Source organism: Streptomyces sp. NPDC044063, assembly GCF_056434285.1.
Window position 1 is genome coordinate 82,957 of sequence record NZ_JBWKFM010000013.1, and the last position, 57,195, is coordinate 140,151.

54 protein-coding genes (1 of these 54 only partly in view) are annotated in these 57,195 nt (G+C 72.8%); 18 read left to right on the plus strand and 36 right to left on the minus strand.

Annotated features, from left to right (window positions below; all coding sequences use genetic code 11):
- Positions 1-111 precede the first annotated feature (111 nt).
- Positions 112-1,665 (minus strand): anthranilate synthase component I, encoded by a 1,554-nt coding sequence (locus AC07BS_RS18000; RefSeq protein ID WP_478648309.1) that lies wholly within the window; start codon positions 1,663-1,665, stop codon positions 112-114.
- 11 nt (positions 1,666-1,676) lie between these two features.
- Positions 1,677-2,042 carry a phosphoribosyl-AMP cyclohydrolase gene (hisI, locus tag AC07BS_RS18005; protein WP_478933133.1) on the minus strand — a complete coding sequence of 122 codons (366 nt, stop codon included), beginning with the start codon at positions 2,040-2,042 and terminating at the stop codon, positions 1,677-1,679.
- Positions 2,043-2,145: 103 nt separating this feature from the next.
- Here hisI and AC07BS_RS18010 point away from each other — a divergent pair, with 103 nt between their 5' ends.
- The gene (locus tag AC07BS_RS18010) at positions 2,146-2,778 is read left to right on the plus strand and encodes a TIGR03085 family metal-binding protein (protein ID WP_478648304.1); all 633 of its coding nucleotides are present in this window, start codon (positions 2,146-2,148) and stop codon (positions 2,776-2,778) included.
- Between the two features lie 54 nt (positions 2,779-2,832).
- Positions 2,833-3,381, plus strand: coding sequence for a DoxX family protein (locus tag AC07BS_RS18015; protein ID WP_478648301.1), 549 nt, complete (start codon positions 2,833-2,835; stop codon positions 3,379-3,381).
- A 71-nt stretch (positions 3,382-3,452) separates the two neighbouring features.
- On the opposite strand, the gene hisF is transcribed toward AC07BS_RS18015, so the two are convergent.
- The 8 genes from hisF to hisD form a co-directional block, all read right to left on the minus strand.
- Entirely contained in the window at positions 3,453-4,208 is a 756-nt protein-coding gene (gene hisF / locus AC07BS_RS18020; protein WP_478648298.1) for an imidazole glycerol phosphate synthase subunit HisF, read from the minus strand.
- Complete coding sequence (locus AC07BS_RS18025) at positions 4,205-4,609, minus strand: RidA family protein (protein ID WP_478648296.1); 405 nt, start codon at positions 4,607-4,609, stop codon at positions 4,205-4,207. Before AC07BS_RS18025 ends, hisF begins: the two co-directional genes overlap by 4 nt.
- On the minus strand, positions 4,606-5,331 hold the full coding sequence (gene priA / locus AC07BS_RS18030; protein WP_478648293.1) for a bifunctional 1-(5-phosphoribosyl)-5-((5-phosphoribosylamino)methylideneamino)imidazole-4-carboxamide isomerase/phosphoribosylanthranilate isomerase PriA: 726 nt from the start codon (positions 5,329-5,331) through the stop codon (positions 4,606-4,608). Before priA ends, AC07BS_RS18025 begins: the two co-directional genes overlap by 4 nt.
- Complete coding sequence (gene hisH, locus AC07BS_RS18035; RefSeq protein ID WP_478648290.1) at positions 5,331-5,972, minus strand: imidazole glycerol phosphate synthase subunit HisH; 642 nt, start codon at positions 5,970-5,972, stop codon at positions 5,331-5,333. Before hisH ends, priA begins: the two co-directional genes overlap by 1 nt.
- Positions 5,969-6,136 carry a hypothetical protein gene (locus AC07BS_RS18040; protein ID WP_478648287.1) on the minus strand — a complete coding sequence of 56 codons (168 nt, stop codon included), beginning with the start codon at positions 6,134-6,136 and terminating at the stop codon, positions 5,969-5,971. Before AC07BS_RS18040 ends, hisH begins: the two co-directional genes overlap by 4 nt.
- 94 nt (positions 6,137-6,230) lie before the next feature.
- On the minus strand, positions 6,231-6,824 hold the full coding sequence (gene hisB / locus AC07BS_RS18045) for an imidazoleglycerol-phosphate dehydratase HisB (protein ID WP_478648284.1): 594 nt from the start codon (positions 6,822-6,824) through the stop codon (positions 6,231-6,233).
- Positions 6,824-7,927 (minus strand): histidinol-phosphate transaminase, encoded by a 1,104-nt coding sequence (locus AC07BS_RS18050; protein WP_478648281.1) that lies wholly within the window; start codon positions 7,925-7,927, stop codon positions 6,824-6,826. Before AC07BS_RS18050 ends, hisB begins: the two co-directional genes overlap by 1 nt.
- Complete coding sequence (gene hisD / locus AC07BS_RS18055) at positions 7,924-9,249, minus strand: histidinol dehydrogenase (protein ID WP_478933137.1); 1,326 nt, start codon at positions 9,247-9,249, stop codon at positions 7,924-7,926. The genes AC07BS_RS18050 and hisD overlap by 4 nt, the downstream gene beginning before the upstream one ends.
- A gap of 185 nt (positions 9,250-9,434) precedes the next feature.
- Here hisD and AC07BS_RS18060 point away from each other — a divergent pair, with 185 nt between their 5' ends.
- From AC07BS_RS18060 to AC07BS_RS18075, 4 genes are all read left to right on the plus strand, one after another.
- Positions 9,435-11,042: an oxidoreductase gene (locus AC07BS_RS18060; protein WP_478648275.1), complete on the plus strand. Its 1,608-nt coding sequence runs from the start codon at positions 9,435-9,437 to the stop codon at positions 11,040-11,042.
- Between the two features lie 44 nt (positions 11,043-11,086).
- On the plus strand, positions 11,087-11,824 hold the full coding sequence (locus AC07BS_RS18065) for an LON peptidase substrate-binding domain-containing protein (protein WP_478933139.1): 738 nt from the start codon (positions 11,087-11,089) through the stop codon (positions 11,822-11,824).
- Positions 11,825-11,843: 19 nt separating this feature from the next.
- On the plus strand, positions 11,844-12,356 hold the full coding sequence (gene ybaK / locus AC07BS_RS18070) for a Cys-tRNA(Pro) deacylase (protein ID WP_478648269.1): 513 nt from the start codon (positions 11,844-11,846) through the stop codon (positions 12,354-12,356).
- 96 nt (positions 12,357-12,452) lie between these two features.
- Positions 12,453-12,527 carry a 50S ribosomal protein bL37 gene (locus AC07BS_RS18075; protein WP_466319588.1) on the plus strand — a complete coding sequence of 25 codons (75 nt, stop codon included), beginning with the start codon at positions 12,453-12,455 and terminating at the stop codon, positions 12,525-12,527.
- A 4-nt stretch (positions 12,528-12,531) separates the two neighbouring features.
- On the opposite strand, the gene AC07BS_RS18080 is transcribed toward AC07BS_RS18075, so the two are convergent.
- From AC07BS_RS18080 to AC07BS_RS18095, 4 genes are all read right to left on the minus strand, one after another.
- Positions 12,532-13,209 carry a hypothetical protein gene (locus tag AC07BS_RS18080; protein WP_478648266.1) on the minus strand — a complete coding sequence of 226 codons (678 nt, stop codon included), beginning with the start codon at positions 13,207-13,209 and terminating at the stop codon, positions 12,532-12,534.
- Positions 13,210-13,268: 59 nt separating this feature from the next.
- Positions 13,269-14,105, minus strand: a complete 837-nt coding sequence (locus AC07BS_RS18085) for an ABC transporter permease (protein ID WP_478648263.1) — start codon at positions 14,103-14,105, stop codon at positions 13,269-13,271.
- Between the two features lie 37 nt (positions 14,106-14,142).
- The gene (locus tag AC07BS_RS18090) at positions 14,143-15,114 is read right to left on the minus strand and encodes an ABC transporter ATP-binding protein (RefSeq protein WP_478648737.1); all 972 of its coding nucleotides are present in this window, start codon (positions 15,112-15,114) and stop codon (positions 14,143-14,145) included.
- Positions 15,115-15,219: 105 nt separating this feature from the next.
- Positions 15,220-16,542 (minus strand): NYN domain-containing protein, encoded by a 1,323-nt coding sequence (locus tag AC07BS_RS18095; RefSeq protein ID WP_478933142.1) that lies wholly within the window; start codon positions 16,540-16,542, stop codon positions 15,220-15,222.
- A gap of 251 nt (positions 16,543-16,793) precedes the next feature.
- On the opposite strand from AC07BS_RS18095, the gene AC07BS_RS18100 reads away from it, so the two are divergent.
- The gene (locus tag AC07BS_RS18100) at positions 16,794-16,985 is read left to right on the plus strand and encodes a hypothetical protein (RefSeq protein WP_478648767.1); all 192 of its coding nucleotides are present in this window, start codon (positions 16,794-16,796) and stop codon (positions 16,983-16,985) included.
- Positions 16,986-17,080: 95 nt separating this feature from the next.
- Here AC07BS_RS18100 and dnaE read toward each other — a convergent pair whose 3' ends face one another.
- Positions 17,081-20,626: a DNA polymerase III subunit alpha gene (gene dnaE, locus AC07BS_RS18105; RefSeq protein ID WP_478648257.1), complete on the minus strand. Its 3,546-nt coding sequence runs from the start codon at positions 20,624-20,626 to the stop codon at positions 17,081-17,083.
- A gap of 157 nt (positions 20,627-20,783) precedes the next feature.
- Here dnaE and AC07BS_RS18110 point away from each other — a divergent pair, with 157 nt between their 5' ends.
- From AC07BS_RS18110 to AC07BS_RS18135, 6 genes are all read left to right on the plus strand, one after another.
- Positions 20,784-22,118 (plus strand): DUF2252 domain-containing protein, encoded by a 1,335-nt coding sequence (locus tag AC07BS_RS18110; RefSeq protein WP_478648254.1) that lies wholly within the window; start codon positions 20,784-20,786, stop codon positions 22,116-22,118.
- 56 nt (positions 22,119-22,174) lie between these two features.
- A complete protein-coding gene (locus AC07BS_RS18115; protein WP_478933144.1) occupies positions 22,175-22,825 on the plus strand; it encodes a hypothetical protein in 651 nt (216 codons plus the stop codon).
- A gap of 56 nt (positions 22,826-22,881) precedes the next feature.
- Positions 22,882-23,724, plus strand: a complete 843-nt coding sequence (locus tag AC07BS_RS18120; protein WP_478648249.1) for a thioredoxin domain-containing protein — start codon at positions 22,882-22,884, stop codon at positions 23,722-23,724.
- 84 nt (positions 23,725-23,808) lie between these two features.
- Entirely contained in the window at positions 23,809-24,462 is a 654-nt protein-coding gene (locus tag AC07BS_RS18125; protein WP_478933146.1) for a hypothetical protein, read from the plus strand.
- Positions 24,463-24,512: 50 nt separating this feature from the next.
- Complete coding sequence (locus AC07BS_RS18130) at positions 24,513-25,370, plus strand: thioredoxin domain-containing protein (protein ID WP_478648243.1); 858 nt, start codon at positions 24,513-24,515, stop codon at positions 25,368-25,370.
- Positions 25,371-25,457: 87 nt separating this feature from the next.
- Entirely contained in the window at positions 25,458-27,134 is a 1,677-nt protein-coding gene (locus tag AC07BS_RS18135) for an alkaline phosphatase D family protein (protein WP_478648240.1), read from the plus strand.
- A gap of 16 nt (positions 27,135-27,150) precedes the next feature.
- Here AC07BS_RS18135 and AC07BS_RS18140 read toward each other — a convergent pair whose 3' ends face one another.
- Entirely contained in the window at positions 27,151-27,741 is a 591-nt protein-coding gene (locus AC07BS_RS18140; protein ID WP_478648237.1) for a dienelactone hydrolase family protein, read from the minus strand.
- Between the two features lie 98 nt (positions 27,742-27,839).
- On the opposite strand from AC07BS_RS18140, the gene AC07BS_RS18145 reads away from it, so the two are divergent.
- The gene (locus AC07BS_RS18145; RefSeq protein WP_478648234.1) at positions 27,840-28,907 is read left to right on the plus strand and encodes a mechanosensitive ion channel family protein; all 1,068 of its coding nucleotides are present in this window, start codon (positions 27,840-27,842) and stop codon (positions 28,905-28,907) included.
- A 24-nt stretch (positions 28,908-28,931) separates the two neighbouring features.
- Here AC07BS_RS18145 and AC07BS_RS18150 read toward each other — a convergent pair whose 3' ends face one another.
- The 4 genes from AC07BS_RS18150 to AC07BS_RS18165 all read right to left on the minus strand — a co-directional run bounded on the left by AC07BS_RS18150 (position 28,932) and on the right by AC07BS_RS18165 (position 33,107).
- Positions 28,932-30,524 carry a Na+/H+ antiporter gene (locus tag AC07BS_RS18150; RefSeq protein ID WP_478648231.1) on the minus strand — a complete coding sequence of 531 codons (1,593 nt, stop codon included), beginning with the start codon at positions 30,522-30,524 and terminating at the stop codon, positions 28,932-28,934.
- An 87-nt stretch (positions 30,525-30,611) separates the two neighbouring features.
- Positions 30,612-31,553 (minus strand): RluA family pseudouridine synthase, encoded by a 942-nt coding sequence (locus AC07BS_RS18155; RefSeq protein ID WP_478648228.1) that lies wholly within the window; start codon positions 31,551-31,553, stop codon positions 30,612-30,614.
- A 42-nt stretch (positions 31,554-31,595) separates the two neighbouring features.
- A complete protein-coding gene (gene lspA, locus AC07BS_RS18160) occupies positions 31,596-32,153 on the minus strand; it encodes a signal peptidase II (protein ID WP_478648225.1) in 558 nt (185 codons plus the stop codon).
- 63 nt (positions 32,154-32,216) lie between these two features.
- Positions 32,217-33,107 carry a TraR/DksA family transcriptional regulator gene (locus tag AC07BS_RS18165; protein WP_478933150.1) on the minus strand — a complete coding sequence of 297 codons (891 nt, stop codon included), beginning with the start codon at positions 33,105-33,107 and terminating at the stop codon, positions 32,217-32,219.
- A 443-nt stretch (positions 33,108-33,550) separates the two neighbouring features.
- Here AC07BS_RS18165 and ileS point away from each other — a divergent pair, with 443 nt between their 5' ends.
- Positions 33,551-36,685, plus strand: coding sequence for an isoleucine--tRNA ligase (gene ileS / locus AC07BS_RS18170; RefSeq protein ID WP_478648219.1), 3,135 nt, complete (start codon positions 33,551-33,553; stop codon positions 36,683-36,685).
- 175 nt (positions 36,686-36,860) lie between these two features.
- Here ileS and AC07BS_RS18175 read toward each other — a convergent pair whose 3' ends face one another.
- From AC07BS_RS18175 to rsmH, 16 genes are all read right to left on the minus strand, one after another.
- Positions 36,861-38,087 (minus strand): DivIVA domain-containing protein, encoded by a 1,227-nt coding sequence (locus tag AC07BS_RS18175; protein WP_478648217.1) that lies wholly within the window; start codon positions 38,085-38,087, stop codon positions 36,861-36,863.
- A gap of 61 nt (positions 38,088-38,148) precedes the next feature.
- Positions 38,149-38,433: a YggT family protein gene (locus AC07BS_RS18180; protein ID WP_086567466.1), complete on the minus strand. Its 285-nt coding sequence runs from the start codon at positions 38,431-38,433 to the stop codon at positions 38,149-38,151.
- Between the two features lie 71 nt (positions 38,434-38,504).
- The gene (locus tag AC07BS_RS18185; protein ID WP_478648214.1) at positions 38,505-39,113 is read right to left on the minus strand and encodes a cell division protein SepF; all 609 of its coding nucleotides are present in this window, start codon (positions 39,111-39,113) and stop codon (positions 38,505-38,507) included.
- A 121-nt stretch (positions 39,114-39,234) separates the two neighbouring features.
- Positions 39,235-39,975: a YggS family pyridoxal phosphate-dependent enzyme gene (locus AC07BS_RS18190; protein ID WP_478648211.1), complete on the minus strand. Its 741-nt coding sequence runs from the start codon at positions 39,973-39,975 to the stop codon at positions 39,235-39,237.
- A gap of 3 nt (positions 39,976-39,978) precedes the next feature.
- Positions 39,979-40,713 (minus strand): peptidoglycan editing factor PgeF, encoded by a 735-nt coding sequence (pgeF, locus tag AC07BS_RS18195; protein ID WP_478648208.1) that lies wholly within the window; start codon positions 40,711-40,713, stop codon positions 39,979-39,981.
- Positions 40,714-40,775: 62 nt separating this feature from the next.
- Positions 40,776-42,017: a cell division protein FtsZ gene (gene ftsZ / locus AC07BS_RS18200; protein WP_478648205.1), complete on the minus strand. Its 1,242-nt coding sequence runs from the start codon at positions 42,015-42,017 to the stop codon at positions 40,776-40,778.
- A 240-nt stretch (positions 42,018-42,257) separates the two neighbouring features.
- Entirely contained in the window at positions 42,258-43,157 is a 900-nt protein-coding gene (locus AC07BS_RS18205; protein WP_478648202.1) for a cell division protein FtsQ/DivIB, read from the minus strand.
- A gap of 24 nt (positions 43,158-43,181) precedes the next feature.
- Complete coding sequence (gene murG / locus AC07BS_RS18210) at positions 43,182-44,276, minus strand: undecaprenyldiphospho-muramoylpentapeptide beta-N-acetylglucosaminyltransferase (RefSeq protein ID WP_478648200.1); 1,095 nt, start codon at positions 44,274-44,276, stop codon at positions 43,182-43,184.
- Positions 44,277-44,282: 6 nt separating this feature from the next.
- The gene (gene ftsW, locus AC07BS_RS18215; protein ID WP_478648197.1) at positions 44,283-45,668 is read right to left on the minus strand and encodes a putative lipid II flippase FtsW; all 1,386 of its coding nucleotides are present in this window, start codon (positions 45,666-45,668) and stop codon (positions 44,283-44,285) included.
- Positions 45,669-45,750: 82 nt separating this feature from the next.
- Positions 45,751-47,169, minus strand: a complete 1,419-nt coding sequence (gene murD / locus AC07BS_RS18220; RefSeq protein WP_478648194.1) for a UDP-N-acetylmuramoyl-L-alanine--D-glutamate ligase — start codon at positions 47,167-47,169, stop codon at positions 45,751-45,753.
- A gap of 14 nt (positions 47,170-47,183) precedes the next feature.
- Positions 47,184-48,248, minus strand: coding sequence for a phospho-N-acetylmuramoyl-pentapeptide-transferase (gene mraY / locus AC07BS_RS18225; protein WP_478648191.1), 1,065 nt, complete (start codon positions 48,246-48,248; stop codon positions 47,184-47,186).
- Positions 48,248-49,669: a UDP-N-acetylmuramoyl-tripeptide--D-alanyl-D-alanine ligase gene (locus tag AC07BS_RS18230; RefSeq protein ID WP_478648188.1), complete on the minus strand. Its 1,422-nt coding sequence runs from the start codon at positions 49,667-49,669 to the stop codon at positions 48,248-48,250. Before AC07BS_RS18230 ends, mraY begins: the two co-directional genes overlap by 1 nt.
- A gap of 65 nt (positions 49,670-49,734) precedes the next feature.
- The gene (locus AC07BS_RS18235) at positions 49,735-51,435 is read right to left on the minus strand and encodes a UDP-N-acetylmuramoyl-L-alanyl-D-glutamate--2,6-diaminopimelate ligase (RefSeq protein ID WP_478648185.1); all 1,701 of its coding nucleotides are present in this window, start codon (positions 51,433-51,435) and stop codon (positions 49,735-49,737) included.
- Between the two features lie 12 nt (positions 51,436-51,447).
- Entirely contained in the window at positions 51,448-53,349 is a 1,902-nt protein-coding gene (locus AC07BS_RS18240) for a peptidoglycan D,D-transpeptidase FtsI family protein (RefSeq protein WP_478648182.1), read from the minus strand.
- Between the two features lie 8 nt (positions 53,350-53,357).
- Positions 53,358-53,996 (minus strand): cell division protein FtsL, encoded by a 639-nt coding sequence (gene ftsL, locus AC07BS_RS18245; RefSeq protein WP_478648179.1) that lies wholly within the window; start codon positions 53,994-53,996, stop codon positions 53,358-53,360.
- Complete coding sequence (rsmH, locus tag AC07BS_RS18250; RefSeq protein WP_478648176.1) at positions 53,993-54,952, minus strand: 16S rRNA (cytosine(1402)-N(4))-methyltransferase RsmH; 960 nt, start codon at positions 54,950-54,952, stop codon at positions 53,993-53,995. The genes ftsL and rsmH overlap by 4 nt, the downstream gene beginning before the upstream one ends.
- Positions 54,953-55,254: 302 nt before the next feature.
- Here rsmH and AC07BS_RS18255 point away from each other — a divergent pair, with 302 nt between their 5' ends.
- From AC07BS_RS18255 to AC07BS_RS18265, 3 genes are all read left to right on the plus strand, one after another.
- The gene (locus AC07BS_RS18255) at positions 55,255-55,809 is read left to right on the plus strand and encodes a beta-class carbonic anhydrase (RefSeq protein ID WP_478648173.1); all 555 of its coding nucleotides are present in this window, start codon (positions 55,255-55,257) and stop codon (positions 55,807-55,809) included.
- Positions 55,810-56,018: 209 nt separating this feature from the next.
- Entirely contained in the window at positions 56,019-57,011 is a 993-nt protein-coding gene (locus AC07BS_RS18260) for an AAA family ATPase (protein ID WP_478648170.1), read from the plus strand.
- On the plus strand, positions 57,011-57,195 hold the start of the coding sequence (locus tag AC07BS_RS18265) for a DUF58 domain-containing protein (RefSeq protein WP_478933159.1). It continues 1,159 nt past the right edge of the window; 185 of the gene's 1,344 nt are visible here — the first part of the coding sequence; its start codon is at positions 57,011-57,013; the stop codon falls past the right edge of the window. The genes AC07BS_RS18260 and AC07BS_RS18265 overlap by 1 nt, the downstream gene beginning before the upstream one ends.

The following is a 57,195-nucleotide window of genomic DNA, read 5'->3' on the forward strand; positions in this document are numbered from 1 at the left end:
AGGGGGGGGGGGGGGGGGGGGGGGGGGGGGGGGGGGGGGGGGGGGTGGTGGGGCGGGGGGGGGGGGGGGGGGGGGGGGGTGGCCCCGCCCCCCCCCCCCCCGCCGCGCGTCCTACAGGCGGTTCGCCGTGTGGACCGCTCTGAGGACCGCCGCCGCCTTGTTGCGGCATTCGGCGTCCTCGGAGGCGGGGTCGGAGTCGGCCACGACGCCGGCGCCGGCCTGGACGTAGGCGGTGCCGTCGCGGAGGACGGCGGTGCGGATGGCGATGGCGGTGTCGGAGTCGCCGGCGAAGTCGAGGTAGCCGACGGCGCCGCCGTACAGCCCGCGGGGCTGCGGCTCCAGCTCCTCGATGATCTGCATGGCGCGCGGCTTGGGAGCCCCGGACAGGGTGCCGGCGGGGAAGCAGGCGGTGAGCACGTCGAAGGCGGTGCGCCCGGCGGCGAGCCGGCCGGTGACCGTGGAGACGATGTGCATCACATGGCTGTAGCGCTCGACCGACATGAAGTCGACGACCTCGACGCTGCCGGGCTCGCAGACCCGGCCGAGGTCGTTGCGGCCGAGGTCGACGAGCATCAGGTGCTCGGCGCGCTCCTTGGGGTCGGCCAGCAGCTCCTCGGCGAGGGCGGCGTCGGCCTGCGGGGTGGCGCCGCGCGGGCGGGTGCCGGCGATGGGGTGCACCATCGCGTGCCCGTCCTCGACCTTGACCAGCGCCTCGGGGCTGGACCCGACGACGTCGAAGGCCCCGTCCGCCCCGTCGGGGAACCGGAAGAGGTACATGTACGGGCTGGGGTTGGTGGCCCGCAGCACCCGGTAGACGTCGAGGGCGGAGGCCGTGCAGGGGGTCTCGAAGCGCTGCGAGGGCACGACCTGGAAGGCCTCGCCCGCGCGGATGCGCTCCTTGATGTCCTCGACGGCCGCCATGTAGGTGGGGCCGCCCCAGCGGGCGGTGTACTCGGGCAGCTCGGAGGGCGGCAGCGCGGTGGGCGCCGAGGGCACCGGGCGGCGCAGGTCGGCGGCCATGGCGTCGAGGCGGGCGACGGCGTCGGCGTACGCCTCGTCGACGCCGGTCTCCAGGTCGTTGTGGTTGATCGCGTTGGCGATCAGCAGGACCGTGCCGTTCCAGTGGTCGAGGACGGCGAGGTCCGAGGTGAGCAGCATGGTCAGCTCGGGCAGGTCCAGGGCGTCGGGGCCGGGGCCGCCGGGGTGCTCGCCGATACGCTCCAGCCGGCGGACGACGTCGTAGCCCAGGTATCCCACCATGCCGCCGGTGAAGGGCGGCATCCCGGCACCCTCTATCAGGTCGCGCGGGGTGTGGAGGGCCTCGACGGTGGCCCGCAGGGCGGCCAGCGGGTCGCCGTCGGTGGGGACGCCCACGGGCGGGGTGCCGAGCCAGTGGGCCCGGCCGTCGCGCACGGTGAGGGCGGCCGCGCTGCGCACGCCGACGAAGGAGTAGCGCGACCAGGAGCGGCCGTTCTCCGCGGACTCCAGCAGGAAGGTGCCGGGGCGTTCGGCGGCCAGCTTGCGGTAGAGGCCCACGGGGGTGTCGCCGTCGGCGAGGAGGCGGCGGGTGACGGGGATGACCCGGCGGTCCTTCGCCAGCAGGCGGAAGGAGGCGGCGTCGGGGGTGACGTCCCCGTGCGAGACGGGTGCGGTGGTGGCGGCCATGACAGCGGAGCCTACTGGGCCGACGACAGCGGGTAGGCGTCGAAACAGGTGCGCGTACCCGTGTGGCACGCGGGACCGGTCTGGTCGACCTTGACGAGGAGGGTGTCCGCGTCGCAGTCCAGCGCCACCGACTTCACGATCTGCACGTGCCCGGAGGTGTCGCCCTTGACCCAGTACTCCTGGCGGCTGCGGCTCCAGTAGGTGCAGCGGCCGGTGGTGAGGGTGCGGTGGAGCGCCTCGTCGTCCATCCAGCCCAGCATGAGCACCTCGCCGGTGTCGTACTGCTGGGCGATGGCGGGGACCAGGCCGTCGGCGTCGCGCTTGAGGCGGGCGACGATGGCGGGGTCGAGGGAGGAGGGTCGGGCGTTGCCGGTCATGTGCCCCATTGTGCCTCCGCGGCCGGGCCCGGTGGTGCCGGACGGGGGCCGGGCGGGGCGCGGCGGCATGGCCGGGCGCGTTACCCGGTCGTAGGGTGACGGCATGTCAACTCATGCCCAGCGCGAACGCCTGCTCCTCGCCGACCTGTTGGAGACGGTGGGGCCCGACGCCCCCACGCTCTGCGAGGGGTGGCGCACCCGTGATCTCGCCGCGCACGTCGTGGTGCGCGAGCGGCGCACCGACGCGGCCGCCGGCATCATCCTCAAGCCCCTGGCCGCCCGGCTGGAACGGGTGCAGGCGGAGTTCGCCGCCAAGCCGTACGAGGAGCTGATCCAGCTGATCCGCACGGGCCCGCCGCGCCTGTCGCCGTACGCCCTGAAGCCGGTCGACGAGGCGGCGAACACCGTGGAGTTCTTCGTGCACACCGAGGACGTGCGCCGCGCCCAGGAGGACTGGACGCCCCGCGAGCCGGACCCGGTCTTCGGGGACGCGCTGTGGAGCCGGCTGGAGCGGACGGCCCGGGTGCTGGGCCGCCGGTCGCCGGTGGGCCTGGTGCTCAGACGCCCCGACGGCCGCACGGCGGTCGCCCACCGGGGAGTGCCGGTGATCACGGTCACCGGGGAGCCGGGCGAGCTGGTGCTCTTCGTCTTCGGCCGCCAGGACGTGGCCCGGGTGGAGACGGAGGGTGACAAGGACGCGCTCGTGCGGCTCGGGGAGGCGAAACTGGGTATCTGAGGCTCGGGGGCCGCATCGGACACGGACCGAAGCACCTGGAAGAAGGCGCCGGCGATGGCATTCCGCAGCAGACCGTATGTCAGTGACTCCCCTTACGGGCCCGTGCACGAGTCCTGGTCACGGACCGGTGTCTCCCTGGGGCTCCTGCTGCTGCGCCTCATGGTGGGGCTGACCATGATGGGGCACGGCACGCAGAAGCTCTTCGGCTGGTTCGACGGGCCGGGGCTCGACGCCACGGGGAAAGGATTCACCCATTGGGGCTACCCGGCGGGTAAAGCCATGGCCGTGGTGGCGGGGCTGAGCGAGACGCTGGGCGGCGCCGGTCTCTTCCTGGGGCTGCTCACACCGCTCGCGGCCGCCGCCGTGCTGGGCACGATGGTCAACGCGCTGGGCGTGACCTGGGGCGATTTCTTCCTGCCGAAGGGCGTGGAATTCACCCTTCTGATTGCGATCATCGCCGCCGCGCTGGCGCTGACCGGGCCCGGCGACTACGCGGTGGACCACTACCTGCCAGGACTGCGCACCTACCGGCTGACGTACGGGGTGGGCGCCATCGCGCTCGCGGTGGTGGCGGGGGCGATCTTCCTGCTGATCAGGGACTGACCCGTGCGGCCGGGCCCGAAGGCCTCGGCCGCACGGTCACGGCCGCACGGTCACGGCCGCACGGCCCGGGCTCAGCGGACCGGGTGGCCCGCCTCCCGCAGCGCGCCCTTGACGTCGGAGATCCGCAGCTCGCCGAAGTGGAAGACCGAGGCGGCCAGCACCGCGTCCGCGCCGGCCGCGACGGCCGGGGCGAAGTGGTCGAGCCGGCCGGCGCCACCGCTGGCGATCACGGGCACGGTGACGTGCTTCCGCACGGCCCCGATCATCTCCGTGTCGTAGCCGTCCTTGGTGCCGTCCGCGTCCATCGAGTTCAGCAGGATCTCGCCGGCGCCCAGCTCGGCGGCCCGGTGCGCCCACTCGACGGCGTCCAGGCCGGTGCCGCGGCGGCCGCCGTGGGTGGTGACCTCGAAGGAGCCGGAGGCCGTACGACGGGCGTCCACGGACAGGACGAGAACCTGCCGGCCGAAGCGCTCGGCGATCTCGCGGATCAGGTCGGGGCGCTCGATGGCGGCGGTGTTGACGCCCACCTTGTCGGCGCCGGCGCGCAGCAGCTTGTCGACGTCCTCGGCGGTGCGGACGCCACCGCCGACGGTGAGCGGGATGAAGACCTCCTCGGCCGTGCGGCGCACGACGTCGTAGGTCGTCTCCCGGTTGCCGGAGGAGGCGGTGATGTCGAGGAAGGTGAGCTCGTCGGCGCCCTCCCGCCCGTAGACGCGGGCCATCTCGACGGGGTCGCCGGCGTCGCGGAGGTTCTGGAAGTTGACGCCCTTGACGACCCGGCCGTTGTCCACGTCCAGGCAGGGGATGACTCGGACGGCGAGGGTCACGCCGGTTCTCCTTGGAATGCTTCGAGTTCTACTTCGACCAGCACGCGGGAGTCGACGAAGCCGGAGACGACCACCATGGTGGCGGCCGGCCGGACGTCCCCGAAGAGCTCCTTGTGGGCGCGGCCGACGGCGTCGACGTCGCGGGCGTGCGTGAGATACATACGGGTGCGGACGACGGCGTCCGGGCCGAGGCCGAAGCGCTTCAGCGCGTCGAGCGCGTTGCCGAAGGCCACCAGCGTCTGCTCGTACGGGTCGCCCTCGCCGTGCAGGACGCCCCCGACCAGGGGCATCGTGCCGGCGACGAGGACGCGGTCCCCGGCCGCCACGGCCCGTGCGAACCCGATCGACTCTTCCCAGGGACTGTCGGACTGCACACGCTGCGGGACCGGGTCACGGCTCATACGGACACTGCCTCCAGGGCCTCTTCCAAGGTGAACGCCTTGGCGTAGAGGGCCTTGCCGACGATGGCGCCTTCGACCCCCTCGGGTACCAGGGTGGCGAGCGCGCGCAGATCGTCAAGGGAGGAGACACCACCGGAGGCGACGACCGGCTTGTCGGTGGCCGCGCAGACGTTCCGCAGCAGCTCCAGGTTGGGGCCCTGGAGGGTGCCGTCCTTGGCGATGTCGGTGACGACGTAGCGGGCGCAGCCCTCGGAGTCGAGGCGGGCCAGCGTCTCGTAGAGGTCGCCGCCGTCACGGGTCCAGCCGCGGCCGCGCAGGGTGGTGCCGCGGACGTCGAGGCCCACGGCGATGCGGTCGCCGTGCTCGGCGATGACCTTGGCGACCCACTCGGGGGTCTCCAGGGCCGCGGTGCCGAGGTTGACGCGGGTGCAGCCGGTGGCGAGGGCGGCGGCGAGCGAGGCGTCGTCGCGGATGCCGCCGGACAGCTCGACCTTGATGTCCATCGAGCGGGCGACCTCGGCGACCTGGGCGCGGTTGTCGCCGGTGCCGAAGGCGGCGTCGAGGTCGACCAGGTGCAGCCACTCGGCGCCGGCCTTCTGCCAGGCCAGGGCGGCGGTGAGCGGGTCGCCGTAGGAGGTCTCCGAGCCCGACTCGCCGTGGACCAGGCGCACGGCCTGGCCGTCACGGACGTCGACGGCGGGGAGGAGTTCGAGCGTGGGCATCAGAGGGTCTCGATCCAGTTGGTCAGCAGCTGGGCGCCGGCGTCGCCGGACTTCTCGGGGTGGAACTGGGTGGCCCACAGCGGACCGTTCTCCACGGCGGCGACGAACGGCTCGCCGTGGGTGGCCCAGGTGACCTTGGGGGCGCGGATGTTGGGGTTGCCGACCTCCAGATCCCAGTGGCGCACCGCGTAGGAGTGGACGAAGTAGTAGCGGGTGTCCGCGTCGAGGCCCGCGAAGAGCCGCGAGCCCTCGGCCGGGGTGACGGTGTTCCAGCCCATGTGGGGGACGACGTCGGCCTTGAGCGGCTCGACGGTGCCGGGCCACTCGTCGAGGCCCTCGGTCTCCTCGCCGTGCTCGATGCCGCGCTCGAAGAGGATCTGCATGCCGACGCAGATGCCCATGACGGGACGGCCGCCGGACAGCCGGCGTCCGACGACCCAGTCGCCGCGCGCCGAGCGCAGCCCCTTCATGCAGGCGGCGAAGGCGCCGACGCCGGGGACCAGGAGCCCGTCGGCGTTCATGGCGCGGTCGAAGTCGCGGGTGATCTCGACGTCGGCGCCGACGTGCGCGAGGGCGCGCTCGGCGGAGCGGACGTTGCCGAAGCCGTAGTCGAAGACGACGACCTTCTTCGGGGAGCTCATGACCACAGTCCTTCGATACGCAGTACGCCGGCGGTCAGGCACATGGCCGCGCCGAGGCCGAGCAGCACGATCACGCCCTTGGGCATGCCCTGCTTGAGGAACGAGATGATGCCGCCGACCAGGAACAGGCCGACGAGTATCAGAGCGGTGGACGTGCCGTTCACTGTTGCAGCGCCCTTTCGTTCGTTTCTCCGCCCGCGCGGCGCAGAGGTGCGGCTATCACGGTCGTCTGCAGCCCGGCGGCCGCGCGTGCGTCACTCACAGAGCGCCCTTCGTCGACGGGAGGATTCCGGCGGCGCGCGGGTCGCGCTCGCTCGCGTAGCGCAGGGCCCTGGCCAGGGCCTTGAACTGGCATTCCACGATGTGGTGGGCGTTGCGCCCGTACGGGACGTGGACGTGGAGGGCGATCCGGGCCTGGGCCACGAAGGACTCCAGGATGTGCCGGGTCATCGTGGTGTCGTAGGTGCCGATCATCGGCGCCATGTTCTCGGGCTCGGTGTGCACGAGGTACGGGCGGCCGGAGAGGTCCACGGTGACCTGGGCGAGGGACTCGTCCAGCGGCACGGTGCAGTTGCCGAAGCGGTAGATGCCCACCTTGTCGCCGAGCGCCTGACGGAAGGCGGCGCCGAGCGCGAGGGCGGTGTCCTCGATGGTGTGGTGGGTGTCGATGTGGAGGTCGCCGTCGGTCTTGACGGTGAGGTCGAACAGGCCGTGGCGGCCCAGCTGGTCGAGCATGTGGTCGTAGAAGCCGACCCCGGTCGACACATCGACCTGTCCGGTCCCGTCGAGGTCGATCTCGACCAGGACCGAGGTCTCCTTGGTGGTGCGCTCGACGCGCCCAACGCGGCTCATCAGTTGCTCTCCTTGCGAATGGCGCGGACCGCGTCCAGGAACGCGTCGTTCTCCTCCGGGGTGCCCGCGGTGACCCGCAGCCACCCCGGTACGCCGTTGTCGCGCACCAGGACACCGCGGTCGAGGATGGCCTGCCACGCGGTGTGGCTGTCCGGGAAGCGCCCGAACTGGACGAAGTTGGCGTCGGAGTCGGTCACCTCGCAGCCCATGGCGCGCAGCTCGGTGACGATGCGGTCCCGCTCGGCCTTGAGCTGCTCGACGTAGCCGAGCAGGGTGTCGGTGTGCTCCAGGGCGGCCAGGGCCGTGGCCTGGGTGACGGCCGACAGGTGGTACGGCAGCCGGACCAGCTGGACGGCGTCGACCACGGCCGGGTCGGCGGCGAGGTAGCCCAGGCGCAGCCCGGCGGCGCCGAAGGCCTTGGACATGGTGCGGGAGACCACGAGGTTCGGCCGGCCCTCGATCAGCGGCAGCAGCGAGGGGCGGTGGCTGAACTCGCCGTAGGCCTCGTCGACCACCACCAGGGACGGCCGGGCCGCCTGGGCGGCCTCGTACAGCCGCAGGACCGTCTCCGCCTCCACCGCCGTGCCCGTGGGGTTGTTGGGCGAGCAGACGAAGACGACCTCGGGCCGGTGCTCGGCGATGGCGCGCTCCGCCGCGTCCACGTCGATGGTGAAGTCGTCCGTGCGCGGGCCGGGGATCCAGCCCGTGCCGGTGCCGCGCGAGATCAGGGCGTGCATCGAGTACGAGGGCTCGAAGCCGATGGCCGTGCGGCCGGGGCCGCCGAAGGTCTGGAGCAGCTGCTGGATGACCTCGTTGGAGCCGTTGGCGGCCCAGACGTTCGCCCGGGTGACCTCGTGGCCCGTGGTGCGGGTGAGGTACGCGGCGAGCTCGGTGCGCAGCTCGACCGCGTCCCGGTCGGGGTAGCGGTTGAGGTGGCGGGCGGCCTCGGCCACGCGCTCGGCGATGCGGGCGACGAGGGGCTCGGGCAACGGGTAGGGGTTCTCGTTGGTGTTCAGGCGGACGGGCACGTCCAGCTGGGGGGCGCCGTACGGCGACTTGCCGCGCAGTTCGTCCCGGATCGGGAGGTCGTCGATGGACGTCACTGGTCCTCGGGCACCTTTCCGTCGAACCGCGCCAGGACGGCCGCGCCGTGGGCGGGCAGGTCCTCGGCCTCGGCGAGCGTCACCACGTGCCCGGCCACCTCCGCGAGCGCCTCGCGGGTGTAGTCCACGACGTGGATGCCGCGCAGGAAGGACTGGACCGACAGGCCGGAGGAGTGGCAGGCGCAGCCGCCGGTGGGCAGCACGTGGTTGGAGCCGGCGGCGTAGTCGCCCAGCGACACCGGGGAGTACGCGCCGACGAAGACCGCGCCGGCGTTGCGCACCCGGGCGGCGACCGCGGCGGCGTCCTCCGTCTGGATCTCCAGGTGCTCGGCGGCGTAGGCGTCGACGACCGCCAGGCCCTGCTCGATGCCGTCGACCAGGACGATGCCGGACTGGCGGCCGCCGAGGGCGGGCAGGATGCGGTCCTCGACGTGCCGGGTGGCGGCCACCTGGGCCTCCAGCTCCTTCTCCACCGCGGCCGCCAGCTCCTCGGAGTCGGTGACGAGCACCGAGGCGGCCAGCGGGTCGTGCTCGGCCTGGCTGATCAGGTCGGCGGCGACGTGCGCCGGGTCGGCGGTGCGGTCGGCGAGGACGGCGATCTCGGTCGGGCCGGCCTCGGCGTCGATGCCGATGCGGCCCTTGAGCAGGCGCTTGGCGGCGGCGACGTAGATGTTGCCGGGGCCGGTGACCATGTTCGTGGGGCGGCACTCCTCGGTGCCGTAGGCGAACATGGCGACGGCCTGGGCGCCGCCGGCCGCGTACACCTCGTCGACGCCCAGCAGCGCGCAGGCGGCCAGGATCGTCGGGTGGGGCAGGCCGCCGTGCTCCTTCTGCGGCGGGGAGGCGACGGCCATGGAGCCGACGCCGGCCTCCTGGGCCGGGACCACGTTCATGACGACGGACGAGGGGTAGACGGACCGGCCGCCGGGGACGTAGAGGCCCACGCGCTCGACGGGCACCCAGCGTTCGGTGACCGTGCCGCCGGGCACGACCTCCACGGTCGTGTCGGTGCGGCGCTGCTCGCGGTGGACCAGGCGGGCGCGGCGGATGGACTCCTCCAGCGCGGCGCGCACGGCCGGGTCCAGCTCGTCCAGGGCCCGGGCGATCGCCTCGGCGGGCACCCGCACCCGGTCGATCGTCACACCGTCGAAGCGCTCCGCGTAGTCGATCAGGGCCGCGGTGCCGCGATGATGCACGTCGTCGCAGATGGGCCGCACCTTCTCCAGGGCGGCCTCGACGTCGAGCTCGGCACGGGGCAGCAGGTCGCGGTCGACGCCGTTCACAGGGAAGGCGGGGCCGCGCAGATCGATTCGGGAGATCACATGGCCAATTGTCTCAGACCCGTCCCGTCGCACGGCTCCCCGTACCACCCACCGGGACAGGGCCAAAGTGTTGATCTTTCCTCGGTCCCGGACGGACAATCGACGCTCACGAACGGTGTTCGAACGGTCACCCGGGGGGAATGGGGCCGGTAGGACCGGCGCCACGGGTGAGGGGAGGGGGACTCATGAGTGCACCGCAGGACGACGGGCCGCCCGCCGGCCTGGAACCCACCGCCGTCGAACGGGCCATGTGGGAGGCCTTCCGCACCGGCACCACCCTCGACCTCCGCACCTCCGACCCCGAGCGCAACGACCCCGCGGCGCCCACCACCTGGGGCCCCGAGCGCAGCGTGCGCGCCGGAGTGGTCGCCCTGCTGCTGCTCAGCGGCCCCGCCGCCCGCCCCGGCCGGGTGGCGGCGCTCAAGCTCAACGGCGTACGGATCACCGGCACCCTCGACCTGTCCGGCGGCACCGTCGTGCCCTACGTCGAACTGCACAACTGCCGCTTCGAGCAACAGCTGCTGCTGCCCGAGAGCAGCTTCACCACCCTCCGCCTGGTGGGCTGCGCGATCCCCCGGCTGGAGGCCGCGCGCATCCGCACCGAGGGCGACCTCCACCTGCCGCGCTGCGTCGTCCAGCACGGCATACGCCTGACCGACGCGCACATCGGCACGGACCTGCTGCTCAACCAGCTGGTGGTCCGGCGGGACCGGCGCGGGACGTCCATCGCCGCCGACGGGATGACCGTCGGACAGGACCTCCAGGCCGAGATGATGCGCTCGCACGGCGAGCTCAGCATGCGCGGCGCCACCATCGGCGCCTCACTGAGCCTGCGCGGCTCCACCCTGAACAACCCCTACGGCCGCCGCGCGCTCAACGCCCCCCAGCTGACCGTGGAGCGCACCCTCTACCTCACCTCGGCGGGTCTGGGCGGCTCGCGCTACGCGGGCGGCGCCACTCCCCCGTACGGCATCTCCACCACCCCCGTGCCCGACCGCGGCGCCCGGCTGCGGCGCTTCGAGTGCCTGGGCGGGGCCCGGCTGGACGACGGGCGGTTCGGGGACGCGGTGGACCTCAGCCAGGCCCGCTTCGTGATGGAGGCGGACCAGGAGCTGTCCCTGCGCCGGGTCGTCACGCCCGAGCTGCGCTTCCTCGGCGAGCGCCAGGAGCGCGGGCGGGTGGTGCTCTCCGGGGCGCGGGTGGTCAATCTGGTCGACCGCTACGACAGCTGGCCCGGGCCGGGCGGGCTGGTGATGGCCGGCTTCGTCTACGAGAACCTGATACCCCTGGGCTCCTTCCCCCTCCCCCGCCGCCTCGACTGGGTCGCCGCGGCCACGCCCGAGTACGCCCCGGAGCCCTACGAACGGCTGGCGGGCGCGCTGCGCTCCAGCGGCGAGGACGCCGACGCCCGGGCCGTGCTGCTGGCCAAGCAGCGCCGCCGCCGCGAGACGCTGCCGGTCGCCGGGAAGGCCTGGGGCTACCTCCAGGACTGGACGGTGGCCTACGGCTACCGCCCGGGCCGGGCCGCCGTGTGGATGGCGGTGCTGTGGCTGCTGGGGGCCGTCTACTTCGCCTGCCGCCCGGTGCCGCCGCTCAAGGAGGGCGAGGGCCCGGCGTGGAACGCGGCCCTCTACACCCTCGACCTGCTGCTGCCGGTCATCGACCTCGGCCAGGGCGCCGCCTGGCGCCCCGCCGGCGGCCAGCAGTGGGTGGTGGCCGTGCTCACCCTCCTCGGCTGGATCCTCGCCACCACGGTCGCCGCGGGCGCCTCCCGCCTGCTGCGCCGGCAGTGAAATCCCGGTCCCGACCGGCCGCCCGGCCATTAGGCTTACCCGCCGTGACCACCGCGCGCCTTCCGATCTTCCCGCTGAACTCGGTGCTGTTCCCCGGCCTCGTGCTGCCGCTGAACGTCTTCGAGCGGCGGTACCGCACGATGATGCGCGAGTTGGCGCAGCTCCCCGAGGATGCCCCGCGCCGCTTCGGCGTGGTCGCGATCCGCGACGGCCACGAGGTGGCGCCCAGCGCACCGGGCCTGCCCGACGAGGCGCGCCCGGAGCCCGGCCCCGCCTCCGGCTTCGGCCCGGACCCGATGCGTGCCTTCCACACCGTGGGGTGCGTCGCCGACGCCGCCACGATCCGCCGCCGGAAGAACGGCACCTACGAGGTGCTGGCCACCGGCACCACCCGCTTCCGGCTGCTGTCGGTGGACGCCTCGGGCCCGTACCTGACGGGCGAGGTGGAGGAGATCGAGGAGCGGCAGGGCGACGAGGCCGGCGCCCTGGCCGCCGGTGTGGTCCGGGCGTTCCGGACGTACCAGAAGCGGCTGGCCGGGGCGAACGAGGCGTCGCTGGCGGGCCGGGCCGAGCTGCCCGGCGAGCCCAGCGTGCTGTCGTACCTCGTCGCGGCGGCCGCGGTGCTGGACACCCCGGCCAAGCAGCGGCTGCTCCAGGCGCCCGACACGGCGTCGCGGCTCGCCGAGGAGCTGCGGCTGCTGCGCGCCGAGACCGCGGTGATGAGCAAGCTGCCGTCGCTGCCGGCCGTCGATCTCACCCGGCGGCCCACCAGTCCGAACTGACCCGGAGGGGGAGGCCCGCGTGGCCAGGAAGTCCAAGCGGAACACCGCACCCGGGGCGGCGGGCGCGACGCCCGCGATCGTCGCCCTCGAACGGGCGGGCACGGCGTTCTCCGTGCACGCCTACGACCACGACCCGGCCGCCGCCTCGTACGGCGAGGAGGCCGCCCGGGCGCTGGGCGTGACCCCGGAGCGGGTCTTCAAGACGCTCGTCGCCGACGTCGACGGCACGCTGACGGTGGCGGTCGTGCCGGTGTCCGGCTCGCTCGACCTCAAGGCGCTGGCCGCGGCGGTCGGCGGCAAGCGGGCGGCGATGGCCGACCCGGCGGCAGCCGAGCGCACGACGGGGTACGTCCGGGGCGGCATCTCGCCCCTGGGGCAGCGCCGGCGGCTGCCCACGGCGCTGGACGCCTCCGCGCGCTCCCACACCACGATCTGCGTCTCGGCCGGGCGCCGGGGGCTGGAGGTCGAGCTCTCCCCCGCCGACCTGGCGCTTCTGACGGACGCGGTGGTCGCGCCGATCGCCCGCGGCTGAGCCGGGGCCCGCGCGCGCTCTGGACGGCCCGGCCGCCCTCCGCTACGACCGAGGGGCGGACCGCCGAAGGCGCGGCCCGCCCAGGGAGGGACGCCCATGTCGAAGCGCACCCGCAAACGCCGCTGGCGCCTGAAGAAGGGCCGAGCCAACCACGGCCGCCGGCCGGCCTAGGCCGTCAGCCCTGTCCGCCGGTGTCGCCGGCGGGCGACGCCCCGGGCCGGGGCCAGTGCGGCACCGGCTCGGGACCGGGCTCCGGATCCCGCGGTCCGAACAGCGCCGTCAACCCCAGATGCACCGCCATCGCCGCCAGCGGCCACGCCAGCAGCATCCCCTTCGCCGCCAGCTTCAGCGGCGCGTCGAAGACCACGCCCTGTCCCACGGCCCGGGCGTGCGCGGCCACGTCGGGGGTCGGGCCGAGCCAGACGCCCAGCCGCCAGCCGATGACCGAGGCCAGCAGCGACCCGGCGGCGAGGCCGGCGACGATCGCGATGCCGCCCCGCCGGTTGAGGAGGAAGACCAGCGTGGCGGCGATCGCGCCGAACGCCAGGCCCAGCAGCGCGAACCAGCCGTCCGCGCCGATGGCCTGCTCGCCCTCGGTGCTCTTGAGGTAGACGGCCTTGCCGTCCGAGATCAGCGGCACCTTCGGCGCCACCCACAGCCACAGCAGCCCCAGCAGGACGCCGGTGAGCGTCACGAGCGCCAGGATCAGGGCCCCCTGCCGCAGCTCGGCACGGGTCTCCTCGGACAGGCCGGGTGCCGGGCCGGCCTCGGCGGGCGGCAGGTCGGCGCCGGGACCGGGTTCGGGCCCGGGCTCGGAGGAGGAGTTGCCGTGCGGCGTCAGCGGTGCGGTCACCCCGCCATCGTGCCAGGTGGACGCGGACGCTCCGGCGTCAGGACGGTCGCTGCGGCGCGTCACCGCACGGCCGCCCGGCGGTAGGCCCACGTGGCGACGGACAGCGAGATCACGCCGACGGCCGCGCACACCCCGAGGTCGGCCACCGTCAGCAGCCAGTCGGGACGGGCGTCGAAGCTGCGGGCCAGCGCCTCCACCCCGTAGGTGGACGGCAGCAGGTCGCGCGCCCAGGCGATGGGCGTCGGCAGCCGGTCGGCCGGCAGCACGCCCAGCAGGAGCGCCGCGGACATCCCCAACTGGCCGCAGAGCGTCGCCAGTTCCTGGCGCGGCGCGAGCAGGCCGAGGGCCGCGCCGAGGCCCGCGAGGGCCGCGCCGGACAGCGGGATCACCGCCGCCAGCACCCACAGGTGCGTCAGCGGCAGCCCGAAGAGCACGCTGCCCGCCACGGCCGTGACGGCCGCGCCCGGCACGGTGAACGACGCGTACGCCCCGGCGGCGCCCAGCACCACGGCCGCCGGCGGCACCGGCAGCGTCGCGTAGTGGTCGAGGCCGCCGCTGGCGCGCAGCTGGCCGAAGTACTGGGCCAGCAGGTTCAGCGCGACGAACGCCACGACCAGCACGCTGGAGCCCGCCACGACGGCGCGCGCCTCGGAGCCGCCGTCGACGACCCCGCGCATGAGGATCATGATGCCGACGGACTGGAAGGTCGCCACGAACAGCAGCGGGATGCGCGCCACGCGGGCGCGCGAGAGCTGGGCGCGGTAGACGGCCGCCAGCGCGGGCAGCAGCCGCGCGCGGGGCGCGAGCGGGGCGGCACCGCCGTCCTCGGACCACGGCCGGGGCGGGGCCCCGGCGGGCGCCTTCCCCGGCACCGCTTCGGCGGATACAGCAGTCACGCGGTACAGCTCCTGTTCGGTCCGGTCGGGACGGCCCTCACCCCTTCATCAGCCCCTTCTCGCGGCCGCCCAGGGCGAGGTAGACGTCCTCCAGACTGGGCGTGGCGAGAGTGAAGTCGTCGAGCGCGGCGAAGGCGGGGCCACCGGTCACGGCGGCGACGGCGGCGCGCGCCTCGGCCGGGCCGAGCCGCAGCGACCAGCGGCGGCCGGACTCCTGGGCGACGCCGCGCAGCGCGGCGACCTCGGGGACCTCCAGCGGCGGCGCGTCGCGCCAGACCAGATCGACCCGGACGTCGTCGCCGACCAGCTCCTTGAGGCCGGCCGGGGTGTCGCAGGCGATGATCCGGCCGCGCTCCAGCACCGCCACGCGGTCCAGCACGGTCTCGGCCTCGATGACGTTGTGGGTGACCAGCACGACGGTGGTGCCGCGCTCGGCGCGTCGGCGGTCGATCGCCGCCCACACCGCGCGGCGGGCCACCGGGTCCATGCCGGTGGTCGGCTCGTCCAGCACCAGCAGGGGGCGATCGCCGGTCAGGGCGGCGGCGAGGCAGGCGAGGCGCCGCTGGCCGCCGGAGAGCTTCTTCAGCGGGCGGCCGGCGAGCGGGGTGAGGCCCAGCTCCTCCAGGACGGCGTCGCGCTCGGCGCGGGCGTCGCGCAGGCCGAGGCCGCGCAGCCGGCCGGTGGTCTCGGCGGCGAGGGCGACGGTCAGCTCGTCCAGGGCCGTGGACTCCTGGCCCAGGTAGCCGATGAGGCGGGCGGCGCGCTCGGGGTGCCGGACGAGGTCGTGGCCGAGGAGCTCGACGCTGCCCTCGTCGGGCCGGAGCAGGCCGGTGAGCTGGCGGACGAGGGTGGTCTTGCCGGCGCCGTTGGGGCCGAGCAGGCCGAAGATCTCACCGCGCCGGACGTCGAGGTCGATGCCGTCGGTGGCCCGGACGGCGTCCGCGCCGGGCGCGCCGCGGCGCCCGCGCGCGGCGGGGTAGGTCTTGACGAGTCCGCGCACCGCGCACACCGTGGCGCTCGCGGTTCGCTCCGCCTGTTTCCCGACCGTTCTCACGAGCTACGAGGGTACGCGCCCCGGCGCCCGCGGCTCGCTCCGGGGCACGCTCGCGGCGCCTCAGTCGCCCGCCGGCGCGTGCTCGGCGGCCGTCCTGGTGTCGATCTCGCGCCAGAAGCCGGCGCGGATCGCGTAGCGGTCGTGCTCGTCGATCTGGTCGTCCTTGTGGGCGAGGAGGCCGAAGCGGGCGGCGTAGCGCAGGAGCTCACCGTCGATGCGGTGCGGGATGCGGGGGTACTCGGTGGAGAGGTGCTGGAGGTGGACCGGGTCGGTGAGGCGCTCGGCCCAGCGGCGGGCGAAGACCTGGCCGACCTCGAAGGGGTCGCCGCCGACGGTGGTGATGTCCTCCTCGCGGTCGGCCCAGCGCTGCTCGGCGCTGGTGAGCTGGGCCAGCATCGGCAGGGAGGCCGTTTCGGGAGGCTCCCCCAGGCCGTTGCCGGCGCCGCGTTCGATCCAGCCCCGGTCGGAGGACCAGCGGAGGGTGGCGTTGGGCGTGCCGGCCGCCGAGCCGCCCGCCGGGGCGGCGGAGGAGGCCGCCGTGGGCCGGTCGGGCGCCGGGCCGCGGCCGAGCCCGGCGAGGTCCTTGGGGGTGGGCACGCCGCGCCCGGCGGGCTGCTCCGCCGTCCGCTCGCCGTTCGCGATCGGTGCCGCCGCGGCGGCCGCGGCAGCGGCGGCGGGCCGGGCCGTGCCGTTGCGCCCGTCGGCGGGGCCGGTCTCGGCCGGGCGCCCGGCGGCCGCCGCGGCCGCCGCCGCGGCCGTCTCCGGCAGCGGGGCGGCGAGGATGGCGGCGATCTCGGGCCGGGGCACGGGGGGCGGGGCGCACACGCCGCCGAGCTCCTTGGCCCGTACCGCCCGGGTGATCCAGCTGCGGTCCAGGACGCGCCGTTCGTCGGCCTCGGCGACGAGGTCCTCGGACTGGTTGTAGTCGCCGTCGGCGGCCTGGACGGCCCACAGGTGGACGGCGACGCCGTGCTCCTTGGCGGACATCAGGCCGGGCAGCAGGTCGCCGTCGCCGGTGACCAGCACGATGTCGGAGCAGGCGCGGTTGCGGGCGAGCTCGGTGAGCTCGGCGTGCATGGCGGCGTCGACGCCCTTCTGCGCCCAGCGGCCGTCGCTGCGGGTCAGGGCGCCGAGCCGGACGGTGACGCGGGACATCACGCGCAGCCGCCGGTGCTCGGGCTGGGGGACGCGGTCGGGGGCCCCGTCGAACCAGTAAATGCGCAGCAGCGGCCGCTGGGTGTCGGCCTCGGCGCGTTCGCGCAGCCCTTGGATCAGGGTCGTGTGATCGACGGTGATGCGGGACCGGGCGGGCTCCCCGGCCAGCAGGCTCGCGGCGGCGCCCAGCAAGTACCCGGCGTCCACCAGGACGACGCAGCGGTCCACGTTCCACCCTCTTTTCCCGAGTTTCCCCTGATTTTCCAGAAGTGCGGTCGCCCCCCGGCACTGGCGTGCCCCGGTTCCCTTGGCTTTCCCAGGAGTCTGCCCGACCGCGCGGGGGTTATCAGTCCGAACTGGATCATCGGCGTGGCGGATACGGGCGGCGTCCGATAAGTCCCCGGGTCACCTACGGTTATTGCCCGAAATGCACGTTCGGTCGTCGCGTGCGAGGGTGACCGGGAGGGGGAGTCACCCCGATGCGGAGGCACAGCGGCATGGCGAAGAACAAGAAGCAGGACCGGAGCCAGCAGAAGTCCAGCGCCGCGGAGCGCGGCTCGCAGCAGCCCCAGAAGTCCTCGATCGAGTCCCAGTCGGGGCAGCGGGCCTCCCAGGTCACCCCTGGCGATCTGGCCCGCAAGGGCCGCCAGAAGCGCTTCGGTCACAACTGACCGGCGCTCGGATGCGCTTGAGGGGCGCGCCCGCCGTCCGCGGGTGCGCCCCTCACGCATGATCGTGCCGCCCCGTCACCGGGCGGCGGCCGGGCTCAGCCCGCCAGGCAGGACGGTCCGAGCAGCTGCTTCAGATCGCCGAAGAGCGCCGGATCGGGGGTGACCCGGTGCCGGTCCAGCCGGAGCACCGTCGTCTTCCGCGGCCCCTGGAGCTTGATCCGCACCTCGGTGGAGCCCCGGTGGTGGGTGAGCACCTGACCGAGCCGCTCGACCATCGGCGGGGTGACCTTCACGGTGGGGATGGTGATGATCACGGGGGCGTTGGTGCCCGCGTTGGAGAGGTCGGGGACCATCAGCTCCATCGCCACCAGACGGGGGATGTCCTCGCGCTTGTCGAGGCGGCCCTTGACGAAGACGACGGCGTCCTCGACGAGCTGGGTGGAGACCAGCTGGTAGGTGGCGGGGAAGAACATGCAGTCGATGGAGCCGGCCAGGTCCTCGACGGTGGCGATGGCCCAGGCGTTGCCCTGCTTGGTCATCTTGCGCTGGAGGCCGGAGATGATGCCGCCGATGGTGACGATCGCGCCGTCGGCGTGCTCACCACCGGTGAGCTGGGAGATCGCGGCGTCGGCCTTGTCGTTCAGCACGTGCTCGATGCCGAACAGCGGGTGGTCGGAGACGTAGAGGCCGAGCATCTCGCGCTCCTGCGCGAGCAGGTAGGACTTCTCCCACTCGACGTCGGAGAACTCCACGTCCAGGCCGAAGCCGGGGCCGTCGTCGGCGGAGTCGTCGCCCATGCCGCCGAAGAGGTCGAACTGGCCCTCGGCCTCCTTGCGCTTGACCTGGACGACGTTGTCGATCATCGGTTCGTAGTGCGCGGTGAGGCCCTTGCGGGTGTGCCCCATGGTGTCGAAGGCGCCGGCCTTGATCAGCGATTCGACGGTGCGCTTGTTGCAGACGACGGCCTCGACCTTGTCGAGGAAGTCGGGGAAGGAGCTGTACTTCCCCTTGGCCTTGCGGCAGCGGATGATCGAGTCGACCACGTTCTGCCCGACGTTGCGGACGGCGGTGAGGCCGAAGAGGATCACGTCGTCGCCCTGGGCGGCGAAGTTGGCCTCGGACTCGTTGACGTTCGGCGGGAGCACCTTGATGCCCATGCGCCGGCACTCGTTCAGGTACGTCGCCGACTTGTCCTTGTCGTCCTTGACCGAGGTCAGCAGGGCGGCCATGTACTCGGCGGGGTGGTTGGCCTTGAGGTAGGCCGTCCAGTACGAGACGAGGCCGTACGCGGCGGAGTGGGCCTTGTTGAAGGCGTAGCCGGCGAAGGGGACCAGGACGTCCCACAGGGCCTGGATGGCCTCGTCCTTGTAGCCGTTCTTCCGGGCGCCCTCCTGGAAGATCGTGAAGTTCTTCGCCAGCTCCTCGGGCTTCTTCTTGCCCATGACGCGGCGGAGGATGTCGGCCTCGCCGAGCGAGTACCCGGCGATGATCTGGGCGGCCTTCTGCACCTGCTCCTGGTAGACGATCAGACCGTAGGTGACGGCCAGGACCTCTTCGAGGGGCTTCTCCAGATCCGGGTGGATCGGGGTGATCTCCTGCTGCTTGTTCTTGCGCAGCGCGTAGTTCGTGTGCGAGTTCATGCCCATCGGGCCCGGCCGGTACAGGGCGGACACGGCGGAGATGTCTTCGAAGTTGTCGGGCTTCATCAGCCGCAGCAGGGACCGCATGGGCCCGCCGTCGAACTGGAAGACGCCGAGGGTGTCACCGCGCTGGAGCAGATCGAAGGTCGTGGGGTCGTCGAGCGGGAGGGCCAGGAGGTCGATGTCGATCCCCTTGTTGGCCTTCACCATCTTGACGGCGTCGTCCATGATCGTGAGGTTGCGCAGGCCGAGGAAGTCCATCTTCAGCAGGCCGAGCGACTCACAGCTCGGGTAGTCCCACTGGGTGATGGTGACGCCGTCGGAGTGCCGGACCCAGACCGGGACGTGGTCGGTGATCGTCTCGCTGGACATGATCACGCCGGCGGCGTGCACGCCCATCTGGCGGACCAGGCCCTCGACGCCGCGCGCGGTGTCGATGACCTTCTTGACGTCCGGCTCGTTCTCGTACATCCCGCGGACCTCGCCGGCCTCGCTGTAGCGCGGGTGCTGGGGGTCGAGGATGCCGGAGAGCGGGATGCCCTTGCCGAGGACGTCGGCGGGCATGGCCTTGGTGATGCGGTCGCCCATCGCGTACGGGTAGCCCAGGACGCGGGCCGAGTCCTTGATGGCGTTCTTGGCCTTGATGGTGCCGTAGGTGCCGATCATGGCGACCTTGTCGGCGCCGTATTTCTCGGTGACGTACCGGATCACCTCGGCGCGCCGGCGCTCGTCGAAGTCGATGTCGACATCGGGCATGGAGATGCGCTCGGGGTTGAGGAACCGCTCGAAGATCAGGCCGTGCGGGATCGGGTCGAGGTCGGTGATGCCGAGGGCGTACGCGACGATCGAGCCGGCCGCGGAGCCTCGGCCGGGGCCCACCGCGATGCCCTGGCTCTTGGCCCACATGATGAAGTCGGCGACCACGAGGAAGTAGCCCGGGAAGCCCATCGAGATGATCGTGTCCATCTCGTACTCGACCTGCGTCATGCGGTCCTCGGGGATGCCGCCGGGGAAGCGGCGGTGCATCCCGCGCATGGTCTCCTCGCGGAACCAGGTGACCTCGGTGTAGCCGTCGGGGATGTCGAACCTGGGCATCAGGTTCCGGAACTGGAACATGCCCTCGGTGTCGATCTGGTCCGCGACCAGCCGGGTGTTGGCGCAGCCCTGCTGCCAGGCGTCCGAGGAGTCGATGGCGTACATCTCGTCCGTGGACTTCAGGTAGTAGCCCGAGCCGTCGAAGCGGAAGCGGTCCGGGTCGGAGAGGTTCTTGCCGGTCTGGATGCACAGCAGGGCGTCGTGGGCGGTCGCCTCGTGCGCGTACGTGTAGTGCGAGTCGTTGGTGACCAGGGGCGGGATGCCGAGCTTCCTGCCGATCTCCAGGAGGCCGTCGCGGACCCGGTGCTCGATCTCGATGCCGTGGTCCATCAGCTCCAGGAAGTACCGGTCCTTGCCGAAGATGTCCTGGTACTCGGCGGCGGCCTTCAGGGCCTCGTCGAACTGGCCGAGGCGCAGCCGGGTCTGGAGCTCGCCGGAGGGGCAGCCGGTGGAGGCGATCAGCCCCTCGGACCACTGGCTGAGGGTCTCCTTGTCCATCCGGGGCCACTTGGTGAGCCAGCCCTCCTTGTAGGCGTCGGAGGACAGCCGGAAGAGATTGTGGAGGCCGGTGGCGTTGGCCGCCCAGATGGTCTTGTGGGTGTAACCACCGGAACCGGAGACGTCGTCCCGCTTCTGGTGCGGCTGGCCCCACTGGATCCTGCGCTTGTTGCGCCGGGACTCGGGGGCGACATAGGCCTCGATGCCGATGATCGGGGTGATCCCGGCCTTCTGGGCGGTATGGAAGAAGTCGTACGCGCCGTGCAGGTTGCCGTGGTCGGACATGGCAATGTGTGTCATGCCCATCTCATTGCAGGCACTGAACATGTCCTTGAGCCGCGCGGCACCGTCCAGCAGGGAGTACTGCGTGTGGACGTGCAGGTGTGTGAAGGGCGGCTTCTTGGCCACGGTGGGAGACCTCCGGCGGGAGCGGGCAGCGGTGCGGACGGGACTGTTTCGAGGTTACCGGCCCCCACCGACACCCATGGGCACGCGCCGGTACCCTCACGCGTTGAGCACGACAGCACACCCGTTCGTTCCATGCCCCACCCAGGAGGACCCCCCGATGGCGACCGAGCACGACCGGGCCGCGCAGCGCGGCGAGGAGATCCTCGCCGTATTCGACACCGCCTTCGGTGAGCTGCTCGCGGCCGACCCGGCCGCCTTCCGGGTCAAGTTCCGGAAGATGGCGGCCTCCGCCTTCGCCTTCTACCGCGGCACGGCCTGCCTCTTCTACCGGGACCTGGCCGCGGAGGCCCCCGAGGGCGCCGCCGGGGAGTACCTGGACGAGCGGACCGGCCGGGTGTGGATCCACGGCGATCTCCACGCCGAGAACTTCGGCACCTACATGGACGCCAACGGCCGTCTGATCTTCAACGTCAACGACTTCGACGAGGCCTACGTCGGCCCCTTCACCTGGGACCTCAAGCGCTTCGCCGCCTCCGTCGCCCTGCTCGGCCACGCCAAGGCGCTCAGCGACGAGAAGATCACCGAGCTGGTGCGGATCTACGCCGCCGGCTACCGCGAGCGGATCCACGCCCTTGCCGCCGGTGCCGCGCACGACGACCTGCCGCCCTTCACCCTCGACACCGCCGACGGCCCGCTGCTCGGCGCCCTGCGCGAGGCGCGCTCCATGACGCGCTTCGGGCTGCTCGCCTCGATGACGGAGATCCGCGAGCACGACCGCCGCTTCACGGCCGACGCCGGCGCGATCGAGCTGGACGCCGCCACCCGGTACAAGGTCCTCGCCGCCTTCGACGGCTACCTGGAGACCCTCCCCGACTCCAGCCTGGCCCGTCCCGACTCCTACCGGGTCAAGGACGTCGTCGGCCGCCGCGGCATCGGCATCGGTAGCGCCGGGCTGCCCTCGTACAACATCCTGCTGGAGGGCAACAGCGACGCCCTGGAGAACGACGTCGTGATCTACATGAAGCAGGCACAGACCCCGGCGGTCTCCCGGCACGTCACCGACCGGGCCGTGCGCGACTACTTCCAGCACGAGGGCCACCGCACGGTGATCTCCCAGCGGGCCCTGCAGGCCCACGCCGACCCGTGGCTGGGCTGGACCGAGCTCAACGGCGCCGGCCAGCTGGTCGCCGAGGTCTCGCCCTACGCCGTGGACCTGGACTGGTCGGACATCGACGACCCGGACGAGATCGCCGCCGTCGTCGCCGACCTGGGCCGCGCCACCGCCACCATGCACGCCGCCGCCGACGACCAGAGCGGCCACTCGCTGGTGCCGTTCTCCACCGAGCGCGCCATCGACGCCGTGATCGCCGCCGACGAGGAGGGCTTCCCGGAGCTCCTGGTGGACTTCGCCCACACCTACGGCGCCCGGGCCCGCGCGGACCACCAGATCTTCGTGGACCTCTTCCGCAACGGCCGCATCCCGGGGCTCTGACCCCGGGGGCGCCGATCCCGGGCGCCAGGGGCCTTAGCCGGGGTTTACCCCGCGGCATGACAGACTCGTATCCCATGGACATATCGGCGGCACGGCTGCGGGCACTGCGCGCGGCGCTGTTCACAGCGCTGTGCGTGCTGCTGTCCGCGGCCTCGCACGTGCTGCTGTCCGGCCGCCCGCTGCCCCTGCCGGCCGTCGCCGGGGCCGGGACCGCCGTCTTCGCGCTCGCCTACGCCCTCGCCGGCCGCGAGCGCGGCTACGGGCGCATCGCCGCCCTGCTCGTCCCGCTCCAGCTGGCCGTCGGCGCGCTCCTGGCCGCCGGCCAGGACACCTGCTACGGCCGGCCAGGGCACCCCGCTCCCGGCGGGGCCCTGACCTGGCTGTGCAGCGGCAGCATGGGCACCCCGCTGACCCACTGGGCGGCCCCGGGGGCCGCCCCCTGGCTGCTCCTCGCCGGGCACGTCGCCCTCGGCCTGCTGGCCGCCGCCTGGCTGCGGCGCGGCGAGGCCGCCCTGGGCCGGCTGCTGCGCGCCGCGGCGGCCGCCGCCTTCCGGCCGCTGCGCCTGGCCGCCGCGGTCCTCGGCGCGTACGCCCCCGGCCCGGCCGCGCGCGTCCGGCCCGCCCTGGTCCGTACCGTCCCGGCGCCGCCCCTGCTCGTCCACTCCGTCGTACGCCGCGGTCCCCCGCCGGTGCCGGTCCTCGTCTGAGGGCCCCCGCGCGAGAACGGTCACCGCACGTACGAGCACCACGGAGAAGCATCACCATGAGCAAGCGCAACAACTGGGAGAACAAGCAGAGCGCCCGCGAGCGGCTGCGCGCCGAGCGCGAGCAGCAGGCCAAGCGGGACAAGACCCGCCGCCAGCTGATCGTCGGCGGCGCCATCGTCGGCGTGCTCGCGATAGCCGGCGGCATCGGCTACGCCGCCACCCAGCTGGGCGGCGCCAGCTCCAAGAGCACCAACGCCGCCTGGAAGGCCGCCGCCGACCAGACCCTGGTCAAGCCGGCCAACACCGGCGGCGACAAGGGCACCGAGATCGTCATCGGCAAGAAGGACGCCAAGCACACCCTCGACATCTTCCAGGACATGCGCTGCCCGATCTGCTCGGTGTTCGAGCAGAACGTCGGGGACACGATCGACAAGGACGTCAAGGACGGCAAGTACAAGGTCTCGTACCACGTCGGCACCTTCCTCGACCGCAACCCCGCCATCGCCGGCACCGGCTCGAAGAACGCCCTCAGCGCGCTGGGCGCCGCGCTGAACGTCAGCCCCGAGGCCTTCAGCGCGTACAACAAGGCGCTCTACGCCAAGGCGAACCACCCCGAGGAGACCAAGGACGACTTCAAGGACGACGCCGTCCTGCTGAAGATCGCCCAGCAGGTGCCCGCCCTCAAGGGCAACGCCGCCTTCGAGAAGGACCTCAAGGACGGCACCTTCGACAAGTGGGCGCTGGAGGTCTCGGACTCCTTCGACAAGGTCAAGGACGTCACGGGCACCCCGACCCTCAAGCTCGACGGCAAGAAGGTCACCTACGAGAGCGAGCAGGGCAAGGGCGTCCCGATGACCGCCGAGCAGTTCCGCTCGACCGTCGACGCCGAGCTGAAGTAGCCCCGCGGGGGCCGGTCCCACCGGCCCCCACCGATGCCGAATCTTGACCAGACACCCGGCGGGGCCCGTGGCACACTCGGCGTCATGGTGGGGACGGGAGTTCGGTTCAGGGCGGTACGCGCCGCGCTGTTCACGGCGTTGTGCGTCACCCTCTCGGCGACCTCCCACGTCCTGCTCTCCCACGCCCCGCTGCCCGCTGCCACGGTCGCGGGCCTGTCCGCGGCGTTCTTCGCGCTCGCCTACGCGCTGGCCGGCCGCGAGCGCGGCTACGGCGCGATAGCCGCGCTGCTGGTCCCGCTGGAACTGGCGGCGGACACCGTCTTCACCACCGGCCAGCACGCCTGTTACGGACAGGCGGGCGGCCCGGTGGCCGGTCCGCTGCACTCGATGGGCGTCGATCTGGTCTGCCGCGGCGGCCAGTTCGGCACCCCGCTGACGGCGGGCCACGCCGCCGGCTCCGCCACCCCCTGGCTGCTGCTCGCCGCGCACATCGCGGTCGGGCTGCTGGCCGCCGCCTGGCTGCGGCGCGGTGAGGTGGCGCTGGCCCGGCTGGTGCGCGCGGTGGCCACCCTCGCCTTCCGGCCGCTGCCGCCGGCCGCCCCCGCCGCGATGGGCCCGTACGCCCCCGCCGGCGCCCGCCCGCGCCCCGTCCGCGACACCCTGGCCACCCGCGCCCTGCCCCTCCTCGTGCACTCCGTCGTACGGCGGGGACCTCCGCCGCGCCCGGCATCCGCCTGAGCGCGGCGCCACCCGGTCCCCACCACCCGTACGCCCACGGAGGCAACGTCATGAGCAACCGCAACACCCCGCAGAACAAGGCGGCCGCCCGCGAGCGGCTGCGCGCCGAGCGCGAGCGCCAGGCGAAGAAGGACAAGACCCGCCGGCAGGTCCTCGTCGGCGTGGGCGTCGTCGCGGTCCTGGCGGTCGCGGCCGGCATCGGCGTGGTCGTCACCAAGGCCACCGACGGCGGCGAGAACACCAAGGTGACCAGCGAGGACTGGGTCGCCGCCGCCAAGAAGAACGAGTTCAAGGCGCCCGCCAACACGACCGGCGAGAAGGGCACCACGGTCGTCGTCGGCAAGCAGGACGCGAAGAACACCCTGGAGGTCTTCGAGGACATGCGCTGCCCGATCTGCTCCGGATTCGAGCAGAACGTGGGGGACGTCGTCACCAAGGACATCAAGGACGGCAAGTACAAGGCGCAGTTCCGGATCGGTACGTTCCTGGACCGCAACCCGATGATCAAGGGCTCGGGTTCGAAGAACGCCCTCAGCGCCCTCGGCGCGGCGCTGAACGTCGGCCCGGACGCCTTCCTGGAGTACAAGAAGGCCCTGTTCGCGCAGAAGAACCACCCCGACGAGCGGGACGACGCCTTCTCCGACGACGCCAAGCTGCTGGAGATCGCGAAGGAGGTCCCGGCGCTCAAGGGCAACGCCGCCTTCGAGAAGGACGTCAAGGACGGCACCTTCGACAAGTGGGCGCTGGCGGTGTCCGACTCCTTCGACACGTTCGTCGGCCCGGACAAGGAGATCAAGGGCACCCCCGGGCTGAAGCTCAACGGCAAGGTGCTGGGCGACGAACGCGGCCAGGCCCCCCAGGGGGCGGATATGTTCCGGACCCTGGTGGACCAGAACCTGAAGAAGTAACGGCCGGCGAAGGGTGGGCGAACTCTTGGAACAACCGCCCACCCACGGCTTACCAGTGGTTACTACCGGGCAGTAAAGTGACGGCCCGTGACATCCCACGACATATCACGGCGTAGCGCCGTCACGGCCGTCGCCGCCACCGCGACCGCCACCCTGCTGCCCTCGGCGACCGCCCGGGCGGCCTCCTCCGACACGGACCTCCCCGCGGGCTCCCCCGCCACCGGAGCCACCGCCTCCGCCACCGTCTTCGCGCACGGCGTGGCCTCCGGCGACCCACTGCCCGACGGCGTCCTGCTGTGGACCCGCGTCACCCCCGCGCCCGACGCCGTCCCCGGCTCCGGCCGCGGGCCCGCCACCGAGGTCAGCTGGCAGGTCGCCGAGGACGAGCACTTCACGCGCGTCGTCGCGCACGGCACGGTCACCGCGACGGCCGCCACCGACCACACCGTCAAGGCGGACGTGCGCGGCCTGCGCCCGGCCACCGGCTACTTCTACCGCTTCGGCCGCGGTGACACCTACTCCCCCGTCGCCCGCACCCGCACGGCCCCCGCCCGCGACGCGGCCGTCCCCGGCCTGCGCTTCGGCGTGGTGTCCTGCGCCAACTGGGAGTCCGGCCACTTCTCGGCGTACCGCCACCTCGCCGCCCGCCGCGACCTGGACGCCGTCCTCCACCTCGGCGACTACATCTACGAGTACGCGACCGGGGTGTACCCGCCCGCGAAGGAGGTCGTCCGGCCGCACGCGCCCACCCACGAGATCGTCACCCTCGCCGACTACCGCGTCCGGCACGGCCGTTACAAGACCGACCCCGATCTCCAGGCGCTCCACCACACCCACCCGGTGGTGGCCATCTGGGACGACCACGAGTTCGCCAACGACGCCTGGACCGGCGGCGCGGAGAACCACACCCCGGGCACCGAGGGCGACTGGGCCGACCGCGTGGCGGCCGCCAAGAAGGCCTACTTCGAGTGGATGCCCGTCCGGCCGTCCATCGAGGGCACCACCTACCGGCGGCTGCGCTTCGGCAGACTCGCCGACCTCCACCTGCTGGACCTGCGGTCCTTCCGTTCCCAGCAGGTCAAGGCCGGCAGCGGCAAGGCCGACGACCCCGACCGCACCATCACCGGGCGCGCGCAGCTGGACTGGCTCAAGGAGGGGCTGGCGTCCTCGGACACGAGCTGGCGCCTGGTCGGCAACCCGGTGATGATCTCGCCGGTCGCCTTCGGCGCCCTGCCCGCGCACCTGCTGGAGCCGCTGACCCGGCTGCTGGGGCTGCCCTCGGGCGGCGTCCCCATCAACGCCGACCAGTGGGACGGCTACACCGACGACCGGCGGGAGCTCATCGCCCACCTCACCGGCAAGGGCATCACCAACACCGTCTTCCTGACCGGCGACATCCACATGGCCTGGGCCAACGACGTGCCGGAGCGGGCCGCCACCTACCCGCTGTCCTCGTCGGCCGCCACCGAGTTCGTGGTGACCTCCGTGTCCTCGGACAACCTCGACGACCTCCTCCACGTGGCACCCCACACGGTGTCCGTCGCCGCGGCCGGCGCCCTCAGGGCCGCCAACCGGCACGTGAAGTGGCTCGACATGGACGGCCACGGCTACGGCGTGCTCGACGTGACCGCCGAGCGGACGCAGATGGATTACTACATCCTCTCCGACAAGGCCGACCCCGGGGCCACGGCCTCCTGGACCCGCTCGTACCGGACCCGCTCCGGGACCCAGCGGGTGGAGCGGGTGGACGCGCCGGTGCGCTGAGGCCCTAGGACAGGCCCTAGCGGGCCGCGACCTCCTCCAGGAAGGCGAGCGCCACCCGCCACGCCGCCTCGGCCGCCTCCTCGTCGTAGTCCTCCAGCTCCGGGTCCGTGAAGAGGTGACCGGCGCCGGGGTAGCGGTGGATCTCCACATCGGCCCCGGCCCGGCCCATCCGCAGGTACCAGGCGTTGAGCCAGTCGTGCGGCTCGAACGGGTCGGGGTCGGCGACGTGCAGCTGCACCGGCAGCTCGTCCACGGCCGCGTCGTCGGCCAGGTCGGAGGTGCCGTGGAGGAGCAGCAGGCCGCGCGCCTTCTCGTCGTTCAGCGCCAGGTTCTGCGCGATCGAGCCGCCGAGCGAGAAGCCGGCGTAGACGATGCCCCGCTCGGACAGGGGCGCGGCGGCGGTCACGGCCCGCCGCAGCAGCTCCTCACGGCCGATCTCGTCCTTGATGGCCATGCCCTCCTCGACGGTGTCGGCCGTGCGCCCGTCGTAGAGGTCGGGCACGTGCACCTCGTACCCGGCGGCACGCAGGCGGTCGGCGGCGGCCCGGACCGCGGGCCGCGGCCCGTAGGCCGAATGGAACAGGACGATCGTGGTAGGGGACGCCACTGGAGGTCACTTCCTTACAGGTGGGGGCACCCGCCGGCGTGAGCCGGGGGAGCGTGCTCCCATCGTGCCAGCTACGTTCGAAGGGAGCGGAGGTGCCCATGGAGCACGTACTGCGTCCCCTCGCGGTCGTCGGCGCCGCGGTGCTCGTCACCCTGCTGGCCGGCTGGGCCGCGGACCAGGTGCTGCGCCGGATCGGGGCCCGTCATCCGGAGACGCCGCTGTGGGGGCTGCTGGGCCGCTGCCGGGTGCCGGTGCGGCTGGTGCTGTGCGCGGCGCTGCTGCGGGCGGGTTACGGCTCGGCGGAGCTGTCCCCCGACCACGAGGCCGTGGTGGGCGAGGTGCTGACGCTGGTCCTCATCGGGGCCTGCGCCTGGCTCGCCGTCCGGGTGGCGACGGCGGTGGTCGAGGCCACCTACGCGCGCTACGCCGCCGGCGCCCAGGACCCGGCGCGGGTCCGGCGGGTGCGCACCCAGGTCACGCTCATCCAGCGGGTGGTGGCGGCGGCGGTGTCCGTGCTGGCGATCGCGGCCATGCTGCTGACGTTCCCGGCGATGCGCGCGGCGGGGGCCTCCCTGCTGGCCTCGGCGGGCGTCATCGGCATCGTGGCCGGCATCGCCGCCCAGTCGACGCTGGGCAACCTCTTCGCGGGGCTCCAGATCGCCTTCGGCGACATGGTGCGCATCGGCGACACCGTCGTCGTGAACGGGGAGTGGGGCGCCGTCGAGGAGATCACGCTCACCTATCTGGTGGTCCGCACCTGGGACGAGCGGCGGATCACCATGCCGGTGTCGTACTTCACCGGCCGGCCGTTCGAGAACTGGTCGCGGGGCGACCCCCGGATGACGGGCACGGTCCACTTCCATCTGGACCACGCCGTCCCCGTCGACCTGATGCGCGAGCGCCTCCACGCCGTGCTCACGGCCTCCCTCGAATGGGACGCGCGGGCCTGGAACCTGGTGGTCACCGACACCACCCCGACCACGGTGCAGATCCGGGCGCTGATGACGGCCCGCAACGCCGACGACCTGTGGTCCCTGCGCTGCCTGGTGCGCGAGGAGCTGATCGACTGGCTGCGCCGCGAGCACCCCTACGCGCTGCCGCGGATCGCCACGGCGGCGGCGCCCGGGGCCGAGCGGGAGCCGAAGGACGAGGAGGGGAGGGTGTAGAGGTGCGGGGTCCGCGGGCGGCCGTCAGATCCCGCGCAGGGTGCGTTCGTCCAGGTGCCGCAGCACCCGGTCGACCACCTCGGGGTCCATCCCGGACTCGCTGCGGGCCGCCAGCACCTCGCGGCGCGCGGCCGACAGCAGCTCGCCCTGGACCCGCTGGATCGTTCGCAGCCGCTCCACGCGCTGCGTCTGCGCCTCGCGGCGCTCCTCGTCGACCATCTCGGGGCTGATCCGCGCCGCCATGTCGTACGCGCGCCGGCCCAGCATCTCCATCATGTCCTCGGGCAGGTCCTCCTGCTCCACGATCTCCCACAGCCGGTGCTTGGCCGCCCTGGCCGCGCGGACGGCCAGCTCCCGCTCCAGCTCCCGGGTCACGTCGGAGTCGCCGCGCACCTTGAGCAGCGCCACCAGCCGGGGCAGCGTCAGGCCCTGGACGACGAGGGTGGAGACGATGACGGCGAAGGCGATGAAGAGGATCTCGTCACGGGCCGGGAAGCGGGTCCTGTCCTCCGTGGTCAGCGGGATGGCCAGGGCGAGCGCCACGGAGGCCACGCCGCGCATGCCGGACCACCACATCACCACCGTCTCGCGCCAGCTCACCAGGATCTCCTCGTCGACGTCCCGGCGCGTGTGGAGCCTCTTGGCCAGCCAGGCGGCGGGCAGCAGCCACAGCAGCCGGACGCCCACCACGACCGCGACGATCACCGCGCCGATGCCCAGCATCTCGCCCCAGCGGCCGCTCGCGGTGGCGATGGCGTTGTGCAGCTCCAGGCCGACGAGCCCGAAGGCGACGCCGGTGACGAGGGTGTCGATGATCTCCCAGAAGGTGTGCTGCGCGAGCCGGCCGAGGACGTCGTCGGCGTCGGTCGCGTACTCCGCGAGGAAGAGGGCGGTGGTCAGCACGGCGAGCACCCCGGAGCCCTTGAACTCCTCGGCGAGGACGTAGGCGACGAACGGCACCAGCAGGGTGAGCCCGATCTGGAGGGTCGCGTCGCCGAGGATCTCCATCAGCCGTTTGGCGATCCAGCCCAGCGCCAGACCCATCGCCAGGGCCACCACGGCGGAGAGCACCAGCTCGGCCGCGGCACTCGGCAGGGAGAAGCTGCCGCTGACGGCGGCGGCGATCGCCACGTGGTAGAGCACGATGGCGGTGACGTCGTTGAAGAGCCCCTCGCCCTCCAGGATGGAGACGAGCCGGCGGGGCAGCCCCACGGAGCCCGCGACGGCGGTGGCGGCGATCGGGTCGGGCGGGGCCACCAGGGCGCCCAGCGCCACGGCGGCGGGCAGCGAGATGCCGGGCACGATGGCATCGGCGACGACCGCGACGGCCGCGGTCGTGACGAACACGAGCGCGACGGCCAGCAGGAAGATCGGCCGGCGGTTGGCGGCGAACTGCCGCCAGGAGGTCCGCTGGGCGGAGGCGTAGAGCAGGGGCGGCAGCACCAGCGGGAGGATGTACTCCGGCGGGATGTCCACGTTGGGCACGAAGGGCAGCAGCGCGAGGACGATCCCGCTCAGCGTCATCAGCACCGGCGGCGGCAGCCCCAGCCGGTCCCCCAGCGGCACGGTGACCAGCGCCCCGAAGAGCAGGACGAAGAGCAGCGCGAGCTGGTCCACGGTTGCCCTCCGAGCGGGCCGGGGCGGTCGGGCGGACCTCCAGCCTGCCCTAACCGTCCCCCGCCCGCCTCACGGGCATCACCCGTCTCAGGAGCTCTCGGCGCGCACCCGGTCGAGGGCGAACTGCAGGTCGTCGGGGTAGGCGCTCTCGAACTCCACCCAGCGGCCGTCCGAGGGGTGCTCGAAGCCCAGCCGGACGGCGTGCAGCCACTGGCGGGTGAGCTTGAGGCGCTTGGCCAGGGTGGGGTCGGCGCCGTAGGTGAGGTCGCCGACGCACGGGTGGCGGTGGGCGGACATGTGCACGCGGATCTGGTGGGTGCGGCCCGTCTCCAGCTTGATGTCCAGGAGGCTGGCGGCCCGGAACGCCTCGATGAGGTCGTAGTGGGTGACGGAGGGCTTGCCCTCGGCGGTGACGGCCCACTTGTAGTCGTGGTTGGGGTGACGGCCGATGGGGGCGTCGATGGTGCCGCTCATCGGGTCCGGGTGGCCCTGGACCAGCGCGTGGTAGCGCTTGTCGACCGTGCGCTCGCGGAACTGCTGCTTGAGCAGGGTGTAGGCGCGCTCGGACTTGGCGACGACCATCAGGCCGGAGGTGCCGACGTCCAGACGGTGCACGATGCCCTGGCGCTCGGCGGCGCCGGAGGTGGAGATGCGGTAGCCGGCCGCGGCCAGCCCGCCGATCACCGTGGGGCCCGTCCAGCCGGGGCTGGGGTGGGCGGCCACGCCGACGGGCTTGACGATCACGACGATGTCGTCGTCGTCGTGGACGATCTCCATGCCCTCGACCGGCTCGGCGACGATCTGCACCGGCGCGGGCGGCGCGGGCATCTCGACCTCCAGCCAGGCGCCACCGGTGACCCGGTCGGACTTCCCGGCCTCGGCCCCGTCGAGCTGGACCTTGCCCGCTGCCGCGAGCTCGGCGGCCTTGGTGCGGGAAAAGCCGAACATACGGGCGATCGCGGCGTCGACGCGCTCGCCCTCCAGGCCGTCGGGAACGGGAAGGGCGCGGATCTCGGGAATCGTGCTCACCCGTCGAGTATGACGGACGAGCGCGACACGCCCGTCCCGGGCTCAGTCCTTGTGGACGGTCCCGTCCGGGTCCAGGCCCCGGAAGGACAGGATCACGATCAGGAAACCGCCGCAGACGATCGCCGAGTCGGCGAGGTTGAAGACCGCGAAATGGGCGGGGGCGATGAAGTCCACGACCCCGCCCTGGAGGCCGCCGGGAGAGCGGAAGAGCCGGTCGGTGAGGTTGCCCAGGGCGCCGCCCAGCAGCATGCCCAGGGCGATGGCCCAGGGCATGCTGTAGAGCTTGCGGGCGATCCGGGCGATCACCACGATCACGACGCTGGCGATCACGGTGAAGACGATCGTCATGGCCTCACCGAAGCCGAAGGCCGCGCCGCGGTTGCGGATCACCTCGAACTGCAGCAGCGTGCCGATCACCTGGATCGGGTCGTGGTGCTCCAGCTGGGCCACGACGAACAGCTTGCTGCCCAGGTCGAGGAGGTAGGCGAGGCCGGCCACCGCGAGCAGCGTCCCGATGCGCCGCCTGCCCCTGGGCCCGTTCTTCCCGTCGGCCTCCGGCGTCGTCCCGGTGGGCCGCTCGGCCTGTTCCGCCTCAGTCACGTGAGTCCCTGATGTCGTCCCTGCTGACTGAGGACGAGGGTACGGCACGCGACGGTGGGCGGGTCAGCGGCGTTCCTGCCGCTGTTTGCACTCCACGCACAGCGTGGCCCGGGGAAATGCCTGCATACGGGCCTTGCCGATGGGTTTGCCGCAGTTCTCGCAGAGCCCGTACGTACCGGCGTCCAGCCGCTCCAGCGCCCGCTCGGTCTGCTCCAGCATCTCCCGGGCGTTGGCGGCGAGGGCCAGCTCGTGTTCCCGGGTGATGTTCTTGGTGCCGGTGTCCGCCTGGTCGTCGCCCGCGCCGTCGCCCGAGTCGCGCATCAGGCCGCTGATCGCGGTCTCGGAGGCCTCGATCTCGGTGCGCAGCCGCATCGTCTCGCTCATCAGCCCGGTACGGGCCTCGGCCACCTCCGCCGGCGACCAGGGCTCCTCCCCCGGCCGTACGGCGAGCTCGCCGGGCGCGGCGGCGGCCGTGCGGCGGGCCCCCGGTACCTTCGTCGCGTCCTGCGCCTCACTGATCGTCTTCTTCGCAGCCACCGTGCTGGCTCCCGTCTCCTCAGCGGACACCGCCGTCGCGGCCGGTGCGGACCCGTCGGCCGTGACGGCCGTGTGCCGTGCCGCGACCCGGCGGGTCGCGGCCTTCTTCGCCGGGGCGGCCTTCGCCGCCGTACCGGCGGCTGCGGGCTTCGCCACCGTGGCAGTCTTCCCCGCCGCGCCCGTCTTTTTCGCCGGTACGGACTTTTTGGCCGACGCGGCCTTCTTGGCGGTGACTTTCTTCGGGGTGACCTTCGTGGCGGCGGCCTTCGTGGCGGCGGCCTTCTTCGTGGGGGCCTTCTTGGCGGCGGCGGTCTTCCCGGCGGCCGAGGACTTCTTGGTGGACGAGGTCTTCTCCGCGGCCGCCGTCTTCGTCGTCCTCGGCGCCGCCGTCTTCTTCGCCACCGTCTTCTTGGCCACGGCCACGATCCCTTCACATTTTACGATCTTGCGCGCGAATCGTGCGGGAACGATAAATCGGCCGGGCCCACGCGGCAACGGGGCTCGCCGGGCACCCGCCGTGTGCCGCGCCTCCGGTCGCACAAATCGGTCTGCCGGTGTCCCCCGCGGCCCGTACACTGGGCGGAGCGAAAGGCGTGGATGGGACCAGTAGCGCCGCACGCAGCCATGAGCGATCCGGGGACGGTGCGAGCCCGGAGGCGTGCGCGGAGCGAAGATCAGCCCGGAGCCGCCGGAAGAACGCCCCGGACAGGGGTCAGTAGAACCGGCTTCGCGGCCCTAATGAGGGGGTCGGGGCGCACCGGCGCACCGGCCAAGGAGGGTGGTACCGCGGGAAGCGCCCGGCAGCGGCGCGGCTCGTCCCTCCGACGGACAGCGCAACGACGTTCCGCCGGAGGAAGCCGATGAGGCAGTACCGCCAGGTACCCGCACAGGTCGACCTGCCCGCCCTCGAGCACGCCGTGCTCGATTTCTGGCGCGAGAACAAGGTCTTCAGCCGTACGCTCGCCCAGTCCGAGGGCCGCCCGGAGTGGGTCTTCTACGAGGGCCCGCCCACCGCCAACGGCATGCCCGGCGCCCACCACATCGAGGCCCGCGTCTTCAAGGACGTCTTCCCGCGCTTCCGCACGATGCAGGGCTACCACGTGGGCCGCAAGGCCGGCTGGGACTGCCACGGTCTGCCGGTCGAGCTCGCGGTGGAGAAGGAGCTCGGCTTCAGCGGCAAGCAGGACATCGAGAAGTACGGCATCGCCGAGTTCAACGCGAAGTGCCGCGAGTCGGTGACCCGCCACACGGACGCGTTCGCCGAGCTCACCACCCGCATGGGCTACTGGGTCGACCTCGACGACGCCTACCGCACCATGGACCCGGAGTACGTCCAGAGCGTCTGGTGGTCGCTGAAGGAGATCTTCAACAAGGGCCTGCTGGTCCAGGACCACCGCGTGGCCCCCTGGTGCCCCCGCTGCGGCACCGGCCTGTCGGACCACGAGCTGGCGCAGGGCTACGAGACGGTCGTCGACCCGTCCGTGTTCGTCCGCTTCCCGCTGACCTCCGGCCCGCTGGCCGGCGAGGCGTCGCTGCTGGTGTGGACGACGACCCCGTGGACCCTGGTCTCCAACGTCGCGGCCGCCGCCCACCCGGACGTCACCTACGTCGTGGCGACCGACGGCACCGAGAAGCTGGTCGTGGCCGAGCCGCTGCTGGAGAAGGCCCTCGGCGAGGGCTGGACGGCCACCGGTCAGTCCTTCACCGGCCGTGAGATGGAACGCTGGGCCTACCGCCGCCCGTTCGACCTGGTCGAGCTGGAGGGCGCCAACTTCGTCGTCAACGCCGAGTACGTCACCACCGAGGACGGCACCGGTCTCGTCCACCAGGCCCCCGCCTTCGGTGAGGACGACCTCAGGACCTGCCGCGCCTACGACCTGCCGGTGGTGAACCCGGTCCGCCCGGACGGCACGTTCGAGGAGGACCTGGGCCTTGTCGGCGGTCTCTTCTTCAAGAAGGCCGACGAGAAGCTGGTCGCCGACCTCACCGAGCGCGGCCTGCTCTTCAAGCACATCGCCTACGAGCACAGCTACCCCCACTGCTGGCGCTGCCACACCGCGCTCCTCTACTACGCGCAGCCGTCCTGGTACATCCGCACCACCGCGGTCAAGGACCGGCTCCTGGAGGAGAACGAGAAGACCAACTGGTACCCGGACTCGGTCAAGCACGGCCGCTTCGGCGACTGGCTGAACAACAACATCGACTGGGCGCTCTCCCGCAACCGCTACTGGGGCACCCCGCTGCCCATCTGGCGCTGCGAGGAGAACCACCTCACCTGCGTCGGCTCCCTCGCCGAGCTCTCCGAGCTGACCGGCACCGACCAGAGCGGCCTGGACCCCCACCGCCCGTACATCGACGACGTGACCTTCCCCTGCACCGCCGAGGGCTGCTCGCACACGGCCGTCCGGGTGCCCGAGGTCATCGACGCCTGGTACGACTCCGGCTCGATGCCGTTCGCCCAGTGGGGCTACCCGTACAAGAACAAGGAGCTCTTCGAGCAGCGCTACCCGGCGCAGTTCATCTCCGAGGCCATCGACCAGACCCGTGGCTGGTTCTACACCCTGATGGCCGTCGGCACGCTCGTCTTCGACAAGTCGTCGTACGAGAACGTCGTCTGTTTGGGCCACATCCTCGCCGAGGACGGCCGGAAGATGTCCAAGCACCTGGGCAACATCCTCCAGCCGATCCCGCTGATGGACCAGCACGGCGCCGACGCCGTCCGCTGGTTCATGGCCGCGGGTGGTTCCCCGTGGGCCGCGCGCCGCGTCGGCCACGGCACGATCCAGGAGGTCGTCCGCAAGACGCTCCTCACCTACTGGAACACCGTCGCCTTCCAGGCCCTGTACGCCCGCACCTCCGGCTGGGCGCCCAGCGCCGCCGACCCGGCGCCGGCCGACCGTCCGCTGATCGACCGCTGGCTGCTGGGTGAGCTCAACACGCTCGTCGAGCAGATCACGCAGGCCATGGAGGCCTACGACACCCAGCGCGCCGGCAAGCTGCTGTCCTCCTTCGTGGACGACCTGTCCAACTGGTACGTGCGCCGCTCGCGCCGCCGGTTCTGGCAGGGCGACGCGGCCGCGCTGCGCACGCTGCACGAGGTCGTCGAGACGGTCACCCGCCTGATGGCGCCGCTGGTGCCGTTCATCACCGAGCGGGTGTGGCAGGACCTGGTCGTCCCGGTCGACGCGCAGGCCCCGGAGTCGGTCCACCTCTCCAGCTGGCCGACGGCGGACACCTCGCTGATCGACCCGGAGCTGTCGCGGCAGATGCTGCTGGTCCGCCGGCTGGTCGAGCTGGGCCGCGCCACCCGCGCCGAGTCCGGCGTCAAGACGCGCCAGCCGCTGTCCCGCGCGCTGGTCGCCGCGGCCGGCTTCGACGCGCTGGGCGCCGAGCTGCGCGCCCAGATCGCCGAGGAGCTGAACGTCTCCTCGCTCGCCTCCCTCTCGGAGGTGGGGGGCTCGCTGGTCGACACCACGGCCAAGGCCAACTTCCGTGCCCTGGGCAAGCGTTTCGGCAAGGGCGTCCAGGCGGTGGCCAAGGCGGTCGCCGCGGCCGACGCTGCGGCGCTGTCGCTGGCGCTGCGCGAGGGCACCGCCTCGGTCGAGGTGGACGGCGAGACGGTCACCCTGGCGCCGGACGAGGTCATCATCACCGAGACCCCGCGCGAGGGCTGGTCGGTGGCGTCCGACGCGGGCGCCACGGTCGCCCTCGACCTGGAGATCACCCCGGAGCTGCGCCGTGCCGGCCTGGCCCGTGACGCGATCCGCCTCATCCAGGAGGCCCGCAAGAACAGCGGCCTGGACGTGGCCGACCGGATCGCGCTGCGCTGGACCGCGGCGGCCGAGGAGACGGTGACCGCGCTGACCGAGCACGCGACGCTCATCGCGGACGAGGTCCTGGCGACGGACTTCGCGACCGGCGGGGCCGACGACTCCTACGGTGAGCCGTTCGAGGACGAGGGCCTCGGACTGACGTTCCGCCTCCGTAAGGCGTAAGCAAGCGGGTGAACCCCCCGGCGCTCCGGCGCCGGGGGGTTCTCGCATGCCCGCGGACGCACGCGCGGGCCGACCCGCGGACGCACGCGCGGACGCACGCGCGCGGGCACGAAAATGGGCCGGGCCCCTGGGGATCACCCAGGGGCCCGGCCCATAGTGCTGACGTGTCGGACCGTCAGTTGTCGTCCTCGTCGATGAGGAAGCCCCGCATCGGGGACGGCGCCTGCATCGGCTGCGGGCCCTGCGGCCGCACCGGTGCCATCGGCTGGGTCATCGCCGGCGACATCTGCTGCTGACCGCCGTAGGACGGAGCGCCCGTCGACGGACCGTTGTGGCCGCCCATCGACTGGTTGCCGCCCATGGAGTGACCACCCATGCCCGCGCCGGCCGAGGCCATCGACCCGCTCATGGAGGGGGCCGGCGGCAGCGACGCCGCGGCAGGGGTGCGCGGCGGGGCCAGCGAGTCGTCCGCCTGGTTCTCCAGCTGGCGCAGCTGGCTCTCCAGGTAGGACTTCAGGCGCGTGCGGTACTCGCGCTCGAAGCCGCGCAGGTCCTCGACCTTGCGCTCGAGCGTGGCACGGGCGGACTCCAGGGAGCCCATCGCGACGCGGTGCTTCTCCTGCGCGTCCCGCTCCAGGGCGTCGGCCTTGGCCCGGGCGTCCCGCTCCAGACCCTCGGCGCGGCTGCGGGCCTCGCCGACGATCTTGTTGGCCTCGGAACGGGCCTCCGCGATCGCCTGGTCGGCCGTCTGCTGCGCGAGCGAGAGGACACGGGCGGCGCTGTCGCCACCCGGACCGCCCTGGCCCGGCTGGGGAAGCTGGGGGCCGCCACCCATGGGGCCGTTCTGGCCCATGGGGTTCTGACCCATCGGGTTCTGGCCCATGGGGCCGTTCTGACCCATCGGGTTCTGGCCCATCGGACCGTTCTGACCCATGGGGTTCTGACCCATCGGTCCGTTCTGTCCCATGGGTCCGCCCATCGGGCCACCCATCGGACCGTTCTGTCCCATCGGGCCGGGTCCGTGGGGGCCCTGGGGACCGTGGCCGTGGCCGCTGGGGCCGGCCGGCAGCTGCGGGGCACCGCCCGGAAGCTGCGGCGGGCCGCCCATCTGCTGCTGGTTCGGCGGCACCGGCTGCGGGCCCGATATGGCGGCGGGCACCGGAGCGCCGCCGGGTCGCTGGTCCTGCGGCTCGGGCTTGCGCATGGCCTGCTGCTGGTTCTGCGCGGCGGCACGCGTGGCGGCGGCCAGCTTGGCGCGCAGGTCCTCGTTCTCCCGGAGCAGGCGGGTCAGTTCGGCCTCGACCTCGTCGAGAAAGGCATCGACCTCGTCCTCGTCATAGCCTTCTCGGAGGCGGACGGTCGTGAACTGCTTGTTCCGCACGTCCTCGGGGCTCAGCGGCATCTCTTCTTCACCTCAACGTAGTCGTCGGCAATCGGCAAGACCGTATCGTTCACAGCCGCGTTCACAGCCGGCTCACGACGGTGATCAGGATGTAGACGATGATCATCAGTACGAAGAAGGACAGGTCGAGCGCTACGCCCCCGAGACGCAGCGGCGGGATGACCCGCCGCAGAAGCTTGAGTGGCGGATCGGTGACAGTGTAGGTGGCCTCGAGGAGCACCACCATCGCCTTACCGGGTTGCCATGAGCGGGCGAACTGGAAGACGTAATCCATCACCAGTCGGAAGATCAGCACGATCAGGAAGCAGTACAGCGCGATGTAGATCACCTGCTGTGCGATGCCCATCTCGCGCTTCCCTCTCCCCTTGCTCGTACGAGGCCTGACTGGCCGTTGTCCGGTTTGCCCGGTGTTGCGTCTCAGCTCTGGTTGAAGAACCCACCCTCTGCGATGCGGGCCTTGTCCTCCGCCGTGACATCGACGTTAGCAGGAGACAGCAGGAACACCTTCTGTGTCACCCGCTCGATACTCCCGTGCAGACCGAAGACCAGACCCGCCGCGAAGTCGACGAGCCGCTTCGCGTCGGTGTCGTCCATCTCCGTGAGATTCATGATCACCGGGGTACCTTCGCGGAAGTGTTCCCCGATGGTACGGGCCTCGTTGTAGGTCCGGGGGTGCAATGTCGTGATGCGGTAGGGCTCCCGCTCGGACACAACCTTGGGCATGATCACCGGTGCGTTCTTCTCCAGAGAGTGGCGTTCGGGTGTGATGGACGACACGGGGGCGATTCGGGCGGGTCGTCCCGTTTCCGCTACGAGCGGAGCGGGTTCGCGCTGCGCGGGCGGTTGGGCGACTCGAACCGGTTCGTCCGATTGCGTCTGTTGTGCCGGATGGGCCTGGTGCTGTCGGCGCCGGTCCGGCTCCGGCTCGGGCTCGAACTCGTCGTCGGGGTCGAACCCCGGGCCGTCGTACCCATCGTCCTCCACGAGGCCGAGGTAGACCGCCATCTTGCGCATCGCGCCGGCCATTCTCCGCATCCTCCGCTCTGTGGTGGATCGGCTCCGTCAACGGCGCCCGGATCCACGTGGTCCGCCCGCCTTTTGACGGGAATGACCATATTTTCTGCTGTGGTCCGACTTCTTGGCGACGTTACCCGAGCCGGGGTCGGACTCCGAGTACCGCTGAGCCGACACGTACATGTGTCGCACCGGCCGCCACCGCGTCCTCGAGGTCCGCGCTCATCCCTGCTGACACCATGTTCGCAGCCGGATGGGTCGCGCGCAGGTCCGTTGCGATTTCCATCAGCCGCTCGAAGGCGGCCCGCGGCCTGCCCGCGTAGGGGCCGGCGAGCGGAGCCACCGTCATCAGACCGGCCGGTCGCAGGCCTTCCGCCGCGGCGATCGCGTCCGCCAGGGCGGCCACCCCCTCGGGGCCGACGCCGCCGCGCTCGCCGCGCTCGCCGGACTCCGTGTCGAGGGCCACCTGGATGAGACAGCCGATCTCGCCGCCGTCGCCGGCCGCGCCCCGGCCGGCCTTCACGGCCGCCGTGGACAGGGCCGTCACCAGTCTGTTCCGGTCGATGGAGTGCACCAGACCCGCGTAATTCACCACCGACCGGACCTTGTTTGTCTGCAACTGACCGACGAAGTGCCAGGTAAGGGGCAGATCCGCGCAGTCGGCGGCCTTCGGGGCCGCGTCCTGGTCGCGGTTCTCGGCCACATGACGCACCCCCAGCTCGGCGAGGAGCCGGACGTCGCTCGCGGGGTAGGTCTTGGTGACCACGATGAGGGTGACCTCGTCACGGTCCCGGCCCGCCGCCGCGCACGCCGCGGAGATACGTTCCTCCACACGGGCGAGGTTGTCCGCCAATTGGGTTCTACGGTCCGTCACAGGTCAGCCGTCCAGCCAGACATAGCTCGCGAGCCGACCGGTGGTGCGCTCGCGGCGGTAGGAGAAGTGGTCCGCCGATTCCAGGGTGCAGACGCCGGAAGCGCCGGCGACCGCGATGCCCGCCCGGCCGAGCTGGGCACGGACCCCGGCCGCGACGTCCAGCGCCGGGGTGCCCCGCCGGGTGGTGGCCCGGGCCTCGGGGACCGCCTCGGCGACCTCGTCCCGCATGGCCTCGGGCACCTCGTAGCAGAGCCCGCAGACCGAGGGGCCGATGTGGGCGAGGATCCGCCCGGGCTCGGCGCCGAGCCGGAGCATCTCCGCCACCACCGCCGGCACCACCCCGGCCAGCAGACCGGGGCGCCCCGCGTGGGCCGCGCCCGCGATCCCGGCGACCGGGTCGGCCAGCAGGACCGGGGTGCAGTCGGCGGTCAGCACCGCCAGGGCCAGGCCCCGACGCGCCGTCACCACCGCGTCGACCGCGGGGATCGAGCCCGGCTCGCCGTCCCGGTCCCGCCAGGGACCGTCGACCACGGCCACGTCCTTGCCGTGCACCTGGTTCATCCAGACGACGGAGGCGGGGTCGATGCCGAGTGCCCGGGCGGCCAGGGCGCGGTTGGCGCGTACGGCCTCGGGGTCGTCGCCGACCGCGCCGCCGAGGTTGAGCTCCGCATACGGAGCGGCGCTCACCCCGCCCCACCGGTCGGTGAAGGCGAAGTGCGCGCCGCTCGCGTGTGCCACGTCGGGGGCTGCCCGCGTGTGCGGGACGGGGTTCCCTATCACCGGGGTCACGTCGGGCCCGGTCACTTCAGGAAGTCGGGAACGTCCAGTTCCTCGGCGGTCGAGTCCTGGTAGGGACGGGCCGGCGGAACCTGCGGCGACGCGACCGGGGGCGGCGGGACCTCGGCGACCGGGGTCGGGTCGGCCACGGGCTCCTCGGTGCGCGGGGTGACGCTGCCCAGTCCGCCGAAGGCCGGGCGCGCGGGCTCCGGCGGGGCGACCTGCGGGCGGCTCGCGGGCGTGGCGGCCGAGGCGTCCTCGCGGCCGGAGCCGTAGGAGGAGCCGAGGACCTTGTCGCGGCTGCCCTTGGCCGGCGGCTGACCGCCGTCGAAGCCCGCCGCGATGACCGTGACCCGGACCTCGTCGCCCAGGGCGTCGTCGATGACGGCACCGAAGATGATGTTGGCCTCGGGGTGGGCGGCCTCGCTGACCAGCTGGGCGGCCTCGTTGATCTCGAAGAGGCCGAGGTCCGAACCACCGGAGATGGAGAGCAGCACACCGCGGGCGCCGTCGATCGAGGCCTCCAGCAGCGGCGAGGAGATCGCCATCTCGGCCGCGGCCACCGCGCGGTCGTCGCCGCGGGCCGAGCCGATACCCATGAGGGCCGAGCCGGCCTCGGACATCACGGACTTGACGTCGGCGAAGTCGAGGTTGATCAGACCCGGGGTGGTGATGAGGTCGGTGATGCCCTGGACACCGGACAGCAGGACCTGGTCGGCCGACTTGAACGCGTCGAGCACGCTCACCTGGCGGTCCGAGATGGACAGCAGCCGGTCGTTGGGGATGACGATGAGCGTGTCGACCTCGTCGCGGAGGCTGGCGATGCCGTCCTCGGCCTGGTTCGCCCGGCGCCGGCCCTCGAAGGTGAAGGGGCGGGTGACCACACCGATCGTCAGGGCGCCCAGCGAGCGGGCGATGTTGGCCACGACGGGCGCGCCGCCGGTGCCGGTGCCGCCGCCCTCGCCGGCGGTGACGAAGACCATGTCGGCCCCCTTGAGGACCTCCTCGATCTCCTCGCGGTGGTCCTCGGCCGCCTTGCGGCCGACATCGGGGTTCGCGCCGGCACCGAGGCCGCGGGTGAGTTCCCGGCCGACGTCGAGTTTCACGTCGGCGTCGCTCATCAGCAGGGCCTGTGCATCGGTGTTGATCGCGATGAACTCGACGCCCTTGAGACCGACCTCGATCATCCGGTTGATGGCGTTGACGCCACCGCCGCCAATGCCGACGACCTTGATGACTGCGAGGTAGTTCTGCGGTGCTGCCACGTCGAAGGCCTCTCGCCTCGAGTTACGTATGCCTGGGGGCGGTTCTCAATGCCGACCCGAACCCTAACGTTGAAGTTTAGGGTTACCGGTGTCACTGTTTCCTGGGTTCTCTGAAGCAGGACACTAAGTCGACAAGCGGCGCGGCTTCAACGAACACGCCGAACCTCCCGTTTTTCTTTTCACCCTATGTGATCACCCATAGCCGTAGCCAACCAGGGTGCTGGCGAGGCCGGATCGACGTCAACTCCCGGACACCGCCGGAGCGCCGGGGGCGCTCACGTCGAACCGCTTCGCGCCACCGGCGGCCCGGAGCAGAGCGGTGAGCGTACGGGCCTTCGCCTCGCCCCGCTCGGCGCTGCCCCAGGTGACGGTCCGACCCCCCGTCAACTCCACGGTGATGGCGTCGTAGGAGCGTACGCGCACGGCCTGGGTGTCCTCGCGGACCGCGCCGGGCAGGGAGGTCAGGACCTGGACGGCGGCGCCCTCCAGCCGCGCGGTGCCGAAGCGGCGGGCGCTCGGCGAGTCCTCCGGGATCTCCATGACCAGCCGGGGGACGCCCTTGAGAGCATGATCGACTGTGGCGAACCGCACTCCGGCGCCGTCGATTTCGATGAACTTCCCGCCTCTTTCGAGGAGGGCCTTGGGCTGGCGTTCTGTCACTTTCAGACCGATTCCGTGCGGCCAGGACCGGACGACGTCGACCGACTGGATCCGGCGCAGCCGGCCGCGCAGCCGCTCGCCGATGGCGTCGGTGTCCACGGCGACCAGGGGTTCGCCGAGCGGCACCCGGGCGACCTCCCGGATCTCACCGGACGTCAGCACGCTGTTCCCGCTGACGTCCACGTGGGTGACCCGCAGCCAGGTGGAGCCGTAGAGCGCCCACCAGGCGCCCGCGCCCACCAGGACGGCGAGCGCCCCCCAGAGCAGGAGCACGCGCCGCCTGGAGGGGCGTGGACGGGGTCGGGAGCCGCCCGGACGGCGGGCGGCTCCCCCGCCTCCGGGGCGGCGCGGACGGGACGCCTTGGGCGCCCTGGATGCCGAAGGCGCGACCCGGGACGACTTCGACGTCGCGGAGGACCGGGACGGCTTCGGCTTCCCGTTCTGCCCGCCACCGCGCCGGGTGGTCGTCGGTCCGGCCACGCTCCCAGCCTCCTCTACGGGCCGTCAGCCCGCTCTGTGTGCGGCGATCGCCTCGTACACCATGCCGACCAGCAGCTCGTCGGCGTCCCGTCGGCCGAACTCGGCGGCGGCCCGGGACATGTCGTACAGCCGGTGCGGGTTGGAGAGCACCGGGACCACGTGGTTCTGCACCCATTCGGGGCTCAGCTCGGCGTCGTCGACCAGCAGGCCGCCGCCCGCCTTGACCAGGGGCTGGGCGTTGAGCCGCTGCTCGCCGTTGCCGATGGGCAGCGGGACGTAGGCCGCCGGCAGGCCGACGGCGGACAGCTCCGCGACGGTCATCGCGCCCGCGCGGCAGAGCATCATGTCGGCCGCGGCGTACGCGAGATCCATCCGGTCTACATACGATACCGGGATATAGGGCGGCATTCCGGGCATGTTGTCCGCGTGCGGCAGTTCGTTCTTCGGACCGACCGCGTGGAGGATCTGGATGCCGGAGCGCTGGAGCAGCGGGGCCACCCGCTGGACGACCTCGTTCAGCCTGCGGGCGCCCTGCGAGCCGCCGGAGACCAGCAGCGTCGGCAGATTGGGGTCGAGCCCGAAGTAGGCCCGCGCCTCGGGGCGGACGGCCGCGCGGTCCAGCGTGGCGATGGAGCGCCGCAGCGGGATGCCGACGTAGCGGGCGTTGCGCAGCTTGCTGTCGGGGGTGCTCACCGCGACGGACGCGGCGTAGCGCGAGCCGATCTTGTTGGCCAGGCCCGGGCGGGCGTTCGCCTCGTGGACGATGATCGGCACGCCCAGCCGCTTGGCGGCCAGGTAGCCGGGCAGCGCCACGTAGCCGCCGAAGCCGACCACGCAGTCGGCCCGGGTGCGCTCCAGGATCTGCTCGGCGGCCTTGATGGTGCCGCGCAGCCGCCCGGGCACGGTGATCAGCTCCGGGGTGGGCTTGCGGGGCAGCGGTACGGCCGGGATCAGCCCCAGCTCATAGCCCCGCTCGGGCACGAGCCGGGTCTCCAGGCCCCGCTCCGTGCCGAGCGCCGTGATCCCCACGGTCGGGTCCTGCCTGCGCAGGGCGTCCGCGAGGGCGAGCGCGGGCTCGATGTGGCCGGCGGTCCCCCCGCCGGCGAGTACGACATGCACCGAAATTCACCGCTCTCCGGACGGTCGCTTCTTGACGCGCCGTCTCATCGTCTTCCATCTCACCCCAGGCTGCCGCATGGCCAGCGCCGCCCGCGCACCGGGTTCGTCGCGCGCGAAGGCGATCAGGAGCCCGATGGCGAACATGGTCGGCAGCAGGGCGGACCCTCCGTAGGAGAACAGCGGGAGCGGGACGCCGGCGATCGGCAGCAGGCCGAGCACCGCACCGATGTTGACCACGGCCTGGGCCGTGATCCAGGTGGTCACACCTCCCGCGGCGTACCTCACGAAGGGGTCCTCCGTGCGTCCGGCCACGCGGATACCCGCATAGCCTAGAGCCGCGAACAGGGCGAGGACCGACAGCGTCCCCGCCAGCCCCAGTTCCTCGCCGGTGATGGCGAAGATGAAGTCGGTGTGGGGCTCGGGGAGTTCGCCCCATTTCTCCACACTGGCCCCGAGTCCGGCGCCGAACCATCCGCCGTTGGCCAGGGCGTAGATCCCGTGCACGGCCTGCCAGCACTGGTCGTGGTCGCCGGGGTCGGTGGCGCCGATGCACTCCAGCCGGGACATGCGGTTGGCGCTGGTCTTGATGAAGAGTACGGCCAGGAGGGCGGTGACGCCGAACACCCCGGCGAAGAGCCGGGTGGGGGCGCCCGCGATCCACAGCAGGCCGAGCAGCACCGCGGTGAGGACGACGGTGGTGCCCATGTCGCCGCCCAGCATGATCAGGCCCAGCAGCAGGAAGGCCACCGGCACCAGCGGCACCAGCAGGTGCTTCCACTGCCCCAGCAGCCGCTTGGACTGCTTGCGGGCCAGCAGGTCGGCCCCCCACAGCACCAGCGCCAGCTTGGCGAACTCGCTGGGCTGGAGCTGGAACGGCCCGCCGAGGGAGATCCAGTTGGTGTTGCCGTTGATGGTCTCGCCGACGCCGGGCACCTGCACCATGCACAGCAGGAAGACCGAGACCGCCAGCAGCGGGTAGGCCAGCGCCCGCAGCAGCCGTACGGGCGTCCGGGCGGCCGCCAGCAGCAGCACCGTGCCGATGGCGGCGGCCAGCAGCTGCTTGCGGAAGAAGTAGCTGGGGGCCAGGCCGTTCTGCAGCGCCTTGATCTGGGAGGCGGAGTAGACCATCACCAGGCCCAGCACGATGATCAGCAGGGAGCCGCCGAGGACCAGGTAGTACGCGGTCAGCGGCCGGTCCCAGGCGCGCTTGGCCCGGGCGTGGAGCCCCCGCAGGCCGCGCTGCCCGCCGCGCGGCGGGCGCGGGGCCCGGCCGCCGGCCGGGCCGCGGGCCGGTGGGCGGGGCGCCGGCCGGGGGCGCGCCGCGGAGCCCCGCAGGGCCACGAGCCCCGGCCACCGTCCGATGGGCGGCGTTGCGATGTCGTCCGCGTGCATCCGGGTTTCCCCTTCGCTGGTCTCCCGCGCCGCCCGGGCCCGTCGCCGGGCGTCCGGCCCGCGGCGGCGCGGGGACCGGCGGCTACTCGGCCGCGGCCCGGTCCGCCGCCAGGGCCAGGACCGCCTCGGCGAAGGCCTCGCCGCGCTTGTTGTAGTCGGTGAACATGTCCATCGAGGCGCACGCCGGGGCCATGAGCACGGTGTCGCCGGGACGGGCGAGCCGTGCCGCCTCCTGCACCGCCGCGGCCATCGCCCCAGTGTCGGTCCGGTCGAGGTCCACCACCGGCACATCCGGGGCGTGTCGCGCCAGGGCTTCCCTGATCAGCGCCCGGTCGGCCCCGATCAGCACGACGCCCCGCAGCCGCTTCGCGGACGCGGTGACCAGCTCGTCGAACGTCGCGCCCTTGGCCAGGCCGCCGGCGATCCACACGATCGGCTCGTAGGCCGCCAGCGACGCCTGGGCGGCGTGGGTGTTGGTGGCCTTGGAGTCGTCCACGTAGGCCACGCCGTCCACGTCGGCGACGTGGGCGATGCGGTGGGCGTCGGGCCGGAAGGCGCGCAGGCCGTCGCGGACGGCCGAGGCCTCCACGCCGAAGGCGCGCGCCAGGGCGGCGGCGGCCAGGGCGTTGGCGATGTTGTGGGGCGCCGGCGGGTTGACGTCGGCGACCTCGGCGAGCTCCTGCGCCTGCTGGTGGCGGTTCTCGACGAAGGCCCGGTCGACGAGGAGGCCCTCGACCACGCCGAGCATGGACGGGCCGGGGGCGCCGAGGGTGAAGCCGATGGCGCGGCAGCCCTCCTCGACGTCGGCCCGCTCCACCAGGCGCTCGGTGCGCGGGTCCTCGACGTTGTAGACGCAGGCGACCGTGTTGCCCTCGTAGATCCGGCCCTTGTCGGCGGCGTACTCCCGCATGGAGCCGTGCCAGTCGAGGTGGTCGGGGGCGAGGTTGAGCACGGCCGCGGAGTGGGCGCGCAGCGAGGGCGCCCAGTGCAGCTGGTAGCTGGAGAGCTCGACGGCGAGCACGTCGTACTCCTGCTCGCCCAGCACCACGTCGATGATCGGCGTGCCGATGTTGCCGACGGCCGCCGTGCGCAGGCCGGCCGCCCGGAGGATGGAGGCCAGCATCTGCACGGTGGTGGTCTTGCCGTTGGTGCCGGTGACGGCGAGCCAGGGCGCGGACGACTCGTCGCGCAGCCGCCAGGCGATCTCCACGTCGCCCACCACGTCCACGCCCGCCTCGGCGGCGGCCGCGAAGAGCGGGCTCGTGGGCTTCCAGCCGGGCGAGGTGACGACGAGGTCGGTGCCCTCGGGCAGGGTGTCCGCGTCGCCGAGCCGGACGGTGATCCGCTCGGTGGTGAGGGCCGCGGCACGCTCGCGCAGCGCCGGGCCGTCGCCGCCGTCGACGACGGTGACCGTCGCGCCGAGGCCGGCCAGGGCGCGGGCGGCGCTGATGCCGCTCACGCCGAGGCCGGCGACGGTGATGTGCCGGCCTGCGTAACTCACGGGGCTCACGGGGCTCACTTGATGGCCAACCATCCGGCGTAGAAGATTCCGAGTCCGACGGCCACGCACAGACCCTGGATGATCCAGAAGCGGACCACGACCAGGACCTCGCTCCACCCCTTGAGCTCGAAGTGGTGCTGGAGCGGGGCCATCCGGAAGACACGCTTCCCGGTGAGGCGGAACGAGCCGACCTGGATCACCACGGACATGGTGATGAGGACGAAGAGGCCGCCGAGGAGGGCGAGCAGCAGCTCCGTGCGGGAGCAGATGGCCAGACCCGCGAGGGCGCCGCCCAGGGCCAGCGAGCCGGTGTCACCCATGAAGATCTTGGCGGGCGACGTGTTCCACCACAGGAAGCCGAAGCAGGAGCCCATCAGGGCCGAGGCGACCACGGCGAGGTCGAGCGGGTCGCGCACCTCGTAGCAGGCGGCGCCGGCCGTCAGCGGGTTGCCGCAGGACTGGCCGTGCTGCCAGGTGCCGATGAACACGTACGCGCCGAAGACCATCACCGAGGCGCCGGTGGCCAGGCCGTCGAGGCCGTCGGTGAGGTTCACGCCGTTGGACATCGCCAGGATCATGAACAGCGCCCAGATCACGAAGATCACGGGGCCGACGGTCCAGCCGAAGTCCTGGGTGAAGGACAGCCGGGTGGAGGCCGGGGTCTGGCCCCGGGTGTCGGCGAACTGCAGCGCCAGGACGGCGAAGGCGATGCCGACGATCAGCTGGCCCGCCATCTTGGCCTTGGCGCGCAGACCGAGGCTGCGCTGCTTGACGATCTTGATGTAGTCGTCGAGGAAGCCGACCAGACCCATGCCGGCCGTCAGGAACAGCACCAGCAGGCCCGACGTCGTCGGCTCCTTGCTGGTGATCACCTTCGTCACGGCGTACGCGATGAGCGTCGCCAGGATGAAGGCGATGCCGCCCATGGTGGGCGTGCCCTTCTTGCCGGCGTGGCCGCGGGGGCCGTCGTCACGGATGAACTGGCCGTAGCCCTTGCGGGCGAGGAACTTGATCAGCAGCGGGGTGCCGATGAGGGTCAGGAACAGACCGATGACACCCGCGAAGAGGATCTGGTTCATCAGCCGGCGACCTCACCGTCGAGGGCGAGCAGCTGCTCGGCCACCCGCTCCAGCCCCACCGACCTGGACGCCTTCACCAGTACGACGTCTCCCGGGCGCAGCTCGCTGCGCAACAGGTCGACCGCCGCCTGCGCGTCGGACACGTGCACCGACTCCTCACCCCACGAACCCTCGTTATAGGCGCCCATCCGCAGCCAGGCCGCTTCCCTGCCCCCGACTGCCACGAGCTTGCTGACGTTGAGCCGGACGGCGAGCCGTCCGACAGCGTCGTGCTCGGCGAGTGACTCCTCGCCCAGCTCGGCCATCCGACCGAGTACTGCCCACGTACGTCCGCCCCTAGCCCGGGCCGATTCGCCCATCGCGACCAGCGCGCGCAGCGCCGCTCGCATGGAGTCGGGGTTCGCGTTGTAGGCGTCGTTGACGATCGTCACGCCGTCCGCGCGCTCGGTGACCTCCATGCGCCAGCGCGAGAGCTGACCCGCCGAGGAGAGCGCGGAGGCGATCTCGTCGACGGGCATGCCCAGCTCATGGGCGACGGCGGCCGCGGCGAGCGCGTTCGACACGTGGTGCTCACCGTACAACCGCATGGTCACGTCGGCGCACCCGGTGGGGGTGTGCAGCGTGAACGAGGGCAGGCCCGCGGCGTCCAGGCGGACGTCCGCCGCGCGGACGTGGGCGTCGTCGGCCTCGCCGAACAGCACGATCCGGGCCGTGGTGCGCGCGCCCATGGCCCGCACCAGCGGGTCGTCGGCGTTGAGCACCGCGACGCCGCCCTCGGCCTCCGACGGCAGGGCCTCGGCCAGCTCACCCTTGGCGACGGCGATCTGCTCACGGCCGCCGAACTCGCCGATGTGGGCGGTGCCGACGTTGAGGACCACGCCGATGCGCGGCGGGGTGAGCTCGGCGAGGTAGCGGATGTGGCCGATGCCGCGGGCACCCATCTCCAGGACGAGGTGCCGGGTGTCCTCGGTGGCGCGCAGCGCGGTCAGCGGCAGGCCGATCTCGTTGTTCAGGGAGCCGGGCGGCCACACCGTGGGGCCCAGCCGCTCCAGCAGCTGGGCGATCAGGTCCTTGGTGCTGGTCTTGCCGGCCGAGCCGGTCAGCGCGACGACGGTGGCGCCCAGCCGCTCCACGACGGCGCGGGCCAGGGCGCCCAGCGCCCGCTCGACGTCGTCGACGACGACGGCGGGGACGCCGACGGGACGGGCGGCCAGCACGGCCGTCGCGCCCGCGGCGACCGCGCGCTCGGCGTAGTCGTGGCCGTCGACGTGTTCGCCGGCGAAGGCGACGAAGAGGCCGCCGGGCCGGACCTCACGGGAGTCGATCACGACGGGGCCGGTGACCCGGGCGTCCGGGTCCGGTATGTCGTGCTGCTGTCCGCCGACGATGGCGGTGATCTCGGCGAGGGTCAGGGCGATCACCGGAGGTCACCTCCTGCCGCTGGGGAGGGCTGCCGGGGGGAGGGTTGTGCGCGCATGGCGGTCTGTCATCCCTGGTCGTTCCGGTGCTTGGTCGACGAGCGCGGCCGCCCGGCCTCGATGGCCTCGCGCAGCACCTGACGGTCGTCGAAGGGGCGAACCACTCCGGCGATGTCCTGGCCCTGTTCGTGGCCCTTGCCCAGGACCAGGACGGTGTCACCGGGCTCGGCGCGGGCGACGGCGGCGGCGATGGCGGCGGCGCGGTCCTCCATCAGCAGGACGGTGCCGCGCTCCGCGGCGGGCACCTCGGCGGCGCCCGCGAGCATGGTGGCGAGGATCGCGAGGGGGTCCTCGGATCGGGGGTTGTCGGAGGTCAGCACGGCCGTGTCGGCGCCGCGGACCAGCGCGGCGCCCATGGGGGCGCGCTTGGTGGTGTCACGGTCGCCGCCGCAGCCGAGGACGGCGTGGATGCGGCCGGTGCCGACCTCGCGCAGGGCGCGGAGAACCGATTCGACGGCGTCCGTCTTGTGGGCGTAGTCGACGACCGCGAGATACGGCTGACCGGCGTCGACGCGCTCCAGCCGGCCGGGGACGCCGGGCACGGCCGCGACGCCGTCGGCGGCGGCCTGCGGGTCGGCCCCCGCGGCGACGAGCGCGACGATGGCGGCCAGGGCGTTGGCGACGTTGAACGGGCCGGCGAGCGGCGCCCGGGCGGCCACGGTGCGGCCCTCGGGGCCCAGGACGGTGAAGGTCGAGTCGAACGCGCCGATCTCGACGTCCACCGCGCGCCAGTCCGCGTCCTCGCGGCCCTCGGCGGAGAAGGTGATCACCGGGACCTCGGACTCGCCGGCGGCGAGCCGGCGGCCGTACTCGTCGTCGGCGTTCACCACGCCCAGGCGGCTGCGCTCCTTGGTGAACAGCTGCGCCTTGGCGGCGAAGTAGTCCTCCATGCCCGAGTGGAACTCCATGTGCTCCGGGCTGAGGTTGTTGAAGACGGCGACGTCGAAGACGCAGCCGTCGACACGGCCGAGCCGCAGCGCGTGGCTGGAGACCTCCATGGCGACCGAGCGCACGCCGCGCTCGCGCATGACGGCGAACAGCGCCTGGAGGTCCGTGGCCTCGGGGGTGGTGCGCTCGGACTTGATCCGCTCGTCGCCGATACGGGACTCCACCGTGCCGATCAGGCCGGTGGGGCCGGCCAGGGCGCGCAGCCCGCCCTCGATGAGGTAGGCGGTGGTGGTCTTGCCGGAGGTGCCGGTGATGCCGATCTGGAGGAGGTCCTCGCCGGGCTCGCCGTAGATCGTGGCGGCCAGGGCGCCCATCCGGGCGCGGGGGTCGTCCACGGTCAGGACGGGCAGGCCGGTCGCGGCGGCGCGCTCGGCGCCCGCCGGGTCGGTGAGCACGGCGGCCGCGCCCAGGCCGGCGGCCTGCGCGGCGAAGCCGGCGCCGTGGAAGCGGGCGCCCGGCAGCGCGGCGTAGACGTCGCCGGGGCGGACCGCGCGCGAGTCGTGGGTGATGCCGGTGACGTGGACCTCGGACGCGCCCTCGGGGGCGGGGACGCCCAGCTGACCGGCCAGCTCCGTGAGGGACACGGATCCGGCCCGGGTGGGGCGGGGCGCTCCCGGGTGCGCCGCGGGGGCGTCCTGGGAGGTGGCGTGGGACTGATCAGCGTGGGGCACGGCGGTGAGCGTACCGGGCGTACCCGCCTCGTCGCGAAGCGAGGGGCCCGCCGGGCCGCGGTTCCCCGGATCGGGAGTGATCGTCGTCACGGCGGACCCGGCTCACTCGTAGCTCACCGGCAGCCGGGGCGGCTGCGCGCCCGACGGCGGCACCTGGAGGGTCTTCAGGGCGAACTCCATGACCTGCTTGAAGACCGGTCCGCAGATCTGGCCGCCGAAGTAGCTGCCCCGGGTGGGGTTCTGGATGGCGCAGTAGACGGTCAGCCGGGGCTGGTCCGCGGGGGCGAATCCGGCGAAGGAGGCGGTGTAGCCGTGGTAGCGGCCGGTCACCGGGTCCACCCGGTTGGAGGTGCCGGTCTTGCCGGCCACCCGGTAGCCGGGGATCTTGGCCTTGGTGCCGGTGCCCTCCTGGTCGTCGACCACCGACTCCAGCATCGCGGTGAGCTCCCGCGCGGTCTTCGCGCTGATCACCCGGGAGCGCGGGGGCTCGGCGACGGCGGTGAAGCGGCCGTCGGGGCCCTTGGTGCCGCGCACCAGCGAGGGCTGGACGCGCTCGCCGCCGGCGGCGATGGTCGAGTAGACGGAGGTGGCCTGGAGGGCGTTCAGGGACAGGCCCTGGCCGAAGGGGATGGTGTAGGGCCGGGAGGACTTCCAGTCGTGGGGCCTGGCCAGGATGCCGGGGGTCTCGCCGGGGAAGCCGAGGCCGGTGGGGCGGCCCACGCCGAACTTCCGCAGGTAGTCGTACAGCACCTCGTTGGCCCGCTCACGGGTCTTGCCGAGCTGCTCGCTGGCCAGGATCGTGCCGATGTTGCTGGACTTGGCGAGCACGCCGTTGAGGGTGAGGTGCCAGACGGGGTGGTCGACGTCGTCGGCGAAGTTGCGGTCGGCGCGCGGCAGCCGGTTGGGCACCTCGACATGGGTGGTGGGGGTGGCGACGCCCTCCTCCAGGACGGCGGCCATGGTCATGACCTTGCTGACGCTGCCCGGCTCGTAGGCGTCCTGGAGGGCGAAGTTGCCCATGGCCGAGCGGTCGGCGCGGGCGAGCTCGTTGGGGTTGTAGCCGGGGGCGTTGGCCATGGCGAGGATCTCGCCGGTGCGGGTGTCCTGGACCACGACGTAGCCGCGGTCCGCGGCGGACTCCGTCACCTGGCGGGCGATGGCGTTCTGGGCCGCCCACTGGATGTCGCGGTCGACGGTCAGCTCGACGTCGGAGCCGGGCACGGCGGCCTGCTCCTTGACGTCGCCGGTGGGCACCTGTCGGCCGCCGGACTGGGCGTAGACGCGCCGGCCGTCCTTGCCGGCCAGCTCCTTGTCCAGCTGGGCCTCCAGGCCGCCGCCGCCCTGGCCGTCGGCGTTGACGAAGCCCAGCAGGCCGGCGGCGAGCTCGCCGTTGGGGTAGACGCGCTTGCTGTGCGACTCGCGGTTGACACCGGCCAGCACATTCGCGCCCTGCTTGCGGGCCGCCCGCTCGGCCTGGGCCTTCTTCAGCTCGCTGATCCTCTTCCAGACCTGGGGGGTCTGGCGGCGGGCGAGCACCACGTACTTCGACTTGGGGTTGGCGGTGAGCCGGGCCTCCAGCGCGGCGGCCGGCTCGCGCAGCACCGGCGCGAGCAGCGCGGCGGCCTGCCGGGCCGCGCCCTCGGCCTTGATCCGTTCCGGGGTGAGCAGGTCGGGCGCGGCGGTGATGTCGTACGCGTCGACGGTGGTGGCCAGGTCGATGCCGGAGCGGTCGGTGATGGCGCCCCGCTCGGCGGCCAGGGTGACGGGGATGTAGCGGTTGAGGTTGGCGCGGGCGGCGTAGGCGTCCGCGTCGACGGCCTGCACCTGGAGCAGCCGGACGGTGAAGACCAGCAGGACGAGGGTGAGGCAGGCGCCGATCAGGCGCAGCCGGGGCCGGGGGCTGCCCAGCCGGAGGGCCGGGGCGCCGGGGCGGGGGCGTGCGGGTCGCGCGGCGGGGCGCGCGGGCCCGGGAACCGGGCGGCGGGGCTGCCTGGGCGCCGTCACGACCTCACCTACCTGATCTGCTCGGTGTGCCCGGCCGCCGGGGCCGGGGGAAGGGCCGGAGCCGGGACGGCCGGCGTGCGCGCGGGGCCGGCGGGACCCGCGGGGGCCGGGGGCCGTACGGGCTCGGGCGCCACGGGCTGCGGCGGCACGGCGGCGGAGGGCGCGGCCGGGGCCGGGGGCACCGCGGCCGGGGGCGGGGCGGGGGCGCGGGGAGCCGCGGGGGGCTCGGCGTCCGGGGCCCGGGGCGGCGTCGCGGGGGCCACGTAGGCGGCCGGGTCGGCGGGGGCCTCGGAGCCGGCGGGGACGGGCACGCCGCTGACGGTGCCGTCGGAGTTGAGGAAGGCGGGGCTGCCGCCGGGGATCATGCCCAGCTCGCGGGCCCGGCGCTCCAGCGCGTCGGGCGCGGCGAGCTGGTCGACCTCCTGCTGGAGGGCCTGCTGCTCGTCCTTCAGCTCGGTGGTCTTGCGCTGCAACCGGCTGAGCTCGAAGGAGCCCTGGTTGAGGGAGGAATTCAGCAGCAGCAGGGAGATCAGCCCGGAGCCCAGCAGCACCACGACGAGCAGGACGAAGGGGGTGCGCTTCGCGCCGAGGGGCCCGATGGGCAGCAGCCTGCCCAGGAGGCTGCCCCGCCGGGCCGCCGGGCTCACCGGATGTCCTCGCGGATGCGTTCGACGCCGCGCAGCCGGGCGGGGGCGGCCCTGCGGTTCTCGGCGACCTCCTCCTCGGTGGGCAGCTCGGCGCCCCGGGTGAGGAGCTTCAGGCGCGGCTGGTACTCCTCGGGCACCACCGGCAGGCCGGGCGGCGCTGTGCTGGTGGCGCCGGCCGCGAAGACGCCCTTGACGATGCGGTCCTCCAGCGACTGGTACGACAGCACGGCGACGCGCCCGCCGACGGCGAGGGCCTTCACGGCCGCCGGAATGGCCGCCTCCACGCTGGCCAGCTCCGCGTTGACCTCGATGCGCAGGGCCTGGAAGGTGCGCTTGGCGGGGTTGCCGCCGGTGCGCTTGGCGGCCTGCGGGAGGGCGTCGCGGATCAGCTCGACGAGCCGGGCGCTGTTGGTGAAGGGCTCCTTCTCGCGCTCCCGGACGATGGCCGAGACGATCCGCTTGGCCTGCTTCTCCTCGCCGTAGGCGCGCAGGATGCGCACCAGCTCGCCCGGCGGGTAGGTGTTGAGGACCTCGGCGGCGCTGATGCCGGTCGTCTGGTCCATGCGCATGTCGAGCGGGGCGTCCTGGGCGTAGGCGAAGCCGCGGTCGGCCTCGTCGAGCTGCATGGAGGACACGCCGAGGTCGAAGAGGACGCCCTGGACCTTGGGGATGCCCAGCCGCTCCAGCACCTCGGGCAGCTCGTGGTAGACGGCCCGCACCAGCGTGGCGCGCTCGCCGTAGGGGGCGAGGCGCTCGCCGGCCAGCGCGAGGGCGGTGGGATCGCGGTCGAGGGCGATCAGCCGGCACTCGGGGAACGCCTTGAGCAGCGCCTCGCTGTGTCCGCCGGCGCCGAGCGTGCAGTCGACCACGACCGCTCCGGGCTCGGTGAGGGCGGGGGCGAGCATGTCCAGGCAGCGCTGGAGCATGACGGGGACGTGTCGCGCGTTGCTGCTCATGCGCCCTTCTGAGAGTCGGGGGAGGCGGCCCCCGCGCGCCGGGGCACGCACCGCCGGGTCCCCGCCCGCTCGAAGGGGAAGCGGCCGCTTCGGCGCCGGGGAAGCGACGCCGGGGCGACCGGGAGCGGGAGGAGGCCGAGGGGTGCGTGCGCACCGCGCGCGCGGTTTTCTGCCGGGTCCAAGGGGAGCGTCACGCCTCCCACTTCGCGCCACTTTAGTCCACTCGTCCCCTCGGTCAACCAACCGCCAGGCGCGTCACTCCGCGCGTGCGCCGCGGCCGGTCGCCGACTACCTTCGTCCCTATGCCGATAACCGAGCCTCAGCCGCAAAAGCCCAGCTCCGACGCCGGGCACATGGAACCCACGGTCACCGACCACCTGGTCGAGGCCAATGCGAAGTACGCGAGCTCGTTCCGCGACCCCGGGATGGACGCCCGGCCGGTGCTCAAGGTCGCGGTCGTGGCCTGTATGGACGCCCGCCTGGACCTCCACGCGGCGCTCGGCCTGGAGCTGGGCGACTGCCACACCATCCGCAACGCCGGCGGCGTGGTCACCGATGACATCATCCGCTCGCTCACCATCAGCCAGCGCGCGCTGGGCACCCGCTCGGTCGTGCTGATCCACCACACCGGCTGCGGTCTGCTGAACCTGACCGAGGACTTCCGCCACGAGATCGAGGCCGAGGTCGGCCAGCGGCCCGCGTGGGCCGTGGAGGCGTTCAAGGACCTCGACCAGGACGTGCGCCAGTCCATGCAGCGGGTGCGGACGTCCCCGTTCCTGCCGCACCGCGACGACGTGCGCGGTTTCGTCTTCGATGTCACCACGGGGCTGCTGCGCGAGATCGACCCGCGCCCCTAGCCGGCGCGCCCCGGCGGAGGGATTGATTCCGCATCGCGGCCGGTCGCCGGGGGCCGACGAGTTGTCCACAGGCGGTGACGGGAACCGCCGTATGCGGACAGAATGCGTAGGACGCCGCCCCGTGATCGCGGGCGGTGTCCACGCTGGAGGGGGGCCGGTCCGTGATCCGTCGGACCCACGCCCCGGCACATGGGGCCGAGGAGGGCCGGGTGACCACCTATGACGATCGAGCGAGCGAGCTGACCACGACCGCGGACCGTGTCCGCGGGGCGGTGGAGAGCGTGATCGAGGGCAAGCCGGAGGTCGTGCGGCTGGCCCTGACCGTGCTGCTCGCCGAGGGTCACCTGCTGATCGAGGACGTCCCCGGGGTGGGCAAGACGATGCTCGCCAAGGCGCTGGCCCGCTCCCTGGACTGCTCGGTGCGGCGCATCCAGTTCACGCCCGACCTGCTGCCCTCGGACATCACCGGCGTCAGCGTCTACGACCAGCAGCGCCGCGACTTCGAGTTCAAGCCCGGCGCGATCTTCGCCCAGATCGTGATCGGCGACGAGATCAACCGCGCCTCCCCCAAGACCCAGTCGGCGCTGCTGGAGTCCATGGAGGAACGCCAGGTCACCGTCGACGGGCGCACCTATGAGCTGCCCGCCCCCTTCATGGTGGTCGCCACGCAGAACCCGGTGGAGATGGAGGGCACGTATCCGCTGCCCGAGGCGCAGCGCGACCGCTTCATGGCCCGGGTGTCCATGGGCTATCCCAGCCCCGAGGCCGAGCTGCGGATGCTGGACGCCCACGCCGGCTTCTCCCCGCTCGACGACCTCCAGCCGGTGGCGCACGCCCACGAGATCGTCAAGCTCACCGACGCCGTGCGCGCCGTCCACGTCGCCGAGGCCGTCCGGCGGTACGCGGTCGACCTGGTCACCGCCACCCGCCACCACCCCGAGCTCAGACTCGGCGCGTCGCCCCGCGCGACGCTCCATCTGGTCCGGGCCGCCAAGGCGGCCGCGGCCCTCGCGGGCCGCGACTTCGTCCTGCCCGACGACGTACGGGCGCTGGCCGTCCCGGTGCTCGCCCACCGCCTGCTGCCCACGGCCCAGGCCCGCCTGAACCGGCGGACGGCGGAGCTGGTCGTCGTCGACATCCTGCAGCGCACCCCGCTGCCCGACCCGTTCGGTCAGCAGCCGCCGGGCGCCCGGAGGCCGTGATGTCCGCCGGCACCCCACCGCGGCCGGGCCGGCTCGCGGAGCTCGGCGCCGCGTTCGCCGGGCTGACCACCCGGGGCCGCTCGTTCCTGGCGGCCGGCATCGCCGCGGGCGCCTGCTCCTACGTCCTGGGCCAGGAGGACCTGCTGCGCGTCGGGCTGCTGCTGTCCGCGCTCCCCGTGGTCTG

Bases quoted from the DNA above. Each gene is read 5' to 3' on its own strand.
- priA (WP_478648293.1), bottom strand. From the start codon at position 5,331: ATGCCCACGCTCGAACTCCTCCCCGCCGTCGACGTCCGTGACGGCCAG.
- AC07BS_RS18100 (WP_478648767.1), top strand. From the start codon at position 16,794: ATGCGGAGGCACAGCGGCATGGCGAAGAACAAGAAGCAGGACCGGAGC.
- ileS (WP_478648219.1), top strand. From the start codon at position 33,551: ATGAGGCAGTACCGCCAGGTACCCGCACAGGTCGACCTGCCCGCCCTC.
- AC07BS_RS18110 (WP_478648254.1), top strand. From the start codon at position 20,784: ATGGCGACCGAGCACGACCGGGCCGCGCAGCGCGGCGAGGAGATCCTC.
- AC07BS_RS18130 (WP_478648243.1), top strand. From the start codon at position 24,513: ATGAGCAACCGCAACACCCCGCAGAACAAGGCGGCCGCCCGCGAGCGG.
- AC07BS_RS18175 (WP_478648217.1), bottom strand. From the start codon at position 38,087: ATGCCGCTGAGCCCCGAGGACGTGCGGAACAAGCAGTTCACGACCGTC.
- AC07BS_RS18060 (WP_478648275.1), top strand. From the start codon at position 9,435: ATGAGTGCACCGCAGGACGACGGGCCGCCCGCCGGCCTGGAACCCACC.
- AC07BS_RS18115 (WP_478933144.1), top strand. From the start codon at position 22,175: ATGACAGACTCGTATCCCATGGACATATCGGCGGCACGGCTGCGGGCA.
- AC07BS_RS18145 (WP_478648234.1), top strand. From the start codon at position 27,840: ATGGAGCACGTACTGCGTCCCCTCGCGGTCGTCGGCGCCGCGGTGCTC.
- AC07BS_RS18010 (WP_478648304.1), top strand. From the start codon at position 2,146: ATGTCAACTCATGCCCAGCGCGAACGCCTGCTCCTCGCCGACCTGTTG.
- rsmH (WP_478648176.1), bottom strand. From the start codon at position 54,952: ATGAGCAGCAACGCGCGACACGTCCCCGTCATGCTCCAGCGCTGCCTG.
- AC07BS_RS18180 (WP_086567466.1), bottom strand. From the start codon at position 38,433: ATGGGCATCGCACAGCAGGTGATCTACATCGCGCTGTACTGCTTCCTG.
- hisH (WP_478648290.1), bottom strand. From the start codon at position 5,972: ATGAGCTCCCCGAAGAAGGTCGTCGTCTTCGACTACGGCTTCGGCAAC.
- AC07BS_RS18015 (WP_478648301.1), top strand. From the start codon at position 2,833: ATGGCATTCCGCAGCAGACCGTATGTCAGTGACTCCCCTTACGGGCCC.
- AC07BS_RS18255 (WP_478648173.1), top strand. From the start codon at position 55,255: ATGCCGATAACCGAGCCTCAGCCGCAAAAGCCCAGCTCCGACGCCGGG.
- AC07BS_RS18185 (WP_478648214.1), bottom strand. From the start codon at position 39,113: ATGGCCGGCGCGATGCGCAAGATGGCGGTCTACCTCGGCCTCGTGGAG.
- AC07BS_RS18025 (WP_478648296.1), bottom strand. From the start codon at position 4,609: ATGAGCCGTGACCCGGTCCCGCAGCGTGTGCAGTCCGACAGTCCCTGG.
- ftsW (WP_478648197.1), bottom strand. From the start codon at position 45,668: ATGCACGCGGACGACATCGCAACGCCGCCCATCGGACGGTGGCCGGGG.
- AC07BS_RS18125 (WP_478933146.1), top strand. From the start codon at position 23,809: ATGGTGGGGACGGGAGTTCGGTTCAGGGCGGTACGCGCCGCGCTGTTC.
- mraY (WP_478648191.1), bottom strand. From the start codon at position 48,248: ATGAACCAGATCCTCTTCGCGGGTGTCATCGGTCTGTTCCTGACCCTC.
- AC07BS_RS18000 (WP_478648309.1), bottom strand. From the start codon at position 1,665: ATGGCCGCCACCACCGCACCCGTCTCGCACGGGGACGTCACCCCCGAC.
- hisI (WP_478933133.1), bottom strand. From the start codon at position 2,042: ATGACCGGCAACGCCCGACCCTCCTCCCTCGACCCCGCCATCGTCGCC.
- hisB (WP_478648284.1), bottom strand. From the start codon at position 6,824: ATGAGCCGCGTTGGGCGCGTCGAGCGCACCACCAAGGAGACCTCGGTC.
- AC07BS_RS18120 (WP_478648249.1), top strand. From the start codon at position 22,882: ATGAGCAAGCGCAACAACTGGGAGAACAAGCAGAGCGCCCGCGAGCGG.